Origin of the sequence: Oceanispirochaeta sp. M1, from assembly GCF_003346715.1 — a bacterium.
GTDB lineage: Bacteria > Spirochaetota > Spirochaetia > DSM-2461 > DSM-2461 > Oceanispirochaeta.
Window position 1 is genome coordinate 1 of record NZ_QQPQ01000010.1, and the last position, 57671, is coordinate 57671.

The 57671-nt window shown below is 44.6% G+C and carries 55 protein-coding genes and 4 tRNA genes (1 of these 59 running past the window's edge); 28 read left to right on the forward strand and 31 right to left on the reverse strand.

Annotated features, from left to right (window positions below):
- The first annotated feature begins 301 nt into the window (after window positions 1-301).
- A complete protein-coding gene (locus DV872_RS26375) occupies window positions 302-532 on the forward strand; it encodes a hypothetical protein (protein WP_147283129.1) in 231 nt (76 codons plus the stop codon).
- Window positions 529-1152 carry an adenylate kinase gene (locus DV872_RS08540; protein ID WP_114629480.1) on the forward strand — a complete coding sequence of 208 codons (624 nt, stop codon included), beginning with the start codon at window positions 529-531 and terminating at the stop codon, window positions 1150-1152. Before DV872_RS26375 ends, DV872_RS08540 begins: the two co-directional genes overlap by 4 nt.
- 87 nt (window positions 1153-1239) lie before the next feature.
- On the opposite strand, the gene DV872_RS08545 is transcribed toward DV872_RS08540, so the two are convergent.
- The 15 genes from DV872_RS08545 to DV872_RS08615 form a co-directional block, all read right to left on the reverse strand.
- Window positions 1240-2259: a lipopolysaccharide assembly protein LapB gene (locus DV872_RS08545; protein ID WP_114629482.1), complete on the reverse strand. Its 1020-nt coding sequence runs from the start codon at window positions 2257-2259 to the stop codon at window positions 1240-1242.
- Window positions 2234-3304 carry a uracil phosphoribosyltransferase gene (locus DV872_RS08550; protein WP_114629484.1) on the reverse strand — a complete coding sequence of 357 codons (1071 nt, stop codon included), beginning with the start codon at window positions 3302-3304 and terminating at the stop codon, window positions 2234-2236. The genes DV872_RS08545 and DV872_RS08550 overlap by 26 nt, the downstream gene beginning before the upstream one ends.
- Before the next feature lie 102 nt (window positions 3305-3406).
- Window positions 3407-4207, reverse strand: a complete 801-nt coding sequence (locus DV872_RS08555; RefSeq protein ID WP_114629486.1) for a hypothetical protein — start codon at window positions 4205-4207, stop codon at window positions 3407-3409.
- Window positions 4208-4387: 180 nt separating this feature from the next.
- Window positions 4388-4459, reverse strand: a tRNA-Glu gene (locus DV872_RS08560).
- A 28-nt stretch (window positions 4460-4487) separates the two neighbouring features.
- Window positions 4488-4560 (reverse strand) — tRNA-Lys (locus DV872_RS08565).
- 3 nt (window positions 4561-4563) lie between these two features.
- Window positions 4564-4635 (reverse strand) — tRNA-Glu (locus DV872_RS08570).
- Window positions 4636-4658: 23 nt separating this feature from the next.
- Window positions 4659-4731: transfer RNA gene (locus DV872_RS08575), tRNA-Lys, on the reverse strand.
- A gap of 46 nt (window positions 4732-4777) precedes the next feature.
- A complete protein-coding gene (locus tag DV872_RS08580; protein ID WP_114629488.1) occupies window positions 4778-5896 on the reverse strand; it encodes a hypothetical protein in 1119 nt (372 codons plus the stop codon).
- Window positions 5897-6625: a hypothetical protein gene (locus DV872_RS08585; protein ID WP_114629490.1), complete on the reverse strand. Its 729-nt coding sequence runs from the start codon at window positions 6623-6625 to the stop codon at window positions 5897-5899.
- Window positions 6626-6695: 70 nt separating this feature from the next.
- Entirely contained in the window at window positions 6696-7895 is a 1200-nt protein-coding gene (locus tag DV872_RS08590) for a hypothetical protein (protein WP_114629492.1), read from the reverse strand.
- A 12-nt stretch (window positions 7896-7907) separates the two neighbouring features.
- On the reverse strand, window positions 7908-8768 hold the full coding sequence (locus tag DV872_RS08595) for a hypothetical protein (protein ID WP_114629493.1): 861 nt from the start codon (window positions 8766-8768) through the stop codon (window positions 7908-7910).
- 156 nt (window positions 8769-8924) lie between these two features.
- Window positions 8925-10256 carry a tRNA (N(6)-L-threonylcarbamoyladenosine(37)-C(2))-methylthiotransferase MtaB gene (gene mtaB, locus DV872_RS08600; protein ID WP_114629495.1) on the reverse strand — a complete coding sequence of 444 codons (1332 nt, stop codon included), beginning with the start codon at window positions 10254-10256 and terminating at the stop codon, window positions 8925-8927.
- 9 nt (window positions 10257-10265) lie between these two features.
- Window positions 10266-10904, reverse strand: a complete 639-nt coding sequence (locus DV872_RS08605) for a tetratricopeptide repeat protein (RefSeq protein WP_230391508.1) — start codon at window positions 10902-10904, stop codon at window positions 10266-10268.
- A complete protein-coding gene (locus tag DV872_RS08610) occupies window positions 10894-11265 on the reverse strand; it encodes a polymer-forming cytoskeletal protein (RefSeq protein ID WP_114629497.1) in 372 nt (123 codons plus the stop codon). The genes DV872_RS08605 and DV872_RS08610 overlap by 11 nt, the downstream gene beginning before the upstream one ends.
- A complete protein-coding gene (locus DV872_RS08615; RefSeq protein ID WP_114629498.1) occupies window positions 11258-12007 on the reverse strand; it encodes a prephenate dehydrogenase/arogenate dehydrogenase family protein in 750 nt (249 codons plus the stop codon). The genes DV872_RS08610 and DV872_RS08615 overlap by 8 nt, the downstream gene beginning before the upstream one ends.
- 217 nt (window positions 12008-12224) lie before the next feature.
- Here DV872_RS08615 and pta point away from each other — a divergent pair, with 217 nt between their 5' ends.
- The 3 genes from pta to dapA are packed head-to-tail and all read left to right on the forward strand — an operon-like array spanning window position 12225 to window position 14908.
- Window positions 12225-13223: a phosphate acetyltransferase gene (pta, locus tag DV872_RS08620; RefSeq protein ID WP_114629500.1), complete on the forward strand. Its 999-nt coding sequence runs from the start codon at window positions 12225-12227 to the stop codon at window positions 13221-13223.
- A gap of 9 nt (window positions 13224-13232) precedes the next feature.
- Window positions 13233-13988 carry a 4-hydroxy-tetrahydrodipicolinate reductase gene (dapB, locus tag DV872_RS08625; protein WP_114629502.1) on the forward strand — a complete coding sequence of 252 codons (756 nt, stop codon included), beginning with the start codon at window positions 13233-13235 and terminating at the stop codon, window positions 13986-13988.
- Window positions 13989-14032: 44 nt separating this feature from the next.
- Complete coding sequence (dapA, locus tag DV872_RS08630; RefSeq protein WP_114629504.1) at window positions 14033-14908, forward strand: 4-hydroxy-tetrahydrodipicolinate synthase; 876 nt, start codon at window positions 14033-14035, stop codon at window positions 14906-14908.
- Window positions 14909-14955: 47 nt separating this feature from the next.
- Here dapA and DV872_RS08635 read toward each other — a convergent pair whose 3' ends face one another.
- From DV872_RS08635 to DV872_RS08660, 6 genes are all read right to left on the reverse strand, one after another.
- Entirely contained in the window at window positions 14956-15639 is a 684-nt protein-coding gene (locus DV872_RS08635; protein WP_114629506.1) for a class I SAM-dependent methyltransferase, read from the reverse strand.
- Complete coding sequence (gene rsmA / locus DV872_RS26950; protein WP_114629508.1) at window positions 15639-16472, reverse strand: 16S rRNA (adenine(1518)-N(6)/adenine(1519)-N(6))-dimethyltransferase RsmA; 834 nt, start codon at window positions 16470-16472, stop codon at window positions 15639-15641. Before rsmA ends, DV872_RS08635 begins: the two co-directional genes overlap by 1 nt.
- Window positions 16372-17928 (reverse strand): ComEC/Rec2 family competence protein, encoded by a 1557-nt coding sequence (locus tag DV872_RS08645; RefSeq protein ID WP_114629510.1) that lies wholly within the window; start codon window positions 17926-17928, stop codon window positions 16372-16374. The genes rsmA and DV872_RS08645 overlap by 101 nt, the downstream gene beginning before the upstream one ends.
- Window positions 17929-18027: 99 nt before the next feature.
- Window positions 18028-19209 (reverse strand): hypothetical protein, encoded by a 1182-nt coding sequence (locus DV872_RS08650; RefSeq protein WP_114629512.1) that lies wholly within the window; start codon window positions 19207-19209, stop codon window positions 18028-18030.
- Between the two features lie 13 nt (window positions 19210-19222).
- On the reverse strand, window positions 19223-20107 hold the full coding sequence (locus tag DV872_RS08655) for a hypothetical protein (RefSeq protein WP_114629514.1): 885 nt from the start codon (window positions 20105-20107) through the stop codon (window positions 19223-19225).
- Window positions 20108-20254: 147 nt separating this feature from the next.
- The gene (locus DV872_RS08660; RefSeq protein ID WP_114629516.1) at window positions 20255-21436 is read right to left on the reverse strand and encodes a PilZ domain-containing protein; all 1182 of its coding nucleotides are present in this window, start codon (window positions 21434-21436) and stop codon (window positions 20255-20257) included.
- Window positions 21437-21547: 111 nt separating this feature from the next.
- On the opposite strand from DV872_RS08660, the gene DV872_RS08665 reads away from it, so the two are divergent.
- The 3 genes from DV872_RS08665 to sfsA are packed head-to-tail and all read left to right on the forward strand — an operon-like array spanning window position 21548 to window position 23929.
- On the forward strand, window positions 21548-22240 hold the full coding sequence (locus tag DV872_RS08665; RefSeq protein WP_114629518.1) for a CPBP family intramembrane glutamic endopeptidase: 693 nt from the start codon (window positions 21548-21550) through the stop codon (window positions 22238-22240).
- A 31-nt stretch (window positions 22241-22271) separates the two neighbouring features.
- Window positions 22272-22811 carry a TlpA disulfide reductase family protein gene (locus tag DV872_RS08670; RefSeq protein ID WP_114629520.1) on the forward strand — a complete coding sequence of 180 codons (540 nt, stop codon included), beginning with the start codon at window positions 22272-22274 and terminating at the stop codon, window positions 22809-22811.
- Window positions 22808-23929, forward strand: coding sequence for a DNA/RNA nuclease SfsA (sfsA, locus tag DV872_RS08675; protein ID WP_114629522.1), 1122 nt, complete (start codon window positions 22808-22810; stop codon window positions 23927-23929). The genes DV872_RS08670 and sfsA overlap by 4 nt, the downstream gene beginning before the upstream one ends.
- A gap of 23 nt (window positions 23930-23952) precedes the next feature.
- On the opposite strand, the gene DV872_RS08680 is transcribed toward sfsA, so the two are convergent.
- The 3 genes from DV872_RS08680 to DV872_RS08690 are packed head-to-tail and all read right to left on the reverse strand — an operon-like array spanning window position 23953 to window position 26336.
- Window positions 23953-24690, reverse strand: coding sequence for a TylF/MycF/NovP-related O-methyltransferase (locus DV872_RS08680; protein WP_114629524.1), 738 nt, complete (start codon window positions 24688-24690; stop codon window positions 23953-23955).
- 18 nt (window positions 24691-24708) lie between these two features.
- Window positions 24709-25872, reverse strand: coding sequence for a hypothetical protein (locus tag DV872_RS08685; protein ID WP_114629526.1), 1164 nt, complete (start codon window positions 25870-25872; stop codon window positions 24709-24711).
- A gap of 14 nt (window positions 25873-25886) precedes the next feature.
- Complete coding sequence (locus DV872_RS08690) at window positions 25887-26336, reverse strand: hypothetical protein (protein WP_114629528.1); 450 nt, start codon at window positions 26334-26336, stop codon at window positions 25887-25889.
- A gap of 125 nt (window positions 26337-26461) precedes the next feature.
- Between DV872_RS08690 and DV872_RS08695 the strand changes: the two genes are divergently transcribed.
- The 9 genes from DV872_RS08695 (at window position 26462) to rsmD (ending at window position 39379) form a co-directional block, all read left to right on the forward strand.
- Complete coding sequence (locus DV872_RS08695; RefSeq protein ID WP_114629529.1) at window positions 26462-27940, forward strand: nucleoside-diphosphate sugar epimerase/dehydratase; 1479 nt, start codon at window positions 26462-26464, stop codon at window positions 27938-27940.
- A complete protein-coding gene (locus DV872_RS08700) occupies window positions 27924-29114 on the forward strand; it encodes a DegT/DnrJ/EryC1/StrS aminotransferase family protein (protein WP_171832079.1) in 1191 nt (396 codons plus the stop codon). The genes DV872_RS08695 and DV872_RS08700 overlap by 17 nt, the downstream gene beginning before the upstream one ends.
- Window positions 29114-31153 (forward strand): xanthine dehydrogenase family protein, encoded by a 2040-nt coding sequence (locus DV872_RS08705; protein ID WP_114629533.1) that lies wholly within the window; start codon window positions 29114-29116, stop codon window positions 31151-31153. The genes DV872_RS08700 and DV872_RS08705 overlap by 1 nt, the downstream gene beginning before the upstream one ends.
- A complete protein-coding gene (locus DV872_RS08710; protein ID WP_114629535.1) occupies window positions 31153-31626 on the forward strand; it encodes a (2Fe-2S)-binding protein in 474 nt (157 codons plus the stop codon). The genes DV872_RS08705 and DV872_RS08710 overlap by 1 nt, the downstream gene beginning before the upstream one ends.
- Window positions 31623-32510 carry a xanthine dehydrogenase family protein subunit M gene (locus DV872_RS08715; protein WP_114629537.1) on the forward strand — a complete coding sequence of 296 codons (888 nt, stop codon included), beginning with the start codon at window positions 31623-31625 and terminating at the stop codon, window positions 32508-32510. The genes DV872_RS08710 and DV872_RS08715 overlap by 4 nt, the downstream gene beginning before the upstream one ends.
- 92 nt (window positions 32511-32602) lie before the next feature.
- Window positions 32603-36028: a DNA polymerase III subunit alpha gene (gene dnaE, locus DV872_RS08720; RefSeq protein ID WP_114629539.1), complete on the forward strand. Its 3426-nt coding sequence runs from the start codon at window positions 32603-32605 to the stop codon at window positions 36026-36028.
- 30 nt (window positions 36029-36058) lie between these two features.
- A complete protein-coding gene (locus DV872_RS08725; RefSeq protein WP_114629540.1) occupies window positions 36059-36646 on the forward strand; it encodes a YggT family protein in 588 nt (195 codons plus the stop codon).
- A gap of 6 nt (window positions 36647-36652) precedes the next feature.
- Window positions 36653-38719, forward strand: coding sequence for an ATP-dependent DNA helicase RecG (gene recG / locus DV872_RS08730; RefSeq protein ID WP_114629541.1), 2067 nt, complete (start codon window positions 36653-36655; stop codon window positions 38717-38719).
- 129 nt (window positions 38720-38848) lie between these two features.
- On the forward strand, window positions 38849-39379 hold the full coding sequence (gene rsmD / locus DV872_RS08735) for a 16S rRNA (guanine(966)-N(2))-methyltransferase RsmD (RefSeq protein WP_114629542.1): 531 nt from the start codon (window positions 38849-38851) through the stop codon (window positions 39377-39379).
- A 16-nt stretch (window positions 39380-39395) separates the two neighbouring features.
- On the opposite strand, the gene DV872_RS08740 is transcribed toward rsmD, so the two are convergent.
- Entirely contained in the window at window positions 39396-39749 is a 354-nt protein-coding gene (locus DV872_RS08740) for a helix-turn-helix domain-containing protein (protein ID WP_114629543.1), read from the reverse strand.
- 441 nt (window positions 39750-40190) lie between these two features.
- Between DV872_RS08740 and DV872_RS08750 the strand changes: the two genes are divergently transcribed.
- From DV872_RS08750 to DV872_RS08780, 7 genes are all read left to right on the forward strand, one after another.
- On the forward strand, window positions 40191-41837 hold the full coding sequence (locus DV872_RS08750) for a LysM peptidoglycan-binding domain-containing protein (protein WP_114629545.1): 1647 nt from the start codon (window positions 40191-40193) through the stop codon (window positions 41835-41837).
- A gap of 87 nt (window positions 41838-41924) precedes the next feature.
- Window positions 41925-42998, forward strand: a complete 1074-nt coding sequence (locus tag DV872_RS08755) for an ATP phosphoribosyltransferase regulatory subunit (protein ID WP_114629546.1) — start codon at window positions 41925-41927, stop codon at window positions 42996-42998.
- Window positions 42999-43001: 3 nt separating this feature from the next.
- Window positions 43002-43619, forward strand: a complete 618-nt coding sequence (hisG, locus tag DV872_RS08760; RefSeq protein ID WP_114629547.1) for an ATP phosphoribosyltransferase — start codon at window positions 43002-43004, stop codon at window positions 43617-43619.
- Window position 43620: 1 nt separating this feature from the next.
- On the forward strand, window positions 43621-44199 hold the full coding sequence (hisB, locus tag DV872_RS08765) for an imidazoleglycerol-phosphate dehydratase HisB (protein ID WP_114629548.1): 579 nt from the start codon (window positions 43621-43623) through the stop codon (window positions 44197-44199).
- Between the two features lie 67 nt (window positions 44200-44266).
- On the forward strand, window positions 44267-44599 hold the full coding sequence (locus tag DV872_RS08770) for a hypothetical protein (protein WP_114629549.1): 333 nt from the start codon (window positions 44267-44269) through the stop codon (window positions 44597-44599).
- A 26-nt stretch (window positions 44600-44625) separates the two neighbouring features.
- On the forward strand, window positions 44626-45771 hold the full coding sequence (locus DV872_RS08775) for a tetratricopeptide repeat protein (RefSeq protein WP_114629550.1): 1146 nt from the start codon (window positions 44626-44628) through the stop codon (window positions 45769-45771).
- A 47-nt stretch (window positions 45772-45818) separates the two neighbouring features.
- Window positions 45819-46181, forward strand: a complete 363-nt coding sequence (locus tag DV872_RS08780) for a YccF domain-containing protein (protein ID WP_114629551.1) — start codon at window positions 45819-45821, stop codon at window positions 46179-46181.
- A 1-nt stretch (window position 46182) separates the two neighbouring features.
- Here the strand turns inward: DV872_RS08780 and DV872_RS08785 are convergent, their stop codons facing one another.
- The 3 genes from DV872_RS08785 to DV872_RS08795 all read right to left on the reverse strand — a co-directional run bounded on the left by DV872_RS08785 (window position 46183) and on the right by DV872_RS08795 (window position 49115).
- Window positions 46183-47751 (reverse strand): diguanylate cyclase, encoded by a 1569-nt coding sequence (locus DV872_RS08785; protein WP_114629552.1) that lies wholly within the window; start codon window positions 47749-47751, stop codon window positions 46183-46185.
- A gap of 115 nt (window positions 47752-47866) precedes the next feature.
- A complete protein-coding gene (locus DV872_RS08790) occupies window positions 47867-48187 on the reverse strand; it encodes an SEC-C metal-binding domain-containing protein (protein ID WP_199563452.1) in 321 nt (106 codons plus the stop codon).
- 127 nt (window positions 48188-48314) lie between these two features.
- Window positions 48315-49115 carry a DeoR/GlpR family DNA-binding transcription regulator gene (locus DV872_RS08795; protein ID WP_114629553.1) on the reverse strand — a complete coding sequence of 267 codons (801 nt, stop codon included), beginning with the start codon at window positions 49113-49115 and terminating at the stop codon, window positions 48315-48317.
- 139 nt (window positions 49116-49254) lie between these two features.
- Between DV872_RS08795 and DV872_RS08800 the strand changes: the two genes are divergently transcribed.
- The 3 genes from DV872_RS08800 to DV872_RS08810 all read left to right on the forward strand — a co-directional run bounded on the left by DV872_RS08800 (window position 49255) and on the right by DV872_RS08810 (window position 53197).
- The gene (locus DV872_RS08800) at window positions 49255-50484 is read left to right on the forward strand and encodes a DHH family phosphoesterase (RefSeq protein WP_114629554.1); all 1230 of its coding nucleotides are present in this window, start codon (window positions 49255-49257) and stop codon (window positions 50482-50484) included.
- Window positions 50481-51452, forward strand: coding sequence for a mevalonate kinase (gene mvk / locus DV872_RS08805; protein ID WP_114629555.1), 972 nt, complete (start codon window positions 50481-50483; stop codon window positions 51450-51452). The genes DV872_RS08800 and mvk overlap by 4 nt, the downstream gene beginning before the upstream one ends.
- 98 nt (window positions 51453-51550) lie before the next feature.
- Window positions 51551-53197, forward strand: a complete 1647-nt coding sequence (locus tag DV872_RS08810) for a Na/Pi cotransporter family protein (protein ID WP_114629556.1) — start codon at window positions 51551-51553, stop codon at window positions 53195-53197.
- Window positions 53198-53239: 42 nt separating this feature from the next.
- Here DV872_RS08810 and DV872_RS08815 read toward each other — a convergent pair whose 3' ends face one another.
- From DV872_RS08815 to DV872_RS08825, 3 genes are all read right to left on the reverse strand, one after another.
- Complete coding sequence (locus DV872_RS08815) at window positions 53240-53875, reverse strand: flavodoxin family protein (RefSeq protein WP_114629557.1); 636 nt, start codon at window positions 53873-53875, stop codon at window positions 53240-53242.
- 105 nt (window positions 53876-53980) lie between these two features.
- The gene (locus DV872_RS08820; protein ID WP_114629558.1) at window positions 53981-55768 is read right to left on the reverse strand and encodes an alanine--tRNA ligase; all 1788 of its coding nucleotides are present in this window, start codon (window positions 55766-55768) and stop codon (window positions 53981-53983) included.
- A 98-nt stretch (window positions 55769-55866) separates the two neighbouring features.
- Window positions 55867-57054 carry a flagellar motor switch protein FliG gene (locus DV872_RS08825; protein ID WP_114629559.1) on the reverse strand — a complete coding sequence of 396 codons (1188 nt, stop codon included), beginning with the start codon at window positions 57052-57054 and terminating at the stop codon, window positions 55867-55869.
- Window positions 57055-57154: 100 nt separating this feature from the next.
- Between DV872_RS08825 and DV872_RS08830 the strand changes: the two genes are divergently transcribed.
- Window positions 57155-57671, forward strand: the 5' end (the start) of a protein-coding gene (locus DV872_RS08830; RefSeq protein WP_114629560.1) for a hypothetical protein. It continues 740 nt past the right edge of the window; the window shows 517 of its 1257 coding nt (coding positions 1-517); its start codon is at window positions 57155-57157; the stop codon falls past the right edge of the window.

A 57671-nucleotide genomic window follows, 5' to 3' on the forward strand; every position in this document is an offset into this window, starting at 1 on the left:
TTTCCCTTCTCTAATTCCTTTGTAAAAGAACATTTAGCAGATCGCTTCTCGTTAAGAGTTGCTCTCTTTGTTCGTTGCGTTGTCGGCTTGTTTGCCTGAACGCTCCGTGAATATACCGTTAATACCCTTTTTTTGTCAACAGAATTGTACAAAAAAACGAATACTGATTAACCCTTTATTATTATACTCTTTACCTGATTAGATTTAGAGCATTTATATTTTTCAAAAAGTAGATCCAGCACTTTTCGGATTCCCTTCTTTTACGATTGACCGCCCTTATCAATTTATATATTATTTTTTTATGTCTCAAGAAGAAACAACAGTATATAGCAAATGCATCAATTGTGGACGATATGCTCCCGAAGCAAACATGATCGTAAAGCAGTTCTGCAGTGAAGAATGTGCCAGACAATATAAACGCTGCCCTCACTGCGGTAATTACTTTATGCTGTCCGAAGAGACAAAACACAAATACTGCTCCCCCCAATGCGAGGATGCGGATAAAATTCATAATCCAGGAGAGAATACATGAATCTTATATTTTTAGGCCCTCCGGGGGCTGGTAAAGGAACAATGGCTTTTCGTGCCAAAGAACACTACAGCATTCCTCATATTTCTACAGGAGATCTTTTCAGAGCTGCAATTAAAAACCAGACAGATCTCGGAAAGAAAGTCAAATCCATTATTGATGCCGGAGATCTTGTTCCCGATGAGCTGACTACAGCAATCGTTGAAGAGCGTCTCAAACAGGGCGATGCTGATAATGGATTCATCCTGGACGGTTTTCCCCGAACCCTCCCTCAGGCGGAAGCACTCAAAAAGATTGCCAATATTGATACTGTTATCAATTTTACTGTCAGCGAAGAAGAAGTTATCCGCAGACTCTCAGGCCGAAGGGTCTGCCGTTCCTGTGGTGAAAGTTTTCATGTTGAATTCATACCTCCCGCAAAAGAAGGTGTTTGCGATAAATGCGGCGGAGAGCTCTATACCAGAGACGACGACCAGATTGATGCTATAAAGAACAGACTGTCCGTATATGCATCATCCACCGAGCCCCTTATCAGCTTTTACAGAAATGAAGGTATATTGAAAGATATCAGCAGCGCCCAGCATCCTAACGCTGTGTTTGAAGATCTTAAAAAAAATATATAACGGTTTTATACAGTATATAAAAAAACCGCCGGGTTCATCTGAACCGATCGGCGGTTTTTTTTGTTATAAATCGATGATTAGGAGATATCAGTTACCAGCATCAAGAATAGCCTTATCCGCAGCGGACTTATCAAGCTGAATTGAAGATGAATCAGTTTCAGATTCTTCTTTCACATTTTCATCTGATTCCTCTTCAACAGGTTCTTCAAGTGAAACATACTCTTCAATCAGGGTCTTTACATCAGATCTGAAAGTGGGTTCCACCAATTCAATAAGCTCCAGTAGAGCGTCTCTTTCAGAATACCCCTTCTCCAGCGCTGACTTTAGACTCTTCTGACCATTAATGGGATCATCAAGAATTTCAATCTCAAGTTTTGCTTTTTCAAAATAATAGCCAGGGACTTTCTCAGTATCAGATTCGGAAGACACAAGGAGCTCCAGCATATCCAGAGTTTTGTAATAGCGCTCTGTTTCCAGATAAAGATCCTTCATAGCAAGATAGGTCTCCGGATCTCCTTCATACTCAACAACCAGATCTTCATAATAAAGTATCGCAGTGTCCAGTTCTTCCATGGCCACAGCCAGTTCAGCAAGGAGTATCCGGTATTCCTTCTTCTCTTCAAGCTCAAGAAGCCGCTCAAGATATTGACGGGACAAGCCCCAGTTCTCATTCTGCTTCTCAAGAAGACTCATATTATGCAGACTTCTTAAATGAGCCGGATCGATCTCCAGACTCCTTTTATAATATTGCGCCGCCTTCTCATCATCTCCGATTTGATACCAGCTGAATCCCAGCATCTCCAGAATCATAAGATTGTCGCCGTCTTGTTTCTCCAGATCCAAAAGAAGCTTTATGGCAAAATCATACTCTTCCGTCTCCAGACTTGTTCTAGCAAGATTATATGCCGCCTGATTGATACTCGGATCAAGAACCAAAGCTCTTTTATAATAGGAGGCTGCCTTTTCATATTCCTCAAGGTCAGAATAGGCATTTCCAATATTGTAATAATCACGTGCCAATTCAAGCCTGGTTCCCGTTGACTTACAGGATGCGGTTAATAATGTTAATAAAAGGGCAGTACTAATTACCCAGAATCGTTTGCTCAATAGTCCTCACCTGAGATCTGTAAAGATTTGCCATATTAGAACCGTAATCCGCAATAAGCTGGATCATATTACGGGGATAGTCATCGATATCTTTACCATTAAGCCTGTCTCCCGCATCACCGAGTCCGGGAAGAATATAGGCTGCATCATTTAAGACTGGATCCATCCAGAGCGTATAACAGGTTATATCTTCGATAGAGCGTATAATCTGAAGAGTCCCCTTCAATGCCGAAATAACATTGAGAAAACGGATTGATTTAGGCTTAACTCCCAGTTCAAGAATATATTTCACAATAGTAACCAGACTTCCACCGGTCGCATTCATGGGATCTGCAAAAATAAGATCCTTTCCATCCAGTTCTTCAGGATTAAAAAAGGATTTATCCAGATCAAGAATATATTCCATATTATGCTTCATCCTGGAATCGTCCCTCTTTATCTTAAATAGAGCAAAGGGGGTGACATAACCGGTAGAGGAATACTCCTGAATCTCCTTACTGAGAATCATGGAAGGCAGAAGAGCTCCGCGAAGCATTACACACATTACCGAATTTGAAATGGCATCATCCAAATCAGGAATCTTATGTACTGCATAATTCTGAACCGGCACTGTTACAGGAGTTTTCACTATCAGATGGTTCTTACGATTACTCTCTCCACCGTCATATGCCAGATTGAACAACAGCTCATAGGCCCTCTGTACATAATAGACAAACTCATCATGAGGAGTTCTTGTATCTCTCAATTTTGCGATAAGTCTTGATACTTCACCATGCTTGATCTGATGGGTCACAAAAGAATAGACCTTAATAGCCTCTTCCTTTGCTGTGATCTCTTTCATAAAATCACCCATGGTGTCATATAATTTAATAATTTTATCAGTTTCTTTTTTAATTACAGAAGAATTACCTTCTGCAACAGAGAGAGAACGATACGATTCTATGGCCTGAGAATAGTATCCATTCATCTCTTTAATATTTTTGTGATCATCCTCTGTCAGATAACCATTAAGATCTTCTGCTTTCAGAACAACTCTTTTATTCATGATCATTTTCCTCGTCTGCTGATATTCTGTTTAAACTGCAATTATTATACACAAAAAACAGTTCACTCACAAAGTATCTGATGAAATTTGAGTATCCATTATTCAGAGAGAGAATCCAAAAGTTGTATTTACCATAAATCCCCTGCTGCCCTCATCCAGCAAATCTGTTCCTATAAGGTTGATAATCAGCTTCAGATTATTATCTTTCAGAGGATCGATCCTGAGACCTGTATTGAAGATTCCTCGGTTTTCAGAAATTTTATCCTGATAAACAGCATAAGAATAATTTGAAAAATCATTTATCCAGTATACAAAATTTTTAAGCTTGTCCGGAAACAGTCCCAGCTCGAATCCCATGGAATAATTAAAACTGGATGTAACATCACCTGCAGCCAGGATCTGCCATCCGAACATCATGGAGGTTACCGCGGGAAGATCAAAAAAATCACCACTGTAAGTTGCAACAATATATACATCCGAACTATTCCTCAGTTCACTGTCAATATTTTCATAACGGGGTCCTGTAACGGACTCAAAGTTTCCACCCAGGGCCAGAGCCGTTCCTTTTTCCTTATAGAGCTGAAACTTTCCACCTACCAGGATATTTCCGTAGCCTGTATTATCATCAAATTCTTCAAAATCGTAGGCCAGAGCAATCTCTGCTTTTTTAAAAAGACTTATTGTAACTGCCGGTATATGGGCTGTCCCGTTTCCAGTGAGAAGGGAATAAGTGAAATCCAGACCGAAATCAGAATCATCCCATCCCAGGTGAGCTGAAGGTGTCACAATCAGGCCCGTAAGACCTCTCGCATTTGTTCCACCCACCGAAGACTCGGCAAACAGAGATGTGCTGACCAGCAACGTGAGAACAATAAGAACAATTTTATTAAAACCTTTAGACATGGTTTCCTCCAAAGCTATATTTATTAAGAAGTATTTGTTTATTGTACAGCATCTGAGGAGAGAAACAAAACATGAAAATGAAAAAATCTACGGGGATACCGCAATATGAAGAAAATCGGGGAATAATTATAAATAAAAAAAAGGGACAGTCAAAAGACTGTCCCTTTTAGATGCATTTAGCATCTCCAGGGGGAATCGAACCCCCGTTGCCGGGATGAAAACCCGGTGTCCTAACCCCTAGACGATGGAGACAAAAAAAACTAACCGAACAATACGGATATGAGCCGCACTGGGTTCGAACCAGTGACCCACGCCTTAAAAGGGCGTTGCTCTGCCAGCTGAGCTAGCGGCCCGTACATCTCCAGGGGGAATCGAACCCCCGTTGCCGGGATGAAAACCCGGTGTCCTAACCCCTAGACGATGGAGACAAATTGTTCATTCGGTTAGCCTATGAGCCGCACTGGGTTCGAACCAGTGACCCACGCCTTAAAAGGGCGTTGCTCTGCCAGCTGAGCTAGCGGCCCGTAGAACGAGTGGTAATATACCCAATGAGACTGAAAGTGTCAATAATCATTTGTGAAATTCTATATTTAATTTTGCACTGTAGACAGAGAACACTCCCGGTTCTCTAGTTAATTCGTTTCCATAAAAAGAGATACCAAGACCCCAATACTTGAAATTCATGGCCGTTCCAAAGGAAACAAGACCGTCGTTCAAGCCCAGTCGCAGATCGAGAAATCTAAACATCCTCAGTTCCGTACCGGTTCCAAGGTTCAGAATAGGATTCCTGGGATCTTCATAGGCAAAAGCAAAAATATCCCTGTAATCCAGATAGATATCCCAGGGACCGATCCACTTCTGCCGTTTGAAGATATTCGGGCTGTATTTAAACCCTGCTGAGACAATTACAGGTTTCAGAGCAAACTCGGTATGAGAGTAGCCCAGAGACTTGCCGTATTCATCAACACTGCTGTATACAAAGTCTCCGAAAGGGGTAAATGCATCATGTACTGTTAAACCGTATGAGAAGCCCTCAGAGACCTTATGAAGAAGCCCCAGGTCTACACCTGCTCCGGTCATTATATTCATAGGATGAGATACAAAGAGTGAAGGATCTGTAAAAGAATATAGGAATTCCAGAATATCCTTGTCGTAGAGATAGTTCCATTCAACAAAAAACTTCCCCAGAACTCCCCAGGAGGCCTCACCCTTCCATTTTGCCGGAAGAGGCAGCTTTCCCCCTGTCCCCCCTTGAAAAACCAGCTGATCATTCACCCTGAAGGCCGAAGAGACAACCATATTGGGTGTAAATGTAAGTACATCCAACTTATTATAAACTCTGAACCCTGAGCTGTTCTTGATAAATCCCGAATTAATAGGTCCTGAAAGGTCAGCTTTAAAATATGTTCCCTCACTAATAGGAATCAGGCCGACATAATCACTGTCCTGAATCAGATCCATAATCTTATTATTAAAACCGGAAACACCGATGCTCGTATCCGAAAACAGAGCCTGATCCTCAGAAATGGCAAAATAGGCAGGATTATAGAACACAGATGAGAACGTATTTCCATCAGCTGCATGAGGACCGCCGGTGGAATACATGCGGCCTGATATCCAGGTAAGGGGTTCTGCAGGGAGTAAAGATGTGACAATGAGAAATAGAGGTATTAAATAAATCTTCTTCATCTAAAGGCCCAGTCCAAAACTGTCTTGCGTGTTTAGAACGGCCTGTTCCAGCTCTGGGGTATTCTCATATTCAGGATCATCTTTAATATCATCTATATAGGTTTTAATTTCGACAATAGCATCTGCCAGATCCTCTTCTATAGCACCGGGAGTATCATATGCTTCAAGATTCTCCCAGTCTAAAGTTGACAGTAATGTGTCTAGAGTTCCGTCTCTGTAGGCCTCAAACAGCTCTTTTGGCGAAGTCCCGAGTATATCAGCGACATAATACCAGTAAACGATGATCCCCAGGATAGCCATAAACTTCTGAGACCCCGTGGGGTCACCCCGGTACACATACACATCCCGCACTCTGTCGGTGACTTCATATAGAAAGTCTTCAACAATATCCCGGTCAATCACATCCGAAATTTCAGCCTGATTGACCTCAATAGCAATCAAAGTCAGAAAAAGAAGAACCCCTTTAGATCTCACCGACTGAAGATCGGCAACATCCAGGCTGGTTTGAAGATACTCAGCTCTTTCCACAACAGGATCCAGGGCATTTAGGCGGACTTTTTCCCTCTCATACACGGCCGTCATTATCTCTTCATCCCCCGAGGCAATTGCTTCAAGGACAGTAATATTATCAGTGTTTTTAAGACCGGAAAAAAGATTTGCATCCAGCCTGGTATCACATGCCGAGAAAAGAACGAGGGGCATCAATATCAGTATCAACAATTTTTTCATAATGACTATTATATAAAAAACCCGGACATCCTGCGATATCCGGGTTTACTATTTTATTGAAAAATAAGACTTAATAGCGGATTGCAAACTCTAGAGAACCACCCATTTCAGGCTGATCTCCCGCATGTGATCCCATTTCATCTGCATAGAGAGCTCCATTCAGTTCAATAAAGAATAGATCCAGTCCGAATCCAGCAGTGAAATAACCACCCTGCAGACCGGCTCTCAGAGCAACAGAAGAGAGAAGAACCACTTCGGCTCCCAGATCAAGTCTACTCCAGAAAGACTGACTGTCGTACCCATAAAGACTATCTTCACTAACCAGTGGCTGAGAGAAAGCACCGTGAATAGTGGGGTCAACAAACTTATTAAGTTTCCCGAGTGTCGGGTGGTAGGAAATACCAAAGTTCATAGTCCAGGGAGTTACATAGATCTCATCAATTGTTTCATTGGCAAACTGCATTCCGAAAGCGGCTTCTACCGGTTTGAAGAAGTATCTGGTGTTACCGATATCTCTCATGGTGAGGCTGGTGATCAGATCTCTCCAATAGAAGTCCACACCCAGATCAAATCCAACCCCGATACCTGCCATTGCATTGACTGAAGAGAAACTGATCTCTCCACTCGTATCACCGCCGCCTGCTGTATCGGGAACGCTGCCTGTGAGAGCAGCTATATCGATATCTTTGGCAACAAAGCGGTACATAGGGCGAACATCTCCACCTACGACAAGCTTAAACTGACCCAGCTCAAAGGGATGTGCGTAACCGGCCACAAGACCACTGGTCAGCATCAGATCTCCGGTAATACCCAGTGTTGTTTCAACGGGAGGAGCATCCATTTCGGCAACAGTTATAAAGCCGAATCCAAACCGTCGGCCTACATAACCGCCTCCGATCTGAACGGAAGCACCCATACCGTTGGATGTAACCTGATCAAGCATAAGCTCTACAATCTCTTTATCACCGGCTCTGCTCTCTTCAAGATAGGTGAACAAATCACCAGAATATCCGGCGCCTATGGAAAGAAGAGTTACCTCACCTTTTTTCTTAATCTCACCGTCTTTCTTCTCTTTCTCTCTGGACTTTTCGAAGGATGCCGGGTTTACCAAAAGAGAATTGTATCCGCTTCCGTTTGAAACAAAGGAACCTCCCTGGCCTTTAACCTCAGGACTTACCCAGGAAAAGGAGGGGGAATAATAACGGTCTTTGGCAAAAGCCATACCGGAAACTGTAAGTAATATAAGTAAAATGCTAAATATTTTTTTCATGCTGTATCCCCCTTAGAATAATGAGTCAAGATCGAGACCACCGAATGCGACAACCTCGACCAGACCATCCTTATCAGGATTTGTCGGATCTGCAGGATCAACAAGCATATCTGAGGGACCATTAAAATCAGGAATACCGCCTTCTCCTTCCCTGTAAGTAATTGTATAGGGAATAGATCCGTCAGGATTCTTGGGAGTAGCAAGATAGGAAGCCAGAATATCGACTCTTGCAGCCTCTGTTGAAGCATCTATGTAATACACAAGTGTTCTGGTCATACCGGCCATCAATGCTTTAGTGGCATTATCACCGTCATTGGTTCCCGGAGGACTTGTACCGGTTACTTCAAGAGTCTCACCATAATGCTGAAGAGGTTCTGCAGCGGCCAGGAAGCCGTTGAGCTGAATGGTTACAGCTGCTTTATAGTCAGCAAAAGAAATGGCTGCAGGGGGTTCGCCGAAGATTGCCCTGAAAAAAGTTTCAGGACCGTCACCGCTGCCCTCAAAGACATCTTCACCCGAGACCGCATCTCCCACAAGGGAGTTCAGATTACTCATGGTATCTTCTGTATTTGTTGTTTTAAGATGCACATCTGTCATCATTAAAGCAGCTTCCTGCTTCTTTTCATCCGAGGCATCCGGATCATCCAGGACACTCTGCAATGTCTCCAGAACCTGTGCTTTGGCTGCTGGATCATTTTTAAGATTTTCATAGAACTGAGGCTCATCCGCCGCATCTAGAAGATCATCTGCGTTTGTCAGGTCGGGATTTTTGAAATTATCAATTCCGCTGTAGAGGTTTGTTGTAAAAGGATTACAACCACTCAGTACGATCAGGAGAACCAGGACCAATCCCGGTAACATTCTCTTATTCATAGATTCCTCCTATAATAAGGACAATATTTTTAATTGCGCATGTATTATAAAACTCTAACACATACTGAATGAGAATATGCCACTATTTGCACATCATTCCTATATAAATATAGCCCATATAGGGGATATTTCAAGGAATTCAAATATATTAGGATGTTACTCAGATTTACCATACAGTGTACCGTTTTTCTCAGAAACTATACGACAGGAGACGAGGGTTCCCCGCTTCATCTCATCACTGTAAGGAATTCTGACACGGAGGTAATTATCGCTGGTTCCTTCCCAGAATTTATCTTCACCCGACTTTTTTTCTTCCTCTAAAAGGACTTGCGCTGTACGGTCTGTTTGCTGTTCAAGATAATTTTTGTAGGATTTTGAGGATATCCCCCTGATTTCTTCTGTTCTTTCTCCGGTAATCCGCTCTGGAATCTTGGGTTTCATCTCCCAGGCAGCGGTGTCCGGACGGGCCGAAAACGGGAAAACATGGATACGGGCGAAATCTATCTGTTTCAGGGATGTAACGGTAACATTATGCTCAGTTTCCGTCTCTCCGGGAAATCCGGCAATGATATCGGCTGCGATAAAGGGGTTATCCTTTAATTCTCTTAAGCGGGCAACCGCATCTATAACGGCCTGTGATCCATAGGGGCGGTTCATTCTCTTCAACACTGAATCACTCAGTGACTGAGCGGACACATGAAAATGAGAACAGATTCTGGGATGGGATAATATTGACAGATCCCTTTCCAGCAATGTTTTAGGTTCCAGTGAAGATAATCTGATTCTGAAATGATCGGTTTCTTCAATTATCCGGTGCAGAAGGTCTGATAAATTCATACTGCCGTCCCGGTATGAATCGATATTGACTCCCGTAAGTACAACTTCCTCGTAACCTCCGGCTTCCAGATCCTTCAGCCTCTCCATCAGAGTATCTGAACTGAGACTGACAGACTTTCCCCTGGCCAGGCAGACACGGCAATAGGCACAGCGGTGGTCACAGCCGTCCTGTATCTTCAAAAAAGCCCTGGCATGGAAGTTAAAATCGGCTGCGGAAAAGCGGAATCGCCCTTCAGACTCATCAATTCCGGGAGATTGTGATTCAAGCCAGAATCCGGCACTCCTGTAGAGTTCCTGACCTTCAGATTGACCACTGCCCAGAAATCCTGCCATATCCATGATAAGATCCTTCCGGTCAAGGGCTACCGAGAGTACATTGTCTCCCAGTTCTCCGATAAGTTCGGGTTCCAACTGGGCATAACAACCTGTAACAATAACAAGAGACTCAGGATAATCCCGGCTGGTCTTCCGGATCACACGCCGGGCTTTCTGCTCACTCTTTGAGGTAACTGTACATGTATTGACCACATAGACATCAGCAGGATCGGAAAATTCAACAATATCAAAGCCCTGTTTTTCAAAGGCTTCGGCCAGAGCTTCAGTTTCACACTGATTAAGCTTACAGCCGAATGTAAAAAATGCTGCTTTCATTATTGATCCCTAACGGTTCTCTCTGATCCGCTCCAGTCCTTTACGGGCTTCCTGCAGTGATGGCTGAAGAACCAGTGCCTGATTATAGGCTTCTTCGGCGGAATCAAGTTTTTCAGCGCCTTCCCGGGCATAACCCAGACGGGACCACCAGCGGGCGGCTGAGGGGACATGATATAAGGCAGTAGAAAGAGCTATATCCGCATGATTGTATTTTCCAAGACGGATATAGGTTTCTCCCATGTAGTAGTAAACCTGACCGATTCTGTCTCCCGTAGGATTCAGAGAGACATACTGCTGAAAGTAGGACAGGCTCTTTTCGTGATTTCCAAGATAATAGTGGGCTTCACCCAGGTTCTCAATGACTCTTGCATCATAACGGGACAATCCCAGAGCATCTTCTCCGTATTTCAGGGCATCATCATAGCGTCCCAGACGGATCAGTCCCCATCCAAGAACTGTATAGGAATCCATTCGCTGTATAAGTTGTGTATCATCATAGGATGCCAGCTCTTCGAGACAGATGGTAACCGACTGTTCATAATCACCCTGCCGGTACAGTTTGAGGGCATCTATTTTTTCCTGAGCCCCCAGAGGCATCAGCGCTGCAAGACATATAAAAAGAACAAGGTTCTGTATTTTATTTTTCAAGAGAATCCTCCGCGGGTACCATTCTGCTCACTCCTTCAAAGCGGCAGCCGGTCTCCATAATAATTTTGGGTGCAGTAATATCACCGATCACTTCGGCATTCCCCATGAGTTCAACCTGTGATTCTGCATAAACATTGCCTTTAACACGCCCCCGCACATGAATAGAACGGGCGCCGATCTCGGCGGTAACATCTGCGTTTTCCGCAATATATAAATCTCCACCGGCCTGTATGTTTCCTTCAAACTTACCCTTGATCATCAGTTCCTGAGTAAAAGAAAGTTCTCCGATAAAGCTGATATCTTCAGCCAGTACAGTATCCAGTTTATGTTCTTTGATTTTACGTGAATGTATTTCAGCCATTCAGATCTCCTACGCTTTCTATAGAATCAAATGTTCCAAGCATTTTTTCAATTCCTTTGTGCAGATCTTTCCGCATACTGCTCGTATAAGGATTATACTTCTGCAGATCAAGAAACAGCTGCCAGGGATCATTACATGTCTGTTTTACAATATTCTGCAGTGCTTCATAACCGGCGGTGGCCATTGAACTGGGATGAAGATTCATCTCATCCAGAGTTCTTCCTATAAAGTGGGTAATACCCTGAGTATAGGCAGCCTCTTTGTCATGCTCATGGGCTGTCATTTCCTGAACAGCCAGACCGATTCTCCTGAAATGATCTTTCCAGAGAATATAGTCCTCATCACTGATCCGCTCTTTACACATCACCACTGGGAGCCCTTTCACACCGTTCTTTCCTGAATCCGGACCGAACATGGGGTGTGTACCCAGTATATCTACAGTTTGGGGAAGATACTTCTTCATCATCTCCATGGGATAAACCTTAACTGAACAGGTATCCACCACAAGGGTACCCGGTTTCAGCAGAGGAGCTATTTCCGGAAGGACCTGTTCCATGGAAGAGATAGCATTGCACAGGAAGACAACATGTGCATCCATAAGCTCTTCAAGACCTACCCTCTCAACACCTTCAGGCGTGAGTCTGTCAGGATTCCGCGAATATGCTTTCACCTTAAAAGACTGTGATAATAATGAAGCCCAGAAAGAGCCGAAGCGCCCCAGGCCGTACACGGCAATTTGCATTTTCTTATCATACAGAAAAAACCCGAAGATGCAAAGTCAAAACTTCATCTGAAATACAGAGATAGTAGAGAGGGTTTCAAACTGTATTAATCAGGCGAGCCTTCTTTTCCTGTTCTCTAAAAAGGTTTATAGTAATTGGAAACTATGGGTACTGCTGTTTTGACCTGAGGTTATATTACAGCGGACCCCAATTGTAATATTCAGGAGATGTTAAAATATGTCATTCGTTGCAGATATGAAAGCAAAAGCAGTAATCATGCAGAAAAAACTGGTTCTTCCCGAAGGAACCGAAGCCCGTACCCTGGCCGCCGCCAGAATCATCATAGATGAAAAGATTGCCTCTGAAGTATTTCTTGTAGGTGATACTGCCGCCATCAAAGCAGCAGCAGCCGACGAGTCAGTTTCTCTTGATGGACTGACAGTGGTTGATCCTTCTTCATCCGCTCTTCTTGACACATATGCTCAGGAATACCATGAACTTAGAAAACATAAGGGTTTGAGTCTTGAAGATGCTAAAGAACAGATTAAGGATAACCTGAAATGGGGAGCCATGATGGTCCGCAAGGGTGATGCCGATGCAATGGTAGCCGGTGCAGACAATCCTACCGGAAAAGTACTTGTTGCCGGTTTTACAATTATTAAAACATCTCCCGGTGTTTCATCGGCTTCTTCATGTTTCGTAATGGACTTTCCCGAAAAGAAATGGGGTCAGGACGGACTGATGATATTTTCAGACTGTGCCACCATTCCCGATCCCACTGTAGATCAGCTGGCCGAGATCACCATCCAGTCTTCAGTATCCTGTAAGACCTTTCTGCAGGTAGAGCCTCTGACCGCTATGCTCTCTTTCTCTACCAAAGGTTCTGCGTCCCACCCCAATGTGGACAAGGTTACCGATGCACTTAAAATCGTTAAAGAAAGAGCTCCCGAACTCAATGTTGATGGTGAAATGCAGCTTGATGCAGCTATCGTTGAGAGCGTAGGGGCAAAAAAAGCACCCGGTTCTTCTGTTGCAGGAAAAGCCAACACTCTGATCTTCCCCGACCTCCAGTCCGGAAATATCGGATACAAACTGGCTCAGAGATTTGGAAATGCAGGTGCATACGGCCCCTTCCTTCAGGGATTTGCAAAACCCATCTCCGACCTTTCCAGAGGATGTTCAGTGGAAGACATCGTCAACACTGTATCTGTAACAATGACTCAGGTGGAAGACTGATATAAAACTATGAATGTAATCATAATGGGATACGGCCGTATGGGTCGTGAAGTAGAAAAGATACTCCTTGAACGTGGCCACCGGATAGTTTCCCGCGTGGATTCCGGCGGATACGGCGATGAACTCAGAGCATCGGAAGAGTCTTTGAAGGCTGCAGATGCGGTTATTGAATTTGCTCTTCCCGACGGTATTGAGAAAAATGCAGCACTTTACAGTCAGTATGACCTTAAGGCTGTCATAGGCACCACAGGCTGGGCGGAAAATAAAGAGACCATATTAAAACCCTTTGAAAGCGGAAAGGGAGCCTATCTTTACGGTTCCAATTTCTCTATCGGAGCCCACCTTTTCTTCAGAATGACAGCTGCCGCATCCCGTATGATCAACAAAGTTGAAGAATATGATGTAATGATCACTGAGTATCATCACAATAAGAAAGTGGATGCACCCTCGGGTACAGCTCTTACTGCAGCTCAGCTGGTAGTGGATAATCTGGACCGCAAAAAGGAGATTCTCCCGGGAAATCCCACGGGAGCAATTAAGGCAGAACAGCTTCATGTGGCATCAGTCCGGGGCGGGTATATTCCAGGGATTCATACCCTGACCCTCGACTCACCGGCTGATACTCTGGAAATCACACACAGTGCCCGTAACAGAGGCGGTTTTGCCCTGGGTGCTGTTATGGCTGCCGAGTGGTTGTCTGCCGATGAAGGCCGCAGAGGTGTTTTTACGGTGGATGATTTTATCAATGACTTATTGGACTCTTGAACCAAAGTAAAATATAACTAAGAGAAGAAAACAAGGAGCAATCAATGTACACAGGCGTATATACCGCATTAGTCACACCTTTTGATGAGAATAGGGAAATTGATAAGGATTGCCTGAAAAAAATTGTTCAGTTTCAGCTGAGCAAGGGAATATCCGGACTGGTTCCCGTTGGTACAACCGGAGAAAGCCCCACCGTTTCTCACGAAGAGAATATTGAAGTGATAGAGATTGTTGTAAAGGAAGTAGATGGTAAAATACCCGTCATAGCCGGTACAGGATCAAACTCTACTGACGAAGCAATCCGGATGACCAAACTGGCCAAAGCAATTGGTGCCGATGCCAGTCTGCAGGTTTCACCCTACTACAACAAACCCACCCAGGAAGGCCTTTACCAGCATTTCATGGCCATTGCCGATGCGGTGGACCTCCCCATAATGGTTTACAACGTCAAAGGCAGAACCGGTGTGAATATCGAGACTGATACGCTGATGCGCATGGCAAAACATGAAAATATCGTGGCTGTAAAAGAGGCCAGCGGTGATCTGAATCAGATGATGGAGGTGATCCGCCGGAAACCTGCCGATTTTTCAGTTCTCTCCGGAGATGATAATCTGGCACTGCCTCTGACTCTGATGGGTGGCAACGGTGTTGTATCGGTTGCCGCTAATATCATACCCCAGTGGATGGAAGAACTGATTCAGGCTGCCCGTCGTGGTGATCTGGAAAAAGCAAAAACAATTCACTACGAACTGCTTCCTCTGTTTAAGAGCATGTTTCTGGAAACGAACCCCATTCCTGTAAAATGGGCAATGAGTGAGATGGGACTGGTAAAAGATATATTCAGACTGCCTCTCTGCTCTCCTGGGGAAGAGACAAAAGTAAAAATCAGAGAAGCCCTGAAGAATCAGGGTCTGCTCTGATAAAAGATATATCGCAGTAAAAAATATATTGAAATAAAAGGCTTCCCTCAGGGGGAGCTTTTTTTATAAACCGCCAGAGACTTTCCATCCTCTCTGACCAGATCCCAACCACTCTGTGCGCCCAGAACTCTCAGGGATTCAGAATTGTAAAAACGTATATGAGTGGGATCTTCCTTATACCACCACCCCTTGAAATCAACAGAATCTACAGACGGCAGAAACTGTGTTTTAAGGCTGAGGACGGCTCCATCAGCAGCCAGGTCATTCAGTCTTTTAAACTCTTTCAGGGGATCATGAATATGTTCCAGAACCTCACAGAGGAGGATAAGAGAGAAAGGTCCTTCATCCGGGTCCGGCCATCGGGGAGCAAAAAAGGGGTCGTATGAAAATACGGGATAACCCTCTGACTCCAGAAGTTCTGTGAGAACCGGCCGGGGACCACTTCCGAAATCAAGAATATTTCCTTCATGATACCAGGGTACAACCGAGCTTTTAATAAAAGAGCCCAACCAGTTGCGGTACCCCTCATCCTCTTTATCATTCCTGTGCAGTTCATAACGTGCCAGCTCTTCATCAGGCCGGGGAAGACTTAGGATTGATTGAAATACCAGACTACATGAGGGGCAGAGAAAGAAAAATCGTTTTACCTCTGATTCACTCCTCCCCTTTTTACCGGTTTTATAAAAAAATTTGCCCCCTCCAGAGCAGACGGGGCAAATTTCATCGGGCATCAGCTCTCTAAACCGGGATCAACATCGGCCAGACGATCAGAGAGACTTACAAACTGATCCACAGTGATCCTTTCAGGACGCCAGGTCAGATCAATTCCCTCTTCTTCAAAAACCTTGAAAAGAACGTCCTTACCGAAGCGGGCAAATCTTTGTCCCGACATGGCACTCAGGTTATTCTGAATGGTTTTGCGGCGGGATACGAAAATATCCCGAATCAGGGTCTGAAACAGAATCCTGTTTTTTATATTGTCATACTTTCCATGGGGAGTCAGGCAGACAATACGGGATGATACCCGGGGAACCGGGTAAAAAGATCCCGGTTTGAGAACTCCGCAGTCCTTTACATCAAAGGCGGACTGACAGAGAATTGAAAAAGATGAGTAATTTTTATTTCCGGGAGCCGACGTCATTCGCTCCCCCATCTCACTCTGCACCGTAAGCACCAGTCTGGACGGGAGCATATTTTTTTCTACAAAGCTGGCAATGATGGCGGATGCTGCATTATAGGGAAGGTTTCCCAGAACTTTATCCGGTTTTCCATTGGCATCTCTTTCGGCCTCCCAGGTCTTGATAAAATCTCCGGCAACCAGAGAGAAACGATCAAAAGGGGCCATGGCACGACCCAGATATTCTACATAACCGGGATCAATCTCAAAGGCTGTGAAGTCAACGGGATTGGCAGCAGCCATTTTTGTCATGGCTCCAAGGCCGGGACCGATTTCCCATAACCTGTCATTCTCCTGTAGATCCAGCTGCTTTACTATCTTCTCCCTGGCACCCCTGTTTATCAGGAAATTCTGACCCCAGCGTTTCCGCGGGCCCAGCCCCATCATATTCAACAGCGCTTTGATCTCTGAGATAGAGTCGTAATTCAGGTTCAGATCTTCTTTTTCCACCAAATCCTCCAGGTCGATAAATAAGGCCTAATAATAGCGGAAAGAGAAGGAAGAGGAAAAGCCCCGATCCGGCCTCAGGAAGGGAAAGAGGAGGGATCCTTCTGAAAATCGATGCAGAATAGAGGAGCATCTTCTCAAGCAGCCTGCACAGAAATACCGGAAGGACTGTCAAAATCCAGAGATCAGGAATAAAAAGATAGAGAATACCCGTATACATATAGCAGCTGACAAGGGGAGTTAATACCAGTGAGGCAGCGATACCTGCGGGATACCAGATAGCAAAGCAGCTCAGGACAAGGGGTATTGTCCAGATTTGAGCGGCCAGTGAGGCACTTAATCCCGCCCTCAGAAATTTGCTCCCCATGGGGTGGAGCAAATTATAAATAAGAGAGGAACTTGAGAGGATTCCCCAGAGAGCAAGGTAGGAGAGCCTTGCGGACAGTGTATGAAGGGATTCAGGAAAAACCAGTGCCGAAATCAAAAATGAGGCAATCAGGATTTTCCTCAGATCGGCTTTTCTGTGATTTAGCTTACACAGAAGAAGGATCTGATACATCAGAACAGAACGGAATAATGAGGGTTTGGGACCGGCCAGATAGAGGTAAAACAGGAGTCCCAGCCCAGCCATTACGAGTCCTCCCCGATGCCCCAGGATCAGTTTAAAAAATCCATAGAGCAGCAAGGCCACCAGGCCTGAATGAAAACCGGATAAAGCAATTATATGTGCCGTACCTGTCTCCCTGAAGAGACGGGAGCTCCTCTCCTGAGATGGATGTTTCAACCCGAGAACAAGGGCCGGCAGAAGTGACGCTGAAAAATCTGAAACTGAAGCAGCCCTTCTATGTACCTGAGCCAGCAGACGCCGCCTGAACTGCTGTGGTCTGTTCACTACATACAGATCCATGGATCTGCCATAAAAAAAAGGTACATCCTCATAAAGGACCATTTTCCCGCTGACCCTCATGCTGTCACCCCGTACCCATACTTCAGGTGCAAAAGCTCTCTCCGCCGGCAGAGAGACCGAGATCCTGCCCAGCCCTTCTCCGGCAGCACCGGTCCTGCTTCCGATCACCCCGGGCTCAAGTATAAAATTCAGATTCCCCCTGCTGTTCCAGGAGGGTTCCTGAACAAGCCTGCCCCGGATTGAAATACAATGCTCCACCGGAAAGGGTATATAAAGCCGGGATCTGTAGAGGTAAATCACATGGGAGAAACTTAGAAATATCAGGAGGATAATAAAGAATAGGACTCCCTTCTTTCCAGAGGCAATAGAAAGGGCTCCTAGAATAAGCAGGGGGAAAAAGTAAAAATAAAAAGGGAGCCCGAAGGGCTGAGCTACTGTATAGAACAAGGCGGTAAAGAGGGAGATACCCCTGAGAATATGATGATTCATACCCTGATTTACTGCAGGAATGACCGTCCTGATTCAAAAAAAATTAAAAAAAAGGCTCCGGGATCTGTCCGGAGCCTCATATCTGCCTGATCAGCAGTACTATTTAAGTTTTTCCATGGCCTGTTTGGCCAGTCTGTTAATGGCGGGAGTATAGTTTGAAAACTGTACTTCCGTCAGGGAAGCCATACCGCGGCTGTTTCCGCTCATACCAATGGAATTGATTATCTGCTTTACGAAGCCTAACTGTTCCTGGGTGGCGGCAATACCGTCAGACTGTCTGGTATTATACTGAACCAGATTTGCCGAAAGAACATCAACAGCCTCATCACTGGCGATTACACCAAGGGCATAGTAGGCATAGATTGTCTCATTCGCATCATTAGAGCGCTCAATTGTAGTCTTTAAAAGAGGAACCGCAGCATTATCTTTTGCATTGCTCTGAATCAGAGTTTTCATTGCATCGATACGCAATTTGGACAGTTCATCCTGCTGTTTTTTATCAGTTGTACTGTACTTTAGACCTTCATCCAGGGCAAGAACGGCAACTTTGGTTTTATTCTCCTGAGGAGCTTCCGATTCCTTTTCCACCAGAAGGGCTGTCCGTTTAGTACTGAAATCTGCATCCTTCATGATCTTCATAACAGGTTCGGTGGGGTCCATGGCAATTTGACTCAGAGAAGCCAGAGCCAAAGTTTTTGTTCTCTTTGAATACCACCCGGTGGCTGCATAGAAAACAGGTTCAAATCCCACAGGATCTCTCATTTTCTGAAGAGCAGACACACAGGCATAGGCTTCAATTTCCGCGCTTACCAGATTGTCCTGCTGTGTATTGAAATTAAGATTTCTCAGCATGGTAGCGATTTCAGAAGCATAGGTAGTTGCTCTCATTTCCCCGAGGGCCATAAGGGCATTTGCTTTAAGCAGAGAATCATCCGCCGGATGGTTCACCACAAACCAGACCAGATCTTCTGCATCACGTGTTTTCAGATCACCCAGTGATTTGACGATCATATTGGTCATTTCAACCCATTTCATCATGAGTGCACGGTCACCGCGGAATTTTTCCTGGTTGTTGTTCATCTCTTCCAGAGCTTCCATAAGAATAGGTTCAACCGCTCTGTCATTCAGTTTTACGATATTCTCTAAAACCATCTCCTTCTGCTCCAGGGAATTGGAACGACGGTAGAGACGACTCCAGACTTCCGCCGGATTGGAGAACACAGGGAGAACAGACAGGGAAAAAAACAAGAGTCCGCTTAATACAATATTCTTTTTAATCATTACAGACCCACCCCTACTGCATTACTGTTTTTTCAATAGAAAAAACTACATATTCTTTTTCAATAATGTCGATGACATCTCCATGACGGTTTTTTGTACGTTCAATAACGACATTACCGGCATCATCATACTCAAGCTCTACAGTTCTGATCAGGTTATTACCAGTGTAATAGATCATGCTCACAACCAGATCATTTTCGAAAGTATATTCGGTCTTCTTCTCAAGTTTGGAATTGGCGGAATAGGATGCTTCGGTCATAAGATTATCACCTTTGTATTCCAACTGGGTAAAACCTTCCATTTCACCACTGGGCATATGGTAATTCATCTGTACAAGTTTATCTTTCTTATACTCATATTCGGTATACATCATGGGAATACCGCCGCTGTCACCGGAGACCCACTTTGTTCTACGGCCCTTATCATCATATTCATAGGACGAAACTGCCAGAAGCTGTCCTTCGGGATTGAAGTAACTCTCTTCGATAAGCTGTTTATTTTCATTATAAATGAACTCAGAATAGGAAACTTCATCTCCTCCTGAGAAGAAATGGCTCTCCATCATCAGACCGTCGCCGTTATAGCTGAAAGTCTCTTCAGAAATGATTCTCTCATCGGAACCGACATGAATTTTATTTATGATTTGACCGGATTCACTGTATTCGTAAAGACGATAACCGTCGATAAAACCGTCATCATATTTAATAGTTTCCTGAGAAACAAAAAACTCATCAACTTTTACAGTAACCCAGACGGGAGCTTTTTCTTCCGTTTTTTCTTCGCTTGTCACAGGTTTATCATCTGCTTCCGCTACCAATCCCGATTCAGGTGCTGTTGCACAACTGAACAGTAAAAAGGACAGGGCTGGAACCCATAATTTTCTAATTATCTTACTCATGCCGGATACTCCTTGCAATTTCAAAGCAGCTGAGTGATGTGGTGCTTTGTAGAAGATAAACTTAATACGTTGTATGGAAAATGTAAAGAAAGGGAAGCTGTCAGATATATGTTAAATTGATAATATTTCGCTGTAGAAGGAAGAGATTCAGTCGTAATCGAAAGTTGGTAATTCTTCCTCAACAGCTTCAAGAGCTTCAAGCTCATCCTCTACCGGTAAATTATCGTCTTTGGGAACAGGATCGGCAAAATCACCTTTTTCCACTTTTAATTCGGGAGTTTCCGGGTCTAGAGGGGGAACAGAGTTACCGTTCTGCATCTGTTCATTTCTGTATATATCATATACAAAAGCCAGAATCAGATAACGGGACTGTTCATCCGGCTCTTCTGCCTGAATATGCAATACAGAGAGATTCTTCTTATTATCAAAATCGATAGTGCGTACAATTCCTCTGAGGATGGCAATTCTACCGAAGAGATCCATCTGCAGTTTGCAGCACATATTAACTTTTCCTTTACCGCCGATAAGAATGGCGGCACCGTCTTCTGAAACATCCTGTACGACACAGCGCAGTCCCGGCTGTCCCTCGGGGAGCTGAGTTGAAGCCTTTAAACTCTTTAGAGGATAGAGCTGGGCAGGGAGTTTGCAGCTGGTTCTGACAGAACGTCTTTTCTGACTTCTCAGCACTACATCCGAATGGGACATGCGGAGGGTCTTAAATTCTCTATCAGGATATCCTTCCATTATGCGTGACTGAAAAAAATATCCTGCATCCTCTCGTCTCCAGAAATATACATTCAGAGTTCTGTCCCTCCAGCTGAATCCCACAGGAACGGGGGGGCCTTTAGGGTAGGTTACAAGAATATAATTACGGTTATTTTCCAGAACAGAGCATTCGAAGATACCAAGGACATCCACCTTGAGTTTAACAATCTGATTAATGGAGATATCAGCAGTGGATTCAATACCCCTGTTGTATCTGGGTTTCTTGAATTCTACATTTTTTCTGTATGAATAGAGTTTTTTAAGGAGATATTCCAGATAATCCTTTTCATCCGGATCACTCTCAGTTTCTATCTGTTTATGAATCCCCGCCAGAGACTTATCAAGAACATCTATGGACCAGAACAGAGAAGAGGGTTTCTGATGTTTATTCACAACGGCGACTTTTCTTAAAAGGCCGATCTCTTTAAAACTGAATCCTGCATCTTTTCCCATGGAATAGAACTCGACCCAGTCCACCTTGGCCAGACCTTTTCTGACAGCCAGGAGCAGCGGAATACTTGAGACGATTATAAAGATGGTTAACACGGTGTAAAGAATGCTCATATTTCTATATCTCGATTATCGGCATCATGAGCATCATCTTTTACCATTAACAGGTGTTTTCAACTGTAGAAAGATAAAGTAAACTGTTTTCGAAGTGAAAAGAGGCTCATTTTGAACAAAATCAGTATAAGTATACCCTCAATTCCAGAAAAGGCCGAATTCCCTGTCATTTTTCTGATCATTTTTCTTCCTGCCTATCTTAACCAGGGATCTCTGCCGGCCGGACTCTTTGACAATCCTGTTTATCATCTGATGACAATCCTGCAGTCTCTGCTGATTCTAAGCCTCCTGTTCTACCTGATGCGAAAGACTCCACCCCAAACCGGAGAAAGCCCTTCCGCCATGGCCGAAGAAATAAAAATAACCCATAGCCTGATAACCCTGGGAGGACTGATACTCCTTTACTCCCTCTACTCTTTTATTCTGACAATGCTTCAGAGGGCCGGTTATTCAAAGCCTGAGGAGGCAGTATTGCTTAGCAGAGGCATCATGCTGATTCCCAGCCTGCTGACCTGCCTGGCAGCAGCGTCCATGGAAGAGTTTTTTTTCAGAGGATATGCTTTTTTCAGGGTTCGTCAGGGCGGCAGCGCCCCTGTCAAAGCCCTGATATTTATAAGCCTGCTCTTTGCGGCGGGACATATTTATGAAGGTCTGCCGGCTGCTTTCTTTGCTCTCATTTCCGGAATATTCCTGGGACTGATGATACTTAGAGGATTTTCTCTGTTTTCTCTGTCCGCAGCTCATGGTATATTTAATTTCCTGATGATCCTTCTGTCATACTTGAAACAGAGCGAACTTTTTTAAACCGATTTTTCCATTATTAAAGGGAGTGTTCATGAAAAAAACTGCAATACTGCTGGTAATACTCCAGTTATTCATCCTTGGTGGAAACAGTCTCTTTGCAGAAGGCGGGATAGGGCGGCTGAAGGCTCTGGGCTTCTCCTTTCCCAAATCAGAGATGACCCCGCCTCCCCTTACAGCATATCTGAATGAAGAAATCGTAGAACTGACAAATCAGAAAAGGGTTACGATTCTCTACTTCTGGTCCAGTGTCATCCCTCCCAGCATGACCGACCTGACCCTGCTGAACAAAATAAACGATGAATTTGAAGAGGGTGAGATCCTTATAGCTCCGATCAATCTGAATGAAGACAGGCCGCAGGCTTACAAAGCGGCCGCAGAGGCGGGATTAGACCTGGATATCTACTTGTATCCTGATCCTGCAAATCTGAAGGCCTATATCCTGAAATCAGTTCCAGCAGCTTATATCCTGGATAAAAATGGATTTCTCGCGGCCTCCCGTCAGGGAAATACGCCCTGGGATCATCCCGACATCATCCGCAGTCTAAAGGAACTGGCTGCATCCGGACCATGAAAATATTTACTTCCGATGCCTCAGGAGAATTTGTCTCCAGACCAAACCGCTTTATAGTGATGGTAAAACTTCCCGGAGGGATTGTCCGTGCCCACTGTCCCAATCCGGGTAGACTTATTGAACTCATGAATCCCGGACGCAGTATGACACTGGAAAAGAGCAGAATTCCCGGAAGAAAAACAGACTGGACCCTGGTGGCCGCCGAATATAACGGAGCCACAGTTCCTCTCTACTCGGCAAAGGCAAACGCAGTTGCCGGAGAATTGATTATCCCCCGCTTATTTCCCGATGCCAGGGAGATAAAAGCCGAGTACAGCTGGGGGAAATCCCGCTTTGACTGGCACTTTTTCAATGGAGATAAAGAGGTATTCCTGGAAGTAAAAGCCTGTACCCTTATAGAAGAGAATATCGCAATGTTCCCCGATGCCCCCTCAATCAGAGCCTCAAGGCATATAGAGGAGCTCTCTGAGATAGGAGAGGATAAAAACAGAGAAACCCATGTTGTCTTTGTAATCATGAATCCCGACACAGAACTCTTCATCCCCAATATGCATACGGATCCCGACTTTGCCCTGACCCTTTCCCGTTGCAGGAACAGGGTTCAGTATCATGGAGTCAGCGCCTCCTGCACAGAAGATGGAGAGCTCAGCATTTCCAGACTGGATGTACCTATACAAACAGATAAAGCCGGGGCTGTTGAAAAAGACAGCGGTGTTTATATGATTCTTCTCAAACTGAATGACTGCAGTATTTCTGTGGGAGCTCTGGGAGAGATGGAATTCAAACAGGGATGGTATATCTATGCCGGATCTGCAATGAAGAATCTTAAATCAAGAGTTAAACGTCATTTGGCTAAAAGGAAGAGGAAGCACTGGCATATAGATTATCTGGCGGAGGCTTCGGAAAAGACAAAAGCCTTTCCGATCTATACTCTCAGAGATTTGGAATGTACGATGGCCGGAGATCTGTCGGCTATTGCGGATGATGAAATACAGGGATTCGGCTGCTCCGACTGCAACTGCCCTTCCCACCTCTTCTACTTCAAGGATGATCCTCTGCAGAACAGAAAGTATCTGAATCTTCTGTTCCGATACAGGCATAAACTGGCCTTCGCCTGAGGGGCCCTGAATAAGGAGCTGTATCAGTTTTCCTTAAGAGCCATGCGTCCCGTATAGTCGCTTCTCTGAAAAAGAGGAGCATCCCGGTCGTTCATAAAATACTCATCCACTGCCTGACGGGCACCGCTGAAATGACCATAGTCGTCAATAATCAGAACACCGCCTTTTTCAAGTACCGGATACAGAACCTCCAGCTCTTTCTTAGTAGAGGCATACCAGTCGGTATCGAGGCGCAACAGGGCTGTCTTTTCGGGAATATTTTCATCAAGGGTCATACAGACATCACCGGCTACAATCCGGAACCTGTCCATGGGATATCCGGTCTTTGCAAGATTACTGCGCACCAGCTCTGTTCCTGCGGCCCACCAGCCCTCTTCCCAGCGCTCTGAGACTGCCTGTCCCGATGAAGCAATCTTATCTTCATCCCCCGGAACAGTCATACCGCTGTAGGTATCGTACATCCAGATATTCCGCTTCTCAGCACCCAGCTGCATCAGACTCAGAGCCATCAGCATGCAGGTACCACCCTGCCAGACACCGCATTCTACAAAATCACCGGGAATACCGCGGCGTACAATATGCCTGATCCCCGAATAAACAGCATAGCCCCTCTCCATGGATATCATGGTATGGGGGGCTGCTTCTTTCCATATGTCCTTAAAGGAATCTTCTATATCAATTCTATGGGTTGCCGGAGATTCACATCCCCAGCCCCGGCTGCGCAGAATGGCAGCCCTTTCTTCATCTTTATTTTCTATCATGGGGCCTCAGGAAATTATTCAGGGTTTGTACAGAAATAGATCTGTGTATCCGGAATCCCGGAAGCGGTAGGAAAGAACACCTGTTTCATCACGCGTAAGGGGTCCAATAAGCAGTTTATAAAGGGACAACCCATTCTTCTGTTCTGTCCAGACAATCATGGGATAACGGGCTTCAATCGCCTCGATCTCACTGTAAATACTTTCAGCAGTACTGTAGGCACCAAGCTGAATATAGGAGGAGCCGTTATTTAGCTGACTGACAATATAATCTTCCAGAGTCTCCCGGTCTACAAGAACGGGAACAATCTCATCGCTCTCCTCTTTACTGACTATGGGCTGCGTGGGAGGTCTGAAATCTGAAGGGGTCAGAAAGTAGATGACATTATCACCTGCCGGCAGGATAGTATCACTCAACTCCTCCACAGCACTCAGATCCAGTGTTTCTTCGGGTGCCCCTGCAAGAGTTTCGGGAGATAGTACGGGAATGTCTTCCTCTACTGGAGCAAAAGCAGGCACATCGTCACTCTCTTCCATGGCTGCGACAGGAATGACCTCTTCCAAAATAATATCTTCATGTATTTCCGCCTCGGGGCTGCCTCTGTCCACTCTCAGATTATCTCCGGGGATAGGAACGGGAACAGGCTCATCATAAGAGAGACCGGGAGCCGTTGTAAAATCTTCTCCGGCTTCGGGAATGGCCTCTTCAGGAACTGTTTTATCGGAAACTACGGTCTCCAGGACCTCTTCATCAGGAACTGTCACTCCAGGATTTATATCAGGGTCAACACTTTTAAACTCATCATATTCACTTCTGATGCCGCTTTCGGCAACCTGCACCTGGACAGAAATCACCTGACCGGAGGAAAGAGAGAGAGCCTTGCCCGCATCTTCACTGAGAACCAGAAAAACACCCGGACGAGGTGCTCTTTTAACAATCGTAACTTCCACGGTCTTATTATTCTGCGGATTTGTTACAAGGATCACCGTATTTCTGGTAAAAGAACTTGAGGCTCCCGCCAGGGGTACATCATCTACAAAGTTAACAAACTCTGAAGCATCCACCGCAGCATCCCCCGACCAGGTAGGCTGAGCCGTAAGAGGTGCTGTAATTCCTGAAAATATCAGGAGAGATAATAAAACTCTTTGAAGAAGTGAATTTCCCATGTTGAAGCGTTTAAACATTTTACTCTCCTCGATTACCATAGTTCTCCCACCAGCATTTCACACAGACGGGTTCCCAGAACCGTATATAGTTCTTCATGATTTTGATATAGATTCTCATAATCTGAAACTGATATCTGTGATTCTTCCAGAATCGTCATATCTGAAATCTTTATAAGTCGTCCCTTCAGTCCGGATTCATCAAGTTTCCAGTCAATGGCAAAGTCAGAATCTGTCTTTACAGACATTTTTTTGATTCCTTCCAGATCCATATCTGTATTATCGGAAAAGACAATACAGCCTCTGTTAAACAGAACATCCATGATTCCCGCTTCTGCGGACTGACTACTCTGTTTTACTTCCTCCTCTGAATTTTCTCCAGGAGACGGAGAGTGTACAAGAACGGTCCGGGCCGAAACCGGAACCAGAATCAATGCGGAAAAAATACATATCAATACAGTTTTTTTAAAAGAACTTGTTTTCATTTATAACTCCCGGTGTCCAAAAGTCACCTCGATTTTTCATATTATCGGCGGATTAAAAAAGAAAAGGAAGTGTTTTTTCAAATGGTATATTAACGAATGTAGGGGACTGTGTTATTCTAATTTCCGTGAGCAACAAAAAAGGGAACAGAATCTTCATCATCGGAGCCGGTTTTGCCGGTGAAAACATAGCGCTGGAAATAAGCAACAAGAACCATACAGGTGAAGTTGTGGCCTTTCTGGATGATGATCCGAAAAAAATCGGTACAAAAATAAGAAATATACCAGTTCTCGGTCCTATAAAGGAATTCGCAGGAATACTGCGGACGACTCCTGCTGATGAGGCTATCATAGCCATCCCCACGGCCGACAGAAAAGAATTGAGCATAATCTACCGCATCCTCAGTAAAGCTGAATTCAACAGAATCAGGATTCTTCCGAATATTTCACAGATAGTTAACGGCCATGCCCACCTTATTCAGGCCAGGGATATTAACCCGGAAGACCTTTTAAGCCGTAATCCGGTAGTGATTGATCTCGTAGAAAGCCTCTCCTATCTAAGGGGAAAAAGAGTTCTGATTACAGGAGCCGGCGGAAGTATCGGAAGCGAGCTCTCCCGTCAGCTTCTTTCAGGTGGAGCCGAACGTCTCTACCTTTTGGGTCATGGCGAAAACAGTATCTACAGAATCAACAAAGAACTGAGACTGCTGCAGGAAGGGGGGGTTGGAGAAAAAGCAACGGTCGTCCCTGTGATTGGAGACCTTCAGGATGCGGAATTCACAAATTTTATCCTGAAACGCCTTAAGGCTGATGTTATTTTTCACTGTGCCGCTCACAAACATGTTCCTATGATGGAACACAACCCTGTAGAAGCGGTCAGAAATAATGTATTCGGTACCTACAATCTTTTAAAAGCAGCAGAAGCAGCGGGAACAGAAAAACTGGTTCTCATATCTACAGACAAAGCGGTTAATCCCTCCTGTATCTACGGAGTCACAAAAAGGATTGCCGAAATGCTGGTTCTTGAAGAACGCAAAAAAGGGCAGGACTTTATGGTGGTCCGCTTTGGCAATGTACTTGGATCAAGGGGCAGCATAATTCCCCTGTTCAAGGAACAGATTCTCGCTGGCGGTCCCCTCACAGTGACCCACCCGGAAACAACACGTTACTTTATGACAATACCCGAAGCATCTTCCCTGGTACTCAAAGCAGGGGGTGTGGGTGAGAATCGCGGACTCTATGTCCTTGATATGGGAGAACCCCTCAAGATTCTGGAGCTGGCTAAACAGATGATCCACTTCTATGGATTCAAAGAAGAGGATATTCCCATCTCCTATATCGGGATGAGACCGGGAGAAAAGGTGAGTGAAAGACTGTGGAGCGATGGAGAAGAGCCGTCTCAGACTGAATACGCCCGTATTTTCAAGGTTAAATCTGAACCACTCCCTATTCCCCTAACTCAGCTGATAGGCGAAGTTGCACCGGTCTGTTTCAGAACAGACAGCAATACGGACAACTCCCTTTACAGAAATAGAAAAGCACTCAGATCTGTTCTGAAAAAATACTTTCCAGGAATGAGGATACCCGATGATGAACCTGAGTACTGAGACAATTCCCTTTGCACGCCCTTCTCTGGGTAAAGAGGAGGAGGATGCAGTTCTCAGAGTCATGAGAAGCGGCTGGCTCACCACAGGTGCCGAGGCTCTTGCATTCGAAAAGGAATTTGAGACCTATACGGGAGCCACCCATGCACTGGCAGTCAACTCAGCCACCGCAGGACTGCATCTTGTACTTGAAGCACTGGGTCTGAAACCCGGAGATAAAGTACTGGTTCCCACCTATACCTTTACAGCCTCTGCCGAAGTGATCCGCTACTGCGGAGCTGATCCTGTTTTTGTTGATCCTGCAGAAGGCAGCATGAATATGGACCCCGCAGAATGTGAAAAAATAATCAGGGCTCTCCAGAAAGAGGGTTCAGCCATAAAAGGGATCATGGCCGTTCATATAGCCGGAGACCCTGAATTTCTTGAAGAGCTCTGGACCTTGAGCCGAAAATACAATCTCTTTCTGATAGAAGATGCGGCCCACTGTTTCCCTGTGAATTCCGAAAGAGGGATGATAGGGACCTGGACCGATGCGGCTGTCTACTCGTTCTACGCCAATAAGACAATTACAACAGGTGAAGGCGGAATGGTCGTCACAGGCAGTGAAAAGATAAGAGATCGAGTCAACGTCATGAGACTCCATGGAATCAACAAAGCTGTGTGGGCAAGGTATACAGAAACAGGAGCCCCCTGGGAATATGATGTCATAGCCCCGGGTTTCAAATACAATATGAGCGATATGGCAGCAGCCATCGGAAGAGTACAGCTCAGACGTGCTGTGGAATTTCTTAATAAGAGAAAAGAGGCGGCACAGACTTATCTGAATATCCTGGGTAATTCAGAAGTATCGGAGCTGCTGGACCTTCCCCGCTGGAAAGAAGATCATGCCTGGCATCTTTTTATAATTACCCTGAAACTTGAAAAACTCAACATCAGCCGGAATGATTTTATCCGGATGCTCAATGAAAGGGGAGTAGGAACATCGGTACACTTCAAACCCCTCCATATGATGAGCTACTATAAAAAATACTATTCACTGAAGGAAGAAGACTATCCGCTCTCTTCAGAGTTGTACCGGAGAGTTGTCAGCCTGCCTCTTTTTCCCGATATGAGCAGAGAACAGATTCAGAGAGTCTGTGAAACAGTCATTGATCTGCTTAAGGCCGGAATGAGTTAATGAGTGAAGATAAATTCAGGAACAGGCTTGCCGGACAGGTCCGTTTCCCCGAAGATATCTCCTCAAAAAAAATGGTTTATGCCCTTCAGCTCAGAGCTCAGAAGGCTCCGGGAATACTGAAAGAGATAAACCTTCCCCGCCTTCCTTCGCATATAAATTTTTTTAAAGCCGAAGATATCCCCGGAAAAAACATCCTCCCCTACCCTGATGAAGAGATTCCCCTCCTGGTGGAGGATGAAATTCTTTATAAAGGTCAGGCTGTCGGCTTACTGACCGGCCCGGACCCGGATGAGCTTTTTAAAATAAGACAGCAGATCGAAATTGTCATCAGCCCTACTCCGAAATTCCCGCCCTATCAGATGCGGGATCGCCGGGCATGTCCGGCGGAAAAAAGAATCCAGAAAGGCTCCACTCTCAGGGGCCTTGAAAAAGCTGATTCCATACTGCAAGGCAGTTTTACCCTGACCATACCTGAAGTTCCCGTCTATCCCAGACAGGGAGTCTACTGCAGCAAGGAGGGAGGAACCTATGTTCTCCATCTTCACAGCCAGTGGCCCTCATTGCTCAGGAAGCTCTGTGCTCAGGCAGCCGGCATCAGCAGAAAACAGGTTGAAATGCATTTCAATCCCGCAGGAAGAACATGGGACTCCCATATATGGCAGTCAATCCCCACAGCGGCACTGGCTGTCTGTGCTACAAGTATACTCCGACAACCGGTCAAACTTATTTCGGAAAACGAAGAGCGGTATAAAAAAGAGATCCGCTACAGCTATACCGCCGGCATAGATTCCGGCGGCCGCCTGACAGCTCTTGAGGCCGAAATCCATCTGAATGCCGGAGCCTACGGTTGTTTCTCATCAGAAGTTGTCACACGGCTCTGTCTTGGAGCAGCGGGTCTTTATCAGTGCCGTCATATGGATATTAAAGTTAAGAGTTTTAAAAGCAATACTCCCCCCTGGCTGCCCCTGAGTACCTGGGGACTGGCTCAGGGAGCCTTCGGTATAGAGATGCTGGCCAATTATATTGCGGTTGAAAGCGGACATGATCCTGCCATCTGGCGCTGTCAGAACCTCTCTTCCAAGGGGAATTTGAACACAACAATGGGAAAGATTCGCCAGACTCCGCCTCTTGCCGATATGATCAAATCACTTACTGAAGCCTCGGATTACACCAGAAAACATGCCGTTTCAAGACAGATCCGGACTAATAAAACCATCCTCGAAATAACACCCTCGGGATTCACCGGCATAGGGATGGCCGCCAGCCGTCAGGGTTATGAGTTTCTCAGCAGAGACAAACTTCTTACGGCAGCGTCTGTATCCGCGACTCTGCAGATAGAGGGAAACCTTGATGTACAGCTAGGAACAGTCCCCGCTTCTCCGGGAATCCTGGCCATCTGGAAGAAAAATATTTCAAGCGCCCTCAGTATTGAAGAAGACCAGATCAATCTGATTCAGGATCGTCCCGATGAACACAGCTTTAACGGTCCGGCCTGTCTGTCCCGGAATGTCATTGTATTTACCCGGCTCATAGATCAATGCTGCTCCATAATTCAGAAAAAACGTTTCCGTGAGGGACTTCCCATTACTGAAACTAGATCATATAGAAGACGTACCGCAAATGAATGGAATGAAAAGGAGATGATAGGCCATCCCTTCTCAAACCCATCCTGGGGTTGTGCGGTTGTGGAAGTATCATTATATACGGCTACAAAAGAGATCATGATTCCCAGGATCTGGCTGAGCATACACTGTGGAACCTTGCTTGATCCTCCGGCAGCCCGCTCCTTTGTAGAGGCCGAAGTGCGCCTGGCACTGACTCAGTGCATGGAGAAACAGGCAATCAAACCGAGTCTCTTCCCGGAACTCCACCTTCAATTTGAAGAGGACAGTAAAAAAACGACCCCTCCGGGCGGCCTCGAAGGTCTGGCTCTGGGAACCATACCCCCCGCCTTTATTCAGGCAGTTTCCCAGGCATCGGGAATATCCATTACAGGTCTGCCGGTAAACTCAGCATCCCTGCTGTCAGGAGGCCTTTAATGCTGATTCCTTTTACATTAAATTCAAAAGAGGTCAGTGTAGATGTACCGGCCTATTTCAATCTTTCCGACGTACTGAGAGATGAGTTCGGCCTGAACGGGCTGAGAAATGCATGCGGCAAGGGATACTGCGGCCTCTGTTCGGTGGTTCTGGATGGAAAACTTGTCTATTCCTGCCTTATTCCTGTTTTTCAGATAAGAAACAGGGAAGTCATGACCATCGAAGGCTATGCAGAGACCGAAGAATTTGAAGATGTATACAGAGGGTTCAAGCAGGAAGGGGTTCATCTCTGTGATTTCTGTGCCCCCACAAGAACCCTTACAACAGGAATTCTTCTGGACCGCTACAAACGCCCCGATGAAAGACAGCTCCAGGAGATTCTTACCACGGTAAACTGCAGCTGCACACCCTATGAAACCCTGAAATCCGGGATTTTGACAGCAGCAAGATTCAGACAACGGAGGCTCAAGTGAAAGAACACACAGCCTTTCATGTCCATATCCCCCAGAATATGACTGTTCTCCTGAATCTCTTTAACAAAGCACCGGGCTCGGTGATTATGGCGGGAGGTACACATCTGATGAATCATACCTTCAAGCCCGGATCGGAACATCACAGTATCCTGGCCATAAATCAGCTGGATGAACTGAAGAAAGTAACAAGGACAGATCGTTATACCGAATTGGGAAGCTGTGTGACCATCAATGAGATGATTGATTCCCAGAGAGGCCAATCTTCGAAGCTGCTTATGGAGACTCTGCAGCATATGGGCCCCCATCCAATCAGAAATGTATCCACAATAGGCGGTAACCTCTGTATTTCCGACAGAAGAATGGATCTTTATCCCGTGCTCCTGCTGCTGGATTCCAGACTGGAACTGAGACATGTCAAAAGGAGACTGAACGGGCGGGCCTCCTATAAGTCAAAATGGATTCATATCAATACTTTTATATCTGCCGACGGGAGCCTGAACCTGGGTGAAGGAGAGCTGTTAAGCCGTATCCGCATACCCTTTTACGACGGCCGCGTCCACTTCCATCGGAAGGTGAATATTAAGGGAAACGATTTTTTCACCATCAATGCCCTGGCCTCCATGGATAAGGGTGTTCTCTCGGATATAAGGGTTGCCTTTACAAACGGCGGTCTTTTTATGATGCGCAGCAGAGATATGGAGGCCAATCTTATGGGCCGCCGCTTCCCCATGGGTCATAAGGATCTGGATGATATTATGGCGGATCTTTACAAGTACTATAAAAAGCCGGAAAACCCCTACGAAGAATATCTGATGAACAGTCTTTTTCGTCAACTTCTTGAATCTCTGGCTGATCCGTCAGAATCCGGAGAAATGCAGTTCTAAAGAGACAAGTTCCGATCCCTTCTTCTTGCCAGGGATCAGGGCTCTGCACTATATTGATAAAATAAAATATGTAAAACTTCGGGAGGAGTTCCTTGGAATTCGTTCATCTTCACAATCATTCTGATTATTCACTTCTGGACGGTGCCGCCCGTATTCCCAAATACGTTGAGATGGCTCAGGAAATGGGGATGAAACACCTTGGGCTCACAGACCATGGAAACCTCTTCGGTGCCCTTCGCTTCGAGCAGGCCTGTCATGGTGCCGGGATCAATCCGGTAGTAGGCTGCGAGGTTTATGTCTCACCCACCACCCGTCAGGAAAAACAGACCAGCGGTTATAAAAACTTCCATATGGTTCTCTACTGTAAAAATGAAGAGGGTTACCGGAACCTGATGATTCTGGTCTCCAAGGGTTTTATTGAAGGTTTCTATTATAAACCGAGGATTGATGATGATCTTCTGAGAGCTCATCATGAGGGACTTATCTGCTCCACAGCATGTCTGGGAGGAGAAATTCCTCGCTATCTGGTCGCCGGTGACTACGAAAAAGCCAGAGACAAGGCCGTTGAATACAATGAACTCTTCGGTGAAGGGAATTTTTACCTGGAGATCATGGATCATGATATTCCCGAAGAAAAAATAGTTATAGAGGGAATCAAGAAAATCCATGCCGAGACAGGCATCCCCATTATCGCCACAAACGACATCCATTACCTCAAGAAAGAACATGCCAGGGCACAGGACATCCTGGTCTGTATCGGTACCGGTAAGAAAATGGATGATGAAAAACGTTTCAAAATGGATAAAACGGAGATGTACTTCAAGACTCCTGAACAGATGCATGAAATGTTCGGCAATATTCCCGGAGCCCTTGAAAACACAGTCCGTCTCGCAGAAAAATGTGATCTGATAATTCCTCAGCCGGGCCCGATTCTCCCGGAATATGTGATTCCCGAAAACTTTGAGACCCAGGCGCAGTACCTGACACACCTTACATGGGAGGGAATCAAAGAACGTTACAACGAAGTAACAGATGAAATTACAAAAAGAGTCGAGTACGAACTGGACATTCTCCTGGGCATGGGATTTGAAGGTTATTTCCTTATTGTATGGGACTTTATTCATTGGGCAAGAGTCCACGACATCCCCGTAGGCCCCGGTCGAGGATCAGGAGCAGGTTCAATCATTGCTTATGCCATGAAGATAACAGACATAGATCCTCTCAAATACGACCTGCTCTTTGAAAGATTCCTTAACCCCGAACGTGTATCCATGCCTGACTTTGATATCGACTTCTGCTTCGAACGTCGCGGCGAAGTTATTGAGTACGTCAACCGGAAATACGGTCACGACCAGGTAGGAGGAATCTGTACTTTCGGAACCCTTAAAACCAAGGCCGTTCTCAAGGATGTAGCCAGAGTACTGGATATCCCCTTTGCCGAATCAAACGTTATTACAAAACTCATCCCCGAAGGGAAGGCCCCGGACGGACGTAAGATAAATACCGAAGTTGCTCTGGAGATAGAACCAAAACTTAAAGAATTCTATGACCGGGGAGGAGCTTACAAAGAGCTTTTTGAGACTGCCAGTGTTCTGGAAGGTATGAACAGGCATATCTCTACCCATGCCTGCGGCAAGGTCATAGGGAACTCCGTTCTCACCGACTATGTTCCACTCTACAAGGATCAGAAAACCGGTGAAATCACGACTGAGTTTACCATGGATATCATTGAGCCCTGCGGCCTCGTAAAGATGGACTTCCTTGGACTTAAAACTCTTACACTTCTCAAGAATGTAGAGGGACTAGTACAGAAAATTGATCCCGATTTTGATGTAAATACAGTATCAGAAGAGGATAAGTCCACCTTTGATATGCTCAGTAATGGAAAATCAACTGCGGTATTCCAGTTTGAGTCATCAGGAATGCAAAAAATTCTTAAGGATGCCAAACCGAATAACATTGAAGACTTAATAGCCTTGAATGCCCTCTACAGACCGGGTCCACTGCAGTTTATCCCCCAGTTTATTGAAGGAAAGAAGAATCCCAGAACCATCAAGTTTCCTGACCCCTCTCTTGAAGAACTATTGACTCCGACCTACGGAGTCATTGTCTACCAGGAACAGGTAATGAAGGTAGCCCAGATTATCGGCGGATTCTCCCTGGGTAAAGCGGATATTCTGCGTCGTGCCATGGGTAAGAAGAAACTGAAAGACATGGAGAAGATGAAGGTCGAGTTTATCGCCGGTGCCAAAAAGATCGGTCACGCCGAGAAGCACGCTTCGGGCATCTTCGATATGCTTGAGCCCTTTGCAGGTTACGGTTTTAACAAATCACATGCAGCAGCCTACTCGGTGGTTGCCTATAAAACAGCCTACTGCAAGGCTAACCATCCGGCTGAATTCTGGGCAGCGAACCTGACCAATGAGATCAGCGACACCACAAAGATGACCGAATACATGGAAAGCGCCAGGGATGAGGGAATCGAGATCCTCGCTCCCGACATCAACTACTCCGAAAAATTCTTCAATGTTGTGGACAACAAGGTTTTCTACGGTCTTATCGGAATTAAGGGGATGGGTTCAGCTGCGGTGGATGTAATGATCGCCGAAAGAGAGGCCAACGGCCTTTATGAATCCTTTATGGATTTTCTTGAACGAGTCGATCTTCGTTCAGTAAATAAAAAAGTTCTGGAAGTGGGTATACAGTCCGGTCTTTTCGACAAGATCGAATCGTCCAATAGAGCCACCCTCCTCCACAACCTGGAAAAGATGCTGGATCATGTAAACAGCATCAAAGAGCAGAGTCAGTTCGGACAGGTTTCCCTCTTTGGAGACAATCAGGATGAGATTACCCCGGTTCTTACTCTGGAAGTGGTCCCCGACTGGGAAAATAAGGAGATTCTGCAGATTGAGAAAGACAATCTGGGATTCTACTTCTCCGGTCATCCTCTGGACGAATTCAGAACCTACTGGAATAAATGTACCAACCTCAAACTGGACAAGGCCTTCAGGGCCTCCTCTGAGAAAGATTATACCATCATGGGAATGATCAAGGGGGTCCGCTCCCTTATGACAAAGAAAGGTTCTAAAATGGCCTTTGCCACCGTCGAAGACTTCAACGGCAGTATCGACCTGGTTCTCTTTTCAAAAACCTATGAAAAATATGCACATCTTCTGGAAGAAGACAAGGTCCTTGGATTCACAGGACAGGTGGATCTCTCCCGGAATGAACCGAGTTTCAAGGTAAAAGAGATGTTTGTCCCTGAGGATATGAGGGAGATACAATCAAGTGAAATTCATATTGAACTTGAAGAACGCGATTTTCTCACCGATGAACTTGTAGACTTCCGATCTTTTCTCCAGGACAGGGGTGGAAGCAGTTCAGTCTTCCTTCATCTCAAGCGTCCCAGTAAGAAATTCGTAGTTAAAATTTCAGGTCAGATATCCATCAGCCCCGCCCCTGCTGTCTTGAAGGAAATCGGGCGATATCCTATTGTATCAAATGTCTGGAAGGAGTAAATCCTACCAGAATCTTAAGGGAGTATTAATATGAGTCCATTACAGGCTGTTTTTCAATTTCTCGCTGCCGCTGTTTCTGTATACATGCTGCTGATAATCTTCCGAGTTCTTCTCAGCTGGTTTCAGGGTCGTGTCAATGGAAAGGGTGTCGAGATACTTATCAAGGTTACAGATCCATATCTGAATAAATTCAAAAGCATCACCTGGCTCCGCGTCGGAATGATGGACTTTTCACCTGTTGTAGGTATAGCTGTTCTGGGTATGGTTTCCCAGATATTTACCTCTCTTGCCGTCTCAGGGACCCTGGACCCCATGATGATTGTGGTTTATATCCTGAACACGATCTGGAGTTTCTTCGCTTTCTTTATCAACATTTTTATTGTCCTTATGATATTCCGACTGATAACTCTTCTGTTTTTTGCGAAGTGGAGTCATCAGGTTCTGTTTCAGATCGACAACCTTCTCTATAAGTCAGTTGCAAGAATCCTGGGATTTTTTACCACCAAGACTGTGAAGTTCACCACCGGCCTTGGGATTTCAGCAGCCATTCTGCTGGTATTGAGAGTCGGTCTCGGTTTCGGATTTGCCTACCTGTTCAGTTTCCTGATAGGACTCTAGTGTTCCATGTTCCTTGGAGAACTGCTGCAGCCGGTAAATCGTCTGAAAGGAATCGGTCCTAACCACCATAAATCACTGTCTGCCATGGGTATACTCACTGTGGGACAACTTCTGTCCCATTACCCTCTGCGCTATGAGGATCATCAAACAAAAAAGACGATCCTCCAGGCAGCCGGAGTGGATGCAGTCAATACTGTAATGACGGTGGTCGGACGGGACAGTTTCTACTGGAAAGGAAAGCAGACTCTCAAACTCCTGGTGGAGGATGATTCGGCCAGGGGCACACTTCTCTGTTATCACCGTAATTTCCTGGGCAACAAATATCTCGACGGGAGCCAGATCTTCCTTCATGGACATTTCCAGTACAAATTCGGAGAGTGGAGCTGTGCGGATTTTGAATCTGAACCTGCCTCAGCCAATCCGGAAGTATTCGGAAAACTTCTGCCGGTTTACCCACTGGGAGGAAGTCTGAATCAGAATGTAATTCGAAAGGCTGTAAATCAGGCGCTGAAAGAATACACTCCCGGCCTGAGGGAAGAACTCCCCTCGTCTCTTTCTCAGCAGTTTGATTTCCCCGACAGGCTCAGCGCTCTCATAGCAATCCATAAACCTCAGAATCCATCAGAGCTTGAAGGAAGCAGATCCTATTTTATATACGAAGAACTCTTTCATCTGCAGATAGCCGTAGGCAGGAATGCCCTGAAAGAGAGAAGTATCAAGCGCAGTACTAAAAGTGGACTCAACAGAGAGCTTGAGTCAAAGCTGAGAGAATCCCTCCCTTTCAAACTGACAGTTGATCAGGATAAGGTACTGGATGAAATCTGCGCCGATCTGGAAACAGGACGCCCCATGAACCGCCTGATACAGGGAGATGTAGGCTCGGGTAAAACCCTGGTGGCCTTTATATCCGCCCTCAATGTTATAAGGGGAGGAAGGCAGGCCGCCCTGATGGCACCTACCGAACTTCTTGCCCGGCAGCATGCTGAATCGGCAGCCCGGCTCCTGGAACCTCTGGGTCTCGCCATAGCCTATCTCTCCGGGAATACCCAGGGAGAAGGGAGACGCAACCTGCTGAAACAGCTTGAAGAGGGAAATGTAGATTTTGTTATCGGCACCCATGCCCTCTTTTCAAAAGATGTAGAATATAAAAACCTGGGACTGGCGGTTATAGACGAACAGCACCGTTTCGGTGTTACCCAGCGGCAGGCCCTGGCAGAAAAAGGGAGCTGCGTAGATCTGCTTTATATGACAGCCACTCCTATCCCCCGGACACTGGCCATGACCGCCTTCGGCGATCTGGATGTTTCGAGTATCAAAACCATGCCCGCCGGCAGAAAGGCCATAGAGACTCACCTGACCCGGGAGGGAAATGAAGAGAAGGTCTACAGCTTTGTCCGTGAAGAACTAAGAAAAGGACAGCAGGCCTATTTTGTCTATCCCCTGATAGAGCAGTCTGAAAAAATTGATCTTAAGGATGCGGAGAATATGTATGCCCATCTTCAGAAAATATTTCCAGATCGATCCCTGGCACTGATCCACTCAAGAATTCCTGATGATGATAAGAAGGAGAGGATGGAGGGTTTTTCCCATGGCGAGACAGATATCCTGGTGGCAACATCGGTTGTTGAAGTAGGAGTAGATGTTCCCAATGCTACAATCATGGTTATCGAACATGCCGAGCGTTTTGGACTTTCCGCACTCCACCAGCTCAGAGGACGTGTAGGTCGTAGTGATCTTCAATCCTTTGCCTTCCTGATTTACAGCAATAAACTTACGGACGAGGGGAAACAGCGTCTTAAAATCATGATGGAGAATAGCGATGGATTTATCATAGCCGAAGAGGATCTCAAGCTGAGAGGCCCCGGTGAGATAGCAGGAGTCAGGCAGTCGGGGTATATGAAATTCAGAATAGCCGATATGATCAGGGACAGCGAAGTTCTTATGCAGGCCAGAAAGGATGTTCTGGCAGTCCTCGAGCTGGACCCTGCACTTTCCTCAGAAGAAAATTCTGTATTGAAGGAACTCTGGGATGCGGCTCCACCCTTTAGTGAGACACTGATCCGCACAGGCTGACTGCCTCAGCAGAAATCTGCAGAGGATTTTTTTTACAGGAGACCCTTAGGTCTAAATTGAATAACAGCAGAGAGAAATACATTGGCAGAGGCCTAAGGATATTACTCACTCTGGTAGACAGGAGCTAATATGAGAATTACAGGCGGCCGTTACAAAGGCAGAACAATAAAATGTCCAAAGGGCGTAATCCGTCCCGCCATGGATAGAATGCGGGAATCCATGTTTTCCATTCTCGGGCCCCTTGATGGTCTCTCCTTTCTCGATATTTTTTCAGGCTCAGGCTCTGTTGGAATTGAAGCAGCATCCAGAGGTGCCGAACCGGTCCATTTGGTGGAGAAAGATCATATCAAGAAAAAAACAATTTATGAGAACATCAGCTGGGTGGAAACGGAGATAAAACTCTTTATGACACCAGTTGAAAAATTTCTCCCCAGGATTGGTAGAGAATATGATATTGTGCATCTTGATCCACCTTTTCCTTTTAAACAGAAACTTGAAGTTCTGCAACTGGCGGAATCTTCAGGAGTTCTGAAAAAGGGAGGTACACTCACCATGCACTATCCCGGAGAGGAGAGTTTTCCGGAAACTTTGGGAAGTTTCAGACAGTATGACCTGCGGGAATATGGGAGATCAAAGCTGATTTTTTATACCAGGGACTAGGCAGACAAATGTATGATCAGATAAACCTTGCTGGAGAAACCTGAAATATTTCTGATAACTTTAATACCATTACTTTGCTGATTCCTCTGCTCCCACGCTCCATGGCTGAAACGTTCTGTTTTACGGTTCCAATTTGTGCTGCCAGTTCAGACTGACTCATTCCATTTCTTTTACGGTACCTACGTAAAGAAGAACCAGGAGTAGAACGTTTCAATCGAGCCTGGTACCAGTCTGTCGCTCTGATATCAATCAGCTCATCATCATCTATGATATCAACATAACCATAAGTATCGTTAAGGAAACGGATAAGTTCTTCCGGAATAGTATCGGCATTGATTTCAATATGGGGCTTTTTCACGACTGCCTGCATAATATACCTCCAATTTAAGCTTTTCTTCAGAGATTATTCTCCAACAGGCAACCCAGCGATAGCCTAGATGACAATGAAACTCAGACCTCTCATGATTCAAAGAACTGAAGTTTTTCCACCCTTTCTGAATAGGTCCCCCAACTCTGAGATCTTCTACCAGATCAAAAAAATCATCCTGTCTTGAAGAAGGCATCTTTAATACTCTTCTAAGAACCTTCTTATTTATTTCTACCGTGTATTCCATACAAATGTAATGCATTTTTGATTACCCATCAAGTCAATGCTGAAAGTGCCGAGTAAGCTTTTCTGTAATTTTGAGAAATCTTGATTACTGTATATTAGGTAGCAGAACTCCTTTATTCTTCAAAAAACAGAATACAGGATTAAAAATCCCCTGTATCTTTCTCTAAGAAATAGCCGGTTTTATTTCGATAAAGGATTATGAGTTATACTTTCCGAAAACCTCTGATCATCTCTGTGTTTATACTTCTGCCCCTGATGAGTCCATTTTCTATAGAATCACTCCATAAAGTGGAACCTGGAGAAAGCCTCTACTCACTGGCCAGTGAGTATGACTGCTCCGTAGAAGAGCTTAAAAATCTCAACAACTTGAATCGGGATGTTCTTTTCAGCGGTGAAGAGCTTAAAATACCTCAGAGTTATGCAGATAAGCATATTGTAAGCTCTGGAGAGACACTCTCAGGGATTGCCGCCCGTTACGGCATTCCACAGGAAAAACTGATGTCAGTCAATAAAATGAAAAACACCATGCTCCGCAGAGCTCAGGAGCTTGAACTGATCCGGCCACCCTATGCGGGAGAGATATGGACCGTACAGAAAGGTGATACCCTGAGCTGGATATCCCTCAAATTCAATATTTCCCAGGAACGTCTTAAACAGATCAATATGCTTAACAGCAGCAGCCTTAAGCTGGGGCAGACCATCAAACTGACAGCCCCCCGGCCTCAGACAGTTACGGTTGCACAGGGAGATTCACTATGGAATATCTCAAAACGTTATGAACTCTCCATGGATGATATCAAAAACTGGAATAATCTAAGCTCCGATTTCCTGAGGAAAGGAATGGCACTTCAGCTTTATCCTGTGACTCTGGAACTCAGCGATGATGAGGTAGTATTGGCTGCCCGCAGTACTCCGACAGACTCAACTCCAAAAGAAACAACTGAACAGCCAGTGGAAGAGACCGAACTCCGCCTTGCAGCAGTGAATCTCATACCGGCCCTCTATTTCTCGAGTCCCACAGGCAGGAGAACCCAACCCTCAGCCGACTACTATGAAGAAGATCTGAATGACCCCCTTGTCAATTACAAGGATGCCGCTGCTCTGATGGATGAATTCACCGAAGCAGCAAAGTCCCTCCCCCCAATGAGCAGAAAGCTTAAAGGTTATACCATTATCCTTGATCCGGGACACGGCGGTCTTGATCCTGGAGCCATAGTGGAAAACAGCGATGGCTACGGAAATAAAGTCTATGTTGTTGAAGACGAATACTGCTATGATATAAGTCTCAGAGTATACAGAGACCTGATCCGTCATGGTGCCGATGTTCACCTTACGGTTATCAGCCCTAATCAGACCATAAGGACCACAGAGGATGCATCCATCACTTTTGTGAATCAGAAAAATGAAGTTTACAACAGCAGAATCATCAACAGCCTGGACCGTCGCTATGTATGGCCTGTGGGTAATACCTGGGGTCTTGATCAGAGAAAAGAGGCAGCCGCAGAATATCTGGACGGAATAAGAAAAAAGAAAACCGCCTTTATCAGTATTCATGCGGATAATAATCCCGGAGATGGTGAAGGAAGCAGAGTACTTTATCATCCGGATGAGAGCGGAACTGCTTCTCAGGAGCTGGCTGAACATCTCAGTAAAAATATGGGACTGGGTTCCATATCCCGTGCTCAGGATATAAGAGTACTGCATAATAATCCCGCCGGAGTATCCGCTCTGGTGGAAGTGAGAAATCTGGCATACAGAAATAATGCCTGGGCTATTCGAAATGAAGAACTCAGACAGGACGATGCCGATAGAATTGTCAGAGGCATTGTCTCCTATTTTAATTAAAATGCTTAATCCTAATTAGATAAATTGGGGTTTTTTCAATTTGCTTTTTTATACTATACTGGCCGCATAACACTTTGGAGTAAGTAAATGAAGAATAATCTGCTGAGGATTCCACAGGGAACTGAATCTCTTTATCTGGAAGAAACATTCAGACATCGGAAGATCCTGAGGCATATGGAAGATATGTGCGAGGGCTGGGGATATCTACCGGTACAGACACCTGTATTCGATTTCTATGATAATTACAGAAGTCTGCTGGACAGCAAGCTCGAAGAGCAGAGTTATAAGCTGATAGACAGGGAGGGAGATCTTCTGATGCTCCGCTCCGATATAACTCTTTTTCTGGCTCGTCAGATGGGTATGATCCTCAAAGAAGAGGAACTGCCCCTGAGAGTTTATTATTCCGATTCCATACTCCGTTATCAGAATCATGAAGACATCAGCAGCCATGAGTTTTTTCAGGCAGGATGCGAACTGATAGGAAAACCGGGTAGAGAGGGAGATCTGGAGATTCTTTTTCTCCTGGCAGAACTTATGAAAAGCCTGAAACTTCCTGAAAGCCGCATTCACGTAGGCTCAACAGAAGTATTCAAAACCATTGCCGGATCCCTGACTCCCGAAGGGGATGTGCTGCTTACAAAGTACCTGCAGACAAGAGAAGAAAAAGAGATCCGAAAGACCCTGGGACGGGTCTATAAAAAAGAAGTTGCTCTGGAACTGAGCAAGCTTCTCCTCTTCATCGGATCTGCCGATGAATTCATGGAAAATGCAGGTAAATGGGAAAACCTGATGGAAGGTGCCATCAAAGAACCCCTGGAACACCTTAAATCCATCTGTGAAGGCTGGAGTGAAATAGAAGGTTTTGATGAACTCTTCAATATTGATCTTTCAGAAACCGGTGACCAGGCCTATTATGCCGGAATCGTATTCAATGCCTATACTGAGGGAAGCGGAACAGCTGTTGCGTCAGGCGGACGTTATGACGGTCTGCTGGATCACTTCGGATACAGCGGAGGAAAGCCCGCATCATCAGTAGGTTTTTCACTCTTTCTGAGAAAACTGGAAAAGCTGAGTGCCATTGATATAGCCAATTTTCCAGGCAGCATCAGCGATGAATCGAAACCAGCCTCAGAAAAACTGAAGACCGCAAGGAAAGGATAGAAAATGAGTACCCCATTGACAATAGCCCTGCCCAAGGGACGTCTCTATGACAGAGTACAGAGGCACTTTGAAACAAAAGGTATATATTTTAAATTTGAACACCGAAAACTTGTAGCCTACGACAAAGAAGAGAATCTCAAGATCTACCTTGTAAAAAACAGCGACCTTCCCACCTATGTTGCCCACGGTATTGCCGGTATGGGTATCTGCGGTGAAGATGTTATTCTCGAATCAGGACACCATTTTCATAAACTCCTTCCCTTCTCTTTCGGCGGCACATCTTTAAGCCTTGCGGGACTGAAGGATTTCTCCTTAGATAAACTTAACGGTCCTCTGACAATAGCTACAAGTTATACAGAGATGACTAGACAATATTTTCATGATCAGGGAATTCCCGTTAAAATAATTAAACTGAACGGTAGTGTAGAACTGGCTCCTGTCCTCGGACTGGCTCCCTGTATTGTGGACCTGGTAGAGACTGGAAGCACACTGAAAGCAAATAATCTTGAGGTATTTCAGAAACTGCACGATATCAAAGTACACCTTATTGCCAACCCCGCTTATTACAAGATTCACTTCAAGGCGATAAATAAATTCATAGAGCAGATCAGGGAGGACTGAAATGGTCAGAATCAACAGAGAAACAAAGGAAACTTCGATCCACCTGGAACTGGACATGCATAAGGGTCCTGCAGTCTCGGTAAATACGGGACTCCCCTTCTTTGACCACATGCTCAATGCCATGGCCTTTCATGGTGGTTTTACACTCAATGTAGAAGCCAAAGGTGATATAGAAGTAGATCCTCACCATCTGATTGAAGATACAGGACTGGTTCTGGGTGATGCCCTGATGCAGTGTTTTGAAGAGACCGGAGCCGTTAAACGTTACGGCAGCTCTGTCATCCCCATGGATGACTCTCTCTCGGAAGTGGTTGTTGATGTCTGCAGACGTCCCTATCTGGTTCTTCAGGCGGACTGGCCTCAGGAGAGTGCAGGAAACTTTGACTTCTTCCTGATTAAAGAATTCCTCCAGGCTCTGGCCAACAGAGCCGGGCTTAATATTCATGCTCTGTGCCGTTACGGGGACAACTCCCATCATATGGCCGAAGCTCTTTTCAAGGCTCTTGGCCGGGCCCTATTTACAGCATACCGTCCGGCAGAAGGTAAATCAGAAGGCATGTCCACAAAAGGAATAATCTAATTAAGCAAGTTATTGTTCACTTTTTATTGAAAACTGTTGTTTTTGACCTTATAATGGTGGTATCACAATGAAGAGACAGGAAATTCTTGATTTGATACCGGAAGATGGATTTATAAAGGTCCCGGAAACCGGTGGAATTCCTCTCACTCCCGAACGGAAAGTGATTCTTATGCGAAAGGGGAATCAGCTTTTCAATGAGGGAGACATTGAGACAGCCGGAAAGATTTTTGTTACCATCGCTTACACTGACGGCCTTATCCGGGTAGGAGATTACTACTACAGCCACAATCGTACTCTTGAGGCATTGCGGATGTATAAAGCGGCTCCTGCACAGGATAAAGTTAATATGATAGTGGAAAAAATGGCTTACATTGTCCGTGGATGGCTGGAAACTAATTAATAAATAGTTATTTAAGGAATTAAAAAATGTCACAAGATAAGCTGAGTTTGGACGAATTAACCAAGGGTTTATCAGAAGAACCGGGAGAGGAAACTCTTAACCAGATTTCAGAACTCTCTAAACAGGGTTACCAGCTTCTAAAAGAGAGTCTGACTGAACGAGCACGGGAAGCCTTTGACAAGATACTGTCTCTGGATGTAGACAATAATTACGCCCTTGTAGGTATGGGCGACTGCTTCAGAAAAGAACGCAAATTCAAAGAATCGGTAGTTTACTATCAGCGTTGCCTTGATTCACACCCTGGAAATAACTATGCTCTCTTCGGCCTGGCAGACTGTTATAAAGCCATGAATCAATACAATAGAGCCATCGACATCTGGGAAGAATATCTGCTCCATGATGACAAAAATATCACAGTCCTTACCAGAATCGCCGACGCTTACAGAAAAGTACGCAATTTCAAACGCTCCTTTGAGCTTTACCAGAAAGTTCTGACTATGGAAGAGAACAACTCCTATGCCATAATCGGTCTGGGACATCTCTACTATGACTTCAAAGAGTATAAAGACGCCCTCCACTACTGGGAGAGAATGCTGGAAATAAACAGAGGACATGTGGATATCAGAGTTCTGACCTCCCTTGGCAACTGTCATAGAAAGCTTAAAACTTTTGATGAAGGAGTCCCCTATTTTCTGGAGGCTCTTAAAAACCAGCCCAATAACTTCTATGCTCTATTCGGCCTGGCAGACTGTTACCGCGGTTTGAACCAGCAGGAAAAATCTCTTGTCTACTGGAATAAGATTCTGGATCTGGACAAGAGAAACAAGGTTATCCTCACAAGAGCAGGAGATGCCTACAGAAACATCGGTGAAGACGATAATGCGGAAGAGTACTACAAGAAGGCTCTGAATATTGAGTTTGATACCTATGCAATTCTGGGACTGGCCCTGATCAATAAAGAGAAGGGTAACTATCAGGATGCCATAACGTCTCTCAAAGACCTGATCAGCAATGACCCGAGAAATTACCGCCTCTACCTGGAGGCGGCGGAGAGTTATGAACGTCAGGGTGATGTGGAAGAGGCCCTGGATATGCTGTCACAGTTTTTGAAGATGGGTATACGCAACAACAGAGTTATCGACAAAATGATGGAGCTCAAGGAAAAACTCTGATACCTTCAGAATCAACCCTTTAATAAATAATATCACAGGATTAAACGATGAATGTACTGGGCAATATTATCTGGATTATTCTTGGCGGTCTATTGAGTGCAGCGGCCTGGCTTGCCGCCGGTCTACTCTGCTGTGTCACCATAATCGGTATTCCCTTCGGCCTTCAATGCTTTAAAACTGCAGGTCTTGTTCTTGCACCCTTTGGAAAAGAAGTGACACTGGGGAAATTCGGTCTGGGTGGGGCACTTGGCAATATACTCTGGATTATTTTCCTGGGCTGGGAACTCTGCCTGGGACACATATTCTGGGGAGTCATATTTACATTATCCATAATAGGAATCCCTTTCGGAAAACAGCATTTCAAACTGGCCGGACTCGCTCTGATCCCCTTCGGGGCAGAGATAAGATAATCTATGATACAACACAATTTCTGGTAGAACGTTTACCCTTATACAGCTTCTCATCCGCTTCGCGAATTAGATCTTTCAAATCCTGATTTTTCTTTGATGAACTGACTCCAAAGGTCAGCGTAACAGGAATAAATATTTCATCAGCCTGGAATGAATGCTCTTCAATGGCTTTACGCAATTTTTCGGCAACAAGAGCTCCCTTCTCCAGAGTGCCCCCGCTGATGAGAATTAGAAACTCTTCCCCACCCCAACGGGAGACGACATCTTCCTCTCTTACATTCTCTTTCATGATGATTGCCAGTTCATGTAAAATATAATCCCCGCTGTTATGACCATAACGGTCATTGACAGTTTTAAACTTGTCAACGTCTGATAAAATAATACAGAAATCGCGCTGTTCTCTTTTATACAGAGATAGTTCCTTCTCCAAATGTTGAAACATGGCTCTACGATTTACAAGACCTGTAAGACTATCCAGATAGGCAATTTCTTTCAGCTGATTATAGGCAAGAGTCAGTTTATCCTTTTCATCCTTTAATTTTTCTGAATAGCGGTTAATCAATTTTGATATTTTCTTTTCAAAAATTATTATGATTCCTATTGATAGGATTATCGAGGCCATACTGATAATAATAAATTCGATAATTCTTCTTTTAAACTTATCATCCATCTTCAGCTTTTCCAGATAAATCGAGTTATCTAAATCATTCAGACTAATCCCTGTAGCAATCACCCAGTTATATTTCTTATAGAGTTTTGCATAGCTTAATTTCCGGATGATTAAGTCAGAATCCAATTTTTTAAAGTAATATTCGTTAAATATCTCCCCCGAATCTCTGATCCCCTCCAGTTCCGTAAGATAAAAGGGATTACCTTTTATATCCTTTGATTCTGTAGACAGGAATGATCCTTCTGTTTCGGGTAGATTTGGATGAATAAGACGGATAGCATAATCTTGACCACCATCATAATTGAGAATATTATTAATCCAGATATAACCACCTTCAGGCAGCTGGGCGGCATATATAGTTGAACGAACCTGCTGAATAAATATCTCATTAAATACAGAGGGGGTAAGAAAAACAATTATTTCATATCTATCTGATACTCGTGTGCTATAAGAGGTAATCCATTCCCCCTGATTTATCGTCTTCTCATCCGTTGCATAAGAGCTGTGAAGAACTATCTCCAGTTCATTATCAATAATCTGATAACTCCAGATATCTGAAGGAAACCACCCCAGGTTCTCCGAAATATTTTCAACAGGAATCCCCCTCTCAAAGTAAGTGGAAATAGCAGTACCTAATACTTTTGCCTTATCATCATACTGATGTATCATAAATTTCTCAGATTGAATAATCTCTGTGAGTTTCGCTTCGACTATTACTTTAACCTGGATTTTTTTCTCATTGAGAATATCAGCCTGAATCTGATCGACCCTTTCGCTATAGCTTCTCTTTAAATTTGAAAGATAGAGGAATGAAAAATAGAAAGACTGTAAAATGAGAATTAATAAAAATGCTGTGTAGAAAAAACGTCGCACTTTTATTTTTTTCAGATAATTCTCCATTCTTAAAGTAAACTCCTATCAACATATCTTCAGAATTTCATTCCTCTTAATTCTATTTTAATTCAATTTCATCAGAATTGTGAATTAAACTCCGTAAAGATATTGAGATAGAAAGTCAGTTTGCAGGTCTGCGGGGAATACTGGTTGATTTGATCCCTTTCACTCCACGTGCCTTTGAGGCGGGTGATTTAAAGGAGTTGTCAATTTTCACCTTCTTTTTGGCTGAAGAATCATTTGCTTCGGGATTCTCTTTTTCAAGTTCGGAAGCCTTATGTTCTTCGGCCTTCAATTCCTCTTCCCGTTTCTTAAACTCTTCATGTTCCAAGCTTTTATCTTCGTTCAGATGGCATTTTTTGTACTTCTTACCTGAACCGCAGAGACACAGATCGTTCCGTCCTGTATTTTTCAACCGCTTGTGAAAATCTGATTCTTCCATTAGACACCTTCTTTTAAAGTATTTTATCCACCAATTATACACTATCAGAGGAGAAGATAACGTTGGTGCCGGAGAATTACAGGAAACCGGGGAAAAGGCTTCCCCGGGCAAACAGAAATGCCGCCAGTCAGTCGAGGGCATTTGTCTGAATAACAGTAATCCCCTGCTCTTCAAAATCCTTTATATACTCTTTATCCAGAAACCAGTCTGTTATGAGTGTAGTGATTCTATTAACAGGGGCAGTAACGTAATCCGAGACCAGACCGATCTTCCGATGATCAGCAACAACAATGATATCCCCTCTTGTTCTGTTCATCATCAATCTGCTTGTATCAGCTGCATGCTGCATGGGTGTTGTTAAACCATAAAGACAGCTTATGCCATGAACACCAAGAATAGCCTTATTGGCATTAACCTGATTTAATATATCATTGGTGAATCCACCATAAAATGATTTTGACAAAGGATGATAGAGTCCTCCAGCTAATATCAGTTCAATATCCGGATTCTCAATCTGTCCAATGCAGCCGACATTTGTGGTAACTACTTTAATGTTCTTTTTGTTGATATATCTGAAAATATGAAAGGTAGTTGAACCTCCATTAATAAAAACAGTATCACCATCATTGATAAGACCAGCCGCAAGTTTTGCTATGGAATCTTTATTTTCTAATTCCTGATCGGATCTGCTGTTATAATTGACCTCTTTATATATCCGTTTTGTAGTTATTGCACCTCCATGAGTTCTTTCCAGTAAATTTTTCTTTTCAAGCAAGGCCAGATCTCTACGAATTGTAATCTCCGAAACATTCAGAGATTTACTTAGATCCAGAACCCGGACATGTCCATCTCTCTGAATTAACTCAATTATTCTTTTTTGCCTTGTTGCCTGAGACTGAAGCTGCTTTAGCTGATCGTTATCTTTCATAAAAACATTATATTCTTACTGAGTCTGGGAATCAATATTCAAATCATACAAATAATGGTTGCATTCGATCATTTCACGGTACTATAATGATCGATATCATTCACGTTGTTGATTTTGAAGGCTGATTTGGAGACTATCGATGATTAAAGATTTACGTAATGCAATGGAAGCAGCAATTTCCTCATTAAAGAATAATGAATCCAGAAATGTGACTCTTTTTCATCATAATGATACAGACGGATTGAGCTCGGGTACAATTTTACTGAATGCTTTTGACCAGATCGGCTACGGAATATCCAGGTTTTCATTGGAAAAACCCTATCCGGAGGTACTGGAAATAATTCTGAAAAAAAAGGATCAGATCATAGTATTTACCGATTTTGCCGGAAAGATTGCTCCATTGATATCTGAATTAAACAATGGAAAGAACCTGGTGATCATCCTGGACCATCATCCCGCAGAGAAAGTGGATGATGAATCTGTTTTCAACCTGGACGGAGAGTTATACGGCTTAAAAGGTGACAGGGATATTTCCGCCTCAGCTACCTGCAGTTTATTCGCCGAGGTCCTTCTGCAAAGCCTTGGAATAGAGGGAAACTCATACCCTCATCTGGGAGTACTCGGAGCAGTGGGAGACGGATTTTTAGTCGATGGATGTCTTTCCGGAATCAATAGAGAGGTACTGAATAAAGCGCTTAAGAAAAAATTGATACGAGTTGTAAAATCAGAGCGGGGTGAAGAGTATTTCATTACACTTGGTGAAAAAGAATATCCTGCAGAAGAAATCTGTAATATTCTGGATACACTCGGAGGCGTCGGCTATTATAGTGATGGACCATCCAGGGGCATTGATATCTGTCAATCCGGATTGGATTCTGAAAATATTGATTACATGATTTCACTGCTGAATAAAAAAGAAGCCATATTCAGCAGTGAAATAGAAAATCTACAAAAGAATATTCGTACAACTGACCATATTCAATGGTTTAACGTAGAGGATCGATTCAACCCGATGGGTGTAAAAATGATAGGAGTATTCTGTACTCATATCAAGGATATGGATTTTTTGGATCAATCAAAATATATCGCAGGATTTCAGAACGTTCCTGATATTGTACCCGGTTTTGGTACTATCAATTTCAACTCGACAAAGATTTCAATGAGAGTCTCCCGAAATCTCACAGAGAAGATCAGATCCGGTCTGATTCCCGGATTGAACAGCTTTCTTCCGGAAGCAACAGAAATTCTGGATGGCTTCTCAGATGCCTGTCATGGACTATCGGCGGCAACCACTGTAAAAATTGGACAGGAAGAACAACTTATAAAAGAAATGGAAAAAATACTAACAAATAAGGATGAAGAAATATGAGTACTGGAAAAGGATTTGGTAAAACAATTTTAATTGGAGATCAGTTTGTCCTATGGGAGGTCCCTGCAATACTGGCAGCGATTCCCTTTGAAACAGAATGTACAGTAGAACGCCTGAAAACGGGGTCCGGTTGGATTCTTGATGATAAAAGAATTGAAGTTCCCGGGTATAAAAAAGCTAAAGAAAAAGACTGCCGTGCTTCCTTTGATAGAATGGTCGAAGTCATGGAACTCGATCTTGAGAATAATCCGATTAAAATATCAGTAGAGGGAGATTTGCTGGCAGGCAGTGGAGTTGGTGCAAGTGCTGCGATCTGTGTCTCTTTTGCCCGGGCATGTAATAAGGAATTCGCCTTGAACATGGACATCCTTGATATCAATCATGTTGCCTGGGAAGGTGAATTCGGATATCACGGCTTACCCAGTGGTTTGGATAATACAGTTTCGTCCTATGGGGGTGTGATAAAATACCGAATCAAGGATGATGTGAAACAGTTTGAGAGGATAAACCTTTCCAAGCCCATAGAAATTGTATTGGGAAACAGTGGTGTCACTGCAAATACTGCCTCCTTGAAGGGATTTCTTGAAGAACAGGAAAAGGAAGATTCAGAGCTCTTCAATGGACGTCTTGATACAATTAAGTCACAGGTTGAAGAACTGGGTAAGGCTCTATCCAGGGATGATTTGAAAGAAACAGGCAGCATTATGAATAAAAACCATAAGATCCTGATAGAGATGGGGCTGTCTCATGAGAAGCTTATCTATCTCTGTGATAAGGCAGTTTCCCTTGGAGCATATGGAGCCAAAGTGACAGGCGGAGGCCGTGGTGGATATATGGTTGCCCTGACACCCGGAAAAGAACTTCAGGAAAAGGTGGCGGCTCAGTTTGAATCAGAAGGGATCGCCACAATCAGAGCCACTATTGGTGGAACTCCAACGGATGAAACCAAGTTTCAGATTCTTAAATAGTATTACAATACAGTATATATAATTAAATAGTGCAGTCACCTTAAAAGAGAGGCGGGCTGCACTATTTTTTGAAAATCAATCAGTTTTGGAGTGATTCTATGAGTATTTGGAATCTATTTTCCCTGGTCGGAGGGCTGGCGATTTTTCTATTCGGCATGATGGAGATGAATAAGCACCTGACATCCATTGCCGGCGGCAGAATGAAATCCATAATGATGACTCTGACGAAGGGGCCTGCCCGGGGATATCTGACCGGCCTGGGAATTACAATTATCAACCAATCCTCCTCTGCCACAACAGTTCTGGAAGCCGCTCTGGTAGGCGCAGGTCTTTTGACATTTCAACAAAGCCTCGCTGTTACACTGGGAGCTGAACTGGGATCCACTTTTCTTCCACAGTTGATAGCCTTTCCTTCAATTACCAAGTTCTCAACACTCATCGTTTTTATCGGCTTTATAATGCTTATTACTGCCAGGACAAAAAGAAAACGTCATATATCTCTTACAGTTTTCACCTTCGGTCTTCTTTTTCTTGGAATGGATATGATGTCATCATCCTTGAAACCACTAAGGACTTATGAACCCTTTATTAGTCTGATGAAAAATATCGAAACTCCGGTTCTTGGAATGCTGCTGGGCCTGGTATTCACTATGATCATACAGTCATCAGGGGCAACTACAAGTATAACAATAGCAATGGCCCTTTCCGGAACCATCTCTCTTGAACAGGCAATTCCAATCAATCTTGGAGCAGCAGTGGGAACATGTATTACCGCAGTTCTTGGGAGTATGACCCTGAACTGGGATGCAAAAAGAGCGGCGTATATCCATATAATGTTCCAGCTGATAGGTACCCTATGGGTCTTTATACTATTATCAATCCCCTTCCATGGGGAGAGGTTGTATATATGGGGAATCAAGTGGTTTACTTCCAATATACTGGGAACCGAAAGTCTGGCACGCCAGATTGCCATGGGTTTTACCTTTATGCCGATTATCAATCATATAATTGTTTTCCCCAACCTGAGGTTCATACTCCGTCTCTTTAATAAGCTCTTTCCCGAAAGAGAGTCCCCCAAGCCCTTTGGCGTCAAATATATAAAAACAAATCTTATCAGCAACAGTATTGAACTCTCACTTCTCATGACAAAGAAAGAGATAATACGTGTATCAGATCTAATCCAGACAATGATACTTGAGATGAAAACAGCCTTCAGATCAAAAGATTCCACAATTTTTGAAAGAGTCAGTGAACTGGATTCCAAGGTGGATACACTGCATAAAGCAATTATTCCTTTTCTTGCCGAACTGTCTCAGGAGGAATTGACGGAAAAGGAATCAGAACTGTGTATGAATTATATGTATATTCAGAATGAGCTGGAATCAATCGGTGACGTAATAGACAAAAATATTATGAGTCTAACCGCAAAGAAAATTGAACAGAATCTTATCTTTTCAGAAGAGGGTTTTCATGAGCTGGAGCATCTTCTTTACCGTGTTAACAGAAATTTTGGAAATCTGTCAAATGCATTGAAGAATGATGATATGGATCAGGCGAAGCTTGTTCTGGACTCACATAAAAAGAAAGAGGAAGAAAAATACAAGAAACTGCACATAGAGCGTTTATATAGAGGCCAATCCGAATCGATTGCCACCTCTTCGGTTCACCTGGATCTTATCTCCTATTTTGCACAGATAAATAGTCATATAGCCTATATCGCAAATAGACTGAAGCTTATTCATTAGGAGAATGGGAAAAGCCGGAAACCGGCTCCCCGATCCTCTCTGTCAGCGGATAAAATTCGTCATAGTCTTCTTTTCCATCTCCGGGGCTGTCACAGCTCCCTTACCATTTTCTACAAGATTGAGCAGCCAGGCCATATTCTTTCCTAGTATCCGCACAATCTGAATACCCTCTTCATCCTGAAGGACTTCACCGGGCATGGTACCATGTATGACTGTCCAGTAATTTGAACTGGAGATCAGCATCTCTGAATAGCTCAGGTACCTATTAAGCTGGTCTATAGTTGTGATTCCTCCGGAACGCCGGACAGCGGCTACAGAGGCACCCACTTTTCGGGCAAAAAGTCCTCTATTAGCATCGGAGACATAAAATGCCCTGTCCAGAAATGATTTCATGGCCCCGGAGACACCGGAATAATGGACCGGAGAACCCAGAAGGATGCCATCGGCATCCTTCATCTTCTGAATGATATCATTGACCCCGTCTTCACCGAAGATACACTTCTCATCTCTATTTTTAAAACACTTTCCACAGCCCATACAGCCGCGGATCAGTTTATTTCCAATACATATGATTTCTGTCTCAATACCTGCAGCTTCCAGCTCATCGCATACCAGCTTCATTGCCTGTGCTGTATTACCATCTTTTTTGGGACTTCCATTAATAGCTATTACTTTCATATAAAATACCTCTGTTAAAAATAGAAAAAAAATCCTGCCCGCCTCATGGGCTGAGCAGGATAAATTATATTAAGGAAAAAAGAACTGGCTTCTCAGCTGCTCTGCTTACTGCAGTACAGCCTTGATCCGCCGGACTCCTCTGGAAGAGGACTGCTCTTTCTTGATCACAAACTTACCGAGCTCGGAAGTGTTTTCAATATGGGGTCCGCCGCAGACTTCAATGGAGTAGTCACCGATAAAGTATACCTTGACCTGCTCTCCGTATTTAGATGAGAACAGTGCTCTGGCACCCTGCTCCCTGGCTTCTTCCACAGTCATTGTCTTCATGGAGACTGCCTGACTCTTCTGAATCTCGGCATTTACAAGATCTTCAACCTCTTTAAGCTCTTGGGTAGTCATCTTCTCAGGATGAGAGAAGTCGAATCTCAGACGCTCTTCGGTGATATTACTTCCCTTCTGCTCGACATGGTCTCCCAGTACGCGCTTAAGGGCTTCATGAAGCATGTGAGTGGCTGTGTGATAACGTGTGGTCATCTCGGAATGATCTGCAAGACCTCCCTTGAAGATCTTGTCAGCACCCTTCTTGGAGGCTTCCTGATGTTTTTTGAATGCTGCTTCAAATCCGTCGCGGTCTACGGTCATACCGTGTTCTGAGGCCAGCTCTTCTGTCAGCTCAAGGGGAAATCCGAATGTATCGTAAAGTTTGAATGCCAGACGTCCGGGAATCTCCTTCCTGGGGTTTTTCAACAGGTTGGGGAGAATCTTTTCAAACTCATGCTCACCCTTTTTCAGAGTTGTACTGAACTGTTTCTCTTCCAGTTCAAGCTCATTTAAAATCATTGCGCCACTGTCAGCCAGCTCTGTATAGACATCTTTATACATATCTATGGCAACCTGACTTACCTGGCCCAGGAAGTTTTCTGTTATACCCAGCTTTCTTCCGTGACGCACGGCACGTCTGATAAGACGGCGAAGGATGTAGCCCTGTCCCAGGTTGGAGGGCTTGGCTCCTCTGGGATCACCGATAATCATAGTAGCTGACTTACAGTGGTCGGAAATAATTCGAATGGAAATATCTACATCCTCATCATCCCCATAGTGTTTACCCGTCAGTTCTTCAACTTTGGCGATAATAGGTATGAAAAGTTCGGTCTGGTATACAGAGTTCTTACCCTGCAGCATGGTGGCAGTACGCTCGATACCCATTCCTGTATCAACACAGGGAGCATCCAGTTTCTCATACAACCCGTCTTCGGTCTTGTTATACTGCATGAAAACGTCATTCCAGATTTCAAAGTACTTACCACAGTGACAACCGGGTTTACAGTCGTCTCCACAGGCTTCTTTTCCGGTGTCGTAGAACATTTCACTGTCAGGACCACAGGGTCCTGTGTTACCGGCGGGTCCCCACCAGTTGTCTTCTCTTGGAAGGAAGTAAATCCTGCTTTCAGGAACTCCCTGAGCTCTCCAGATATCGGCAGCTTCATTATCACGGGGAACTTCATCATCACCCGCAAATACGGTGACAGAGAGTCTTTCTTTGTCCAGTCCGAGATATTCTTTGGATGTAAGGAATTCCCAGCTCATGCTCAGGGCTTCTTCCTTGAAGTAGTCCCCCAGAGACCAGTTGCCCAGCATTTCAAAAAATGTCAGGTGAGAAGGGTCTCCTACAGCTTCGATGTCTCCGGTACGGATACATTTCTGATAGTTTGTAAGACGTTTTCCGGCCGGATGGGGCTGTCCCTGAAGATAGGGAACCAGAGGGTGCATTCCCGCAGTCGTAAAAAGGACGGTGGGATCATTCTCGGGAATCAGAGATTGTCCCGATATTTCTTTATGATTTCTTGATACAAAAAAGTCGATGTATTTTTTTCTTAGTTCGTTACCAGTCATAGAGATGATAATAGTATAGGGAGGCTCAGAAAGACAAGAGTCTGGATAGAATTTAAGGCCTCATGAATAGGCTGTTAACCATAAAAAACCACTGTGCTTTAAATATACTCGTCCTCATCCCTGCCCAGGAGGACATAGACTCCCTCCTCTTCTCTTTTACGGATCAGATTCAGAAACTCTCTGGTCTCCTTCTCCACCTCTTTCCTGGATACCCTGGGAGAAAGAATCAGAGTCTCCTCCACGATAAGTTTGCGCTGGGAAGAGAGATGATTGAGGATCTGATCTACAACCGTATCTTCCTTTCCCCTGAGTATAAAGGCAATTCTGTCATTATCCATTTCAAGAAGAAGACTCTGAAGATCCCGAGGCCGCATCTGAAAGATACAATCGATTGTATGAAGCTGATCCTTGATACTCCGGCTCAGTTCAGGATCGCCCTCTTCAAGGTCGCCTAAGATCCGTTTTTCAGCGCCCATATCCATATGCTTTAAAATTTCAGCCAGCCTGTCCTGTCCGTCAATGACAATTTCTTCAAACTTTCCTATGCGGTGAGCCTTCTCCTGCAGCAGTGTATCCATGCGGCTGAGAACCTCAGGATTCATATCTCTTTTTCTTGCCAGCTGCCTTATGAGGGTAACCTGTGTACCGGGATCACAGCTCTTCAGATATGATGATACAGTTCCTGCGTCAAGAAACGAGAGAATCACCGAGCATGTTTCAGGGGGTTCCTCTTTAAGAAGCTGAAGAATCTGGGGCAGAGAAAGATCATTCATGAAGGAAAAAGGAGGGGGCACAGTATCGGGCACTGCTCTGGCAATAAACTGCTCTGCCCTCTCCTCTCCGAATGCCTGTATCAAAAATGATCTTGCACGGTCCAGTCCGCCGGTACTGTTTCCCTTGAGGTTAAACCTGTCACCGAAGGTCTGGAGAATCTGAACGGCTTCATCACGTCCAATCTCCTTGATCCTTGCGATTTCGGCTGTTACCTGTTCTATCTCGGCCTCACTCATCTTTCTGAGAACTTTTCCGGCCTCATCCTTCCCTAAAAGGAGAAGGAATCGGGCAGCCTGGGCCGTACCCGAAGATGGAGTGCCGCTCTTCCGGTCTGAGACAGCCGGGTTATTCGGCTTTTGATCTGTTTCAAGCGCTATATCACCTGTTTTAAGCAGTCCGGGAGATTCAGAATTCAGTACTTTAAGTGCCGCATTATCCTCATCACTTCCGGAATCCAGGGATCTTTTACTCTCGGCTTTGTAGGCATCCAGGCCCTTCTGGGGAAACTTCATAAATCTATATTAAAGGCAGTCTGACAGTGGGTCAACGGCAGGCTTTCTTTTTTTGTTCTGATTAAAGGTCTATGTGCCGATCATTATGACTGAGAATACTATGAAATATACGAAACAATTTCTTTTTATCATTGTACTACTATCTCTGAGTTTAACTCTGCAGGCACAGACAACGGCTGAAGAAAACAAGGTTTTTGCCCCCTTTGTCTCTCAGCTGAAGGTGGAGACCAGAGGAAGCGCTGTTCTTTTAACCTGGAAAGACTCACTGAACCTCAACAATCCGGTTTATCGGATCTATGAATCAAAGAAACCCTTTGATCCAGTCAGATTTATCTATGACAAAATGGTTGCTGCGGTTCAAAAAGGTACCGGAAGCTACCTCTACAGCCCCGGAGACTCAGAACCACGCTATTTTCTTATTCTCGCAGAGGAAGGTGGAAAGATATTTGATGTATTCATCCCTTACAGAAACATGTCCATGGAGCCTGTAGCTGCTGAAAAAACTGTAGTACAGGAAGAAAAGGCAGCCAGAATATCTTCACTCACCGTATATCCTGAGAGCCAGGATCTCCTGATCAGCGCAGAAACGACAGATCACTCCCGCCCACATATCCTTT

Excerpts from the sequence above, each read along its gene's own strand:
- DV872_RS08710 (WP_114629535.1), top strand. The coding sequence starts at position 31,153 with ATGCTGATTCCTTTTACATTAAATTCAAAAGAGGTCAGTGTAGATGTA.
- dapB (WP_114629502.1), top strand. The coding sequence starts at position 13,233 with ATGAATGTAATCATAATGGGATACGGCCGTATGGGTCGTGAAGTAGAA.
- DV872_RS08795 (WP_114629553.1), bottom strand. The coding sequence starts at position 49,115 with ATGAAAGATAACGATCAGCTAAAGCAGCTTCAGTCTCAGGCAACAAGG.
- DV872_RS08615 (WP_114629498.1), bottom strand. The coding sequence starts at position 12,007 with ATGCAAATTGCCGTGTACGGCCTGGGGCGCTTCGGCTCTTTCTGGGCT.
- mvk (WP_114629555.1), top strand. The coding sequence starts at position 50,481 with ATGAGTACTGGAAAAGGATTTGGTAAAACAATTTTAATTGGAGATCAG.
- DV872_RS08755 (WP_114629546.1), top strand. The coding sequence starts at position 41,925 with ATGAAGAATAATCTGCTGAGGATTCCACAGGGAACTGAATCTCTTTAT.
- DV872_RS26375 (WP_147283129.1), top strand. The coding sequence starts at position 302 with ATGTCTCAAGAAGAAACAACAGTATATAGCAAATGCATCAATTGTGGA.
- DV872_RS08700 (WP_171832079.1), top strand. The coding sequence starts at position 27,924 with ATGAACCTGAGTACTGAGACAATTCCCTTTGCACGCCCTTCTCTGGGT.
- DV872_RS08825 (WP_114629559.1), bottom strand. The coding sequence starts at position 57,054 with ATGAAGTTTCCCCAGAAGGGCCTGGATGCCTACAAAGCCGAGAGTAAA.
- DV872_RS08810 (WP_114629556.1), top strand. The coding sequence starts at position 51,551 with ATGAGTATTTGGAATCTATTTTCCCTGGTCGGAGGGCTGGCGATTTTT.
- DV872_RS08770 (WP_114629549.1), top strand. The coding sequence starts at position 44,267 with ATGAAGAGACAGGAAATTCTTGATTTGATACCGGAAGATGGATTTATA.
- DV872_RS08635 (WP_114629506.1), bottom strand. The coding sequence starts at position 15,639 with ATGCCCGATGAAATTTGCCCCGTCTGCTCTGGAGGGGGCAAATTTTTT.
- rsmD (WP_114629542.1), top strand. The coding sequence starts at position 38,849 with ATGAGAATTACAGGCGGCCGTTACAAAGGCAGAACAATAAAATGTCCA.
- DV872_RS08685 (WP_114629526.1), bottom strand. The coding sequence starts at position 25,872 with ATGTTTAAACGCTTCAACATGGGAAATTCACTTCTTCAAAGAGTTTTA.
- DV872_RS08790 (WP_199563452.1), bottom strand. The coding sequence starts at position 48,187 with ATGGAAGAATCAGATTTTCACAAGCGGTTGAAAAATACAGGACGGAAC.
- hisG (WP_114629547.1), top strand. The coding sequence starts at position 43,002 with ATGAGTACCCCATTGACAATAGCCCTGCCCAAGGGACGTCTCTATGAC.
- DV872_RS08820 (WP_114629558.1), bottom strand. The coding sequence starts at position 55,768 with ATGACTGGTAACGAACTAAGAAAAAAATACATCGACTTTTTTGTATCA.
- DV872_RS08680 (WP_114629524.1), bottom strand. The coding sequence starts at position 24,690 with ATGATAGAAAATAAAGATGAAGAAAGGGCTGCCATTCTGCGCAGCCGG.
- DV872_RS08815 (WP_114629557.1), bottom strand. The coding sequence starts at position 53,875 with ATGAAAGTAATAGCTATTAATGGAAGTCCCAAAAAAGATGGTAATACA.
- hisB (WP_114629548.1), top strand. The coding sequence starts at position 43,621 with ATGGTCAGAATCAACAGAGAAACAAAGGAAACTTCGATCCACCTGGAA.
- sfsA (WP_114629522.1), top strand. The coding sequence starts at position 22,808 with ATGAAAATATTTACTTCCGATGCCTCAGGAGAATTTGTCTCCAGACCA.
- DV872_RS08550 (WP_114629484.1), bottom strand. The coding sequence starts at position 3,304 with ATGAATAAAAGAGTTGTTCTGAAAGCAGAAGATCTTAATGGTTATCTG.
- DV872_RS08580 (WP_114629488.1), bottom strand. The coding sequence starts at position 5,896 with ATGAAGAAGATTTATTTAATACCTCTATTTCTCATTGTCACATCTTTA.
- DV872_RS08780 (WP_114629551.1), top strand. The coding sequence starts at position 45,819 with ATGAATGTACTGGGCAATATTATCTGGATTATTCTTGGCGGTCTATTG.
- DV872_RS08800 (WP_114629554.1), top strand. The coding sequence starts at position 49,255 with ATGATTAAAGATTTACGTAATGCAATGGAAGCAGCAATTTCCTCATTA.
- DV872_RS08590 (WP_114629492.1), bottom strand. The coding sequence starts at position 7,895 with ATGAAAAAAATATTTAGCATTTTACTTATATTACTTACAGTTTCCGGT.
- recG (WP_114629541.1), top strand. The coding sequence starts at position 36,653 with ATGTTCCTTGGAGAACTGCTGCAGCCGGTAAATCGTCTGAAAGGAATC.
- DV872_RS08540 (WP_114629480.1), top strand. The coding sequence starts at position 529 with ATGAATCTTATATTTTTAGGCCCTCCGGGGGCTGGTAAAGGAACAATG.
- DV872_RS08785 (WP_114629552.1), bottom strand. The coding sequence starts at position 47,751 with ATGGAGAATTATCTGAAAAAAATAAAAGTGCGACGTTTTTTCTACACA.
- dapA (WP_114629504.1), top strand. The coding sequence starts at position 14,033 with ATGTACACAGGCGTATATACCGCATTAGTCACACCTTTTGATGAGAAT.
- rsmA (WP_114629508.1), bottom strand. The coding sequence starts at position 16,472 with ATGATGGGGCTGGGCCCGCGGAAACGCTGGGGTCAGAATTTCCTGATA.
- DV872_RS08775 (WP_114629550.1), top strand. The coding sequence starts at position 44,626 with ATGTCACAAGATAAGCTGAGTTTGGACGAATTAACCAAGGGTTTATCA.
- pta (WP_114629500.1), top strand. The coding sequence starts at position 12,225 with ATGTCATTCGTTGCAGATATGAAAGCAAAAGCAGTAATCATGCAGAAA.
- DV872_RS08705 (WP_114629533.1), top strand. The coding sequence starts at position 29,114 with ATGAGTGAAGATAAATTCAGGAACAGGCTTGCCGGACAGGTCCGTTTC.
- DV872_RS08650 (WP_114629512.1), bottom strand. The coding sequence starts at position 19,209 with ATGATTAAAAAGAATATTGTATTAAGCGGACTCTTGTTTTTTTCCCTG.
- DV872_RS08655 (WP_114629514.1), bottom strand. The coding sequence starts at position 20,107 with ATGAGTAAGATAATTAGAAAATTATGGGTTCCAGCCCTGTCCTTTTTA.
- DV872_RS08555 (WP_114629486.1), bottom strand. The coding sequence starts at position 4,207 with ATGTCTAAAGGTTTTAATAAAATTGTTCTTATTGTTCTCACGTTGCTG.
- DV872_RS08740 (WP_114629543.1), bottom strand. The coding sequence starts at position 39,749 with ATGCAGGCAGTCGTGAAAAAGCCCCATATTGAAATCAATGCCGATACT.
- DV872_RS08610 (WP_114629497.1), bottom strand. The coding sequence starts at position 11,265 with ATGGCTGAAATACATTCACGTAAAATCAAAGAACATAAACTGGATACT.
- DV872_RS08750 (WP_114629545.1), top strand. The coding sequence starts at position 40,191 with ATGAGTTATACTTTCCGAAAACCTCTGATCATCTCTGTGTTTATACTT.
- mtaB (WP_114629495.1), bottom strand. The coding sequence starts at position 10,256 with ATGAAAGCAGCATTTTTTACATTCGGCTGTAAGCTTAATCAGTGTGAA.
- DV872_RS08690 (WP_114629528.1), bottom strand. The coding sequence starts at position 26,336 with ATGAAAACAAGTTCTTTTAAAAAAACTGTATTGATATGTATTTTTTCC.
- DV872_RS08725 (WP_114629540.1), top strand. The coding sequence starts at position 36,059 with ATGAGTCCATTACAGGCTGTTTTTCAATTTCTCGCTGCCGCTGTTTCT.
- DV872_RS08595 (WP_114629493.1), bottom strand. The coding sequence starts at position 8,768 with ATGAATAAGAGAATGTTACCGGGATTGGTCCTGGTTCTCCTGATCGTA.
- DV872_RS08660 (WP_114629516.1), bottom strand. The coding sequence starts at position 21,436 with ATGAGCATTCTTTACACCGTGTTAACCATCTTTATAATCGTCTCAAGT.
- DV872_RS08645 (WP_114629510.1), bottom strand. The coding sequence starts at position 17,928 with ATGAATCATCATATTCTCAGGGGTATCTCCCTCTTTACCGCCTTGTTC.
- DV872_RS08670 (WP_114629520.1), top strand. The coding sequence starts at position 22,272 with ATGAAAAAAACTGCAATACTGCTGGTAATACTCCAGTTATTCATCCTT.
- DV872_RS08585 (WP_114629490.1), bottom strand. The coding sequence starts at position 6,625 with ATGAAAAAATTGTTGATACTGATATTGATGCCCCTCGTTCTTTTCTCG.